This is a genomic window from Desulfitobacterium dehalogenans ATCC 51507 (genome assembly GCF_000243155.2).
In the GTDB taxonomy this organism is placed as follows: Bacteria; Bacillota; Desulfitobacteriia; order Desulfitobacteriales; family Desulfitobacteriaceae; genus Desulfitobacterium; species Desulfitobacterium dehalogenans.
Genome location: NC_018017.1, coordinates 1,726,932 through 1,784,602, shown reverse-complemented (window position 1 = coordinate 1,784,602; position 57,671 = coordinate 1,726,932). Strand labels below are relative to the sequence as shown.

Here is a 57,671-nt window from a genome sequence, read left to right as displayed (position 1 = left end):
TCTCCAGCTGCACTTCTCCCATAATCTGTACCTGTATTTCACTGAGCTGCTCGTCCCAGACCATATGCAGGCCCGGATCTTCTTCCTCCAGCTGGCGCAGCTTGGGAAGCATCACTCTGGGATCACAGCCTTCCGGAAGGAGAATTTGATAGGCCAATACCGGTTCCAACAGGGGGGCATGAGAAGCTGCCTCTATCCCTAACCCTTCTCCCGGCTTGGTCTGAGTGAGTCCTGTTACTGCACAGACTGAGCCTGCTTCCACCTCATTCACTGCTTCGAATTTTTTCCCGGAATAGATGCGAATCTGATTGACCTTCTCTTCCCATACTCCATTGCTTAAACTATCCCTTACCTTCAGCCTTCCTCCCGTAATCTTCATATAGGTAAGGCGGTTGCCCTGTTCGTCTCTGCCTATTTTAAACAGTTTAGCCCCAAAGGCTTCCGGATAGGAAGGTATGTGAGCATAGTTCACCATCCCCTGCATCAATCCCTCTACGCCCTCTAGTTTTAAAGCGGAGCCGAAAAAGCAGGGATATACTTTACGCTTCCTAACCGCTTCTATAATCTGTGGAATCTCTATCTGTCCCCGATCCACATAAGACTCCAGCAAAATTTCATCACTCATGGCCAATTGGTCATAAAAATCATCGGCCTCAGTCTGTCCAAATTCAATACATCCATCGCTGAACTGTTGTTTTAATTCATTCATTATTTTTTCTTTATCCGTACCCACCTGGTCCATTTTATTAATAAATAAAAAAACTGGTATCTGATAGATGGCCAGCAACCGCCATAAGGTTTTGGTATGTCCCTGTATCCCATCCGCTCCGTTGATCACTAAAATGGCATAATCCAGCACCTGGAGGGTTCTTTCCATTTCCAAGGAAAAATCCACATGGCCCGGGGTATCCACTAAGGTAATTTGTACATCGCCCACTTCCAGCATGGCCTGTTTGGAAAAAATAGTGATCCCTCTGGCCCGTTCCAGCTCAAAGTTATCCAGATGAGCGTCCTTATTGTCCACCCTGCCCATTTTGCGAATAGCACCGCTCAAATAAAGCAAACTTTCTGATAAGGTTGTCTTGCCCGCATCCACATGGGCACATATGCCGATGACCAATTTCTTCATAATCTGTTTTAATCCTTCGCTGTCCATAGTGATATATATATAATACCAGCAAGTGGGGATTTAATAAATTGTCTATTAAACGCTAATATTTAGGAGCTATTCCCTATTCAGCTTTATGCACCTTTAGCAATACCCTGTAAAGTAATCATCAATTACTCTACAGGGTATTGCTGTTCAATGTATTCCCCATGTGCGGGAGTTGCCTGTCGCTTGATCCCTTTCCCTTACTCCACATTCCAATAAACTAGATCAAACCCTTCTTGCCCTTTGTAGCGGTCGAGAAGGTAGTGGCGGAAACGCACGTATTCTGCGTACTCACACTCCACTCCTTCTTTGGCCAATTCCTCGGTGAACTTCTTCATGTCCGGCGGGCATCCCCAGAGCTTAATTGCTTTTTTGATATTCGGATGATCCTTGTTATTATGGCAGGCACATTTCCCGAAGAGCACCGTCAGATCGAAATCTGCCCCAGCCAACTGCTGCTTGCCGGTGAGCACTTCTACATTGGGAAATGGCTGGCCTTTAAAGGCTGAGCTGAGAAGGATTAACATAGGATTGTATTGGACTGAGCAACCGGTGCAGAGGCTGCTGTCGTATTTGCGGACTGCCAGCCCGCTGATCCCCCGCTTCTTAAATCCGGCCGGTCCGGTATCATCATCAGTCCATTCCCAGTCGTAATCGATGAATTCCCGGTGGTCGGAGATTTTTTCCCCTTTGATTTCATAATCATCCAGGTCGAGGCTGCGGCCGTGCCGCTGGGCATAGTTGACCAGATGGGCAACATCCCGGGCATCATAGCCGAGAATTGCAGCCCCAGCCAAGTCACAGGCAAGGGGATCCCGGGAAGCGATCAACAGATCCTTACGGAAAGCTTTGCCGGTAGGAGCTGGACCTTTTTCCAGAGTAAAGAGCCCGTCTAAAATCGTTAAAGCCACAGGCAGTTTCTCAATGATCCGGGGAAAGGTTGCGCTAAGCTCCAGATCTCCCAAGCCATGACAGTATTGTTTGGACGCTCTGTTTAAGCATCCTTTCAGATTTTTGATGCCCAGGGATACTTTGGCCTGATTATGGGTCTTGAGAACCGGGACATTGATCATCTTATCCATCTCCAGAACCTGCTGGGCAATGTTTAAAACCATGCCATCGCCATAATCGACAGGGAGAAATTTTCCGGCGTTAAAATCAGCCAGTTTGACACCGTAGCGCTCCTGGAGATTTTTATAGCCCAAGGCAGTGAACACAGCATCCCCTTCCGGTTTGGCATTCATTATTCCACCTTCCCCGATCGTCAGATCCCGGAAGCCGTGCTCGGCCAGGATATGCACCAAGGCAGCGATCACAGTACTGGTGGTCACCACTCCAAACGGGGCAAAGGGCAGGTCAAAATCCCAACTGACGATATTCGGTTTGATCATGATCTTGTCCCCGGTATTTAAGCCGGCCAATCCGTCACTGAGTCTGAGCGCCTGGCGCAAGGACTCCTGCACATCCTGGGCGGCTTTGACGATGGCAACAGTGGATTTCATACTCTCTCCTCTTTCTGTTTAGTATTATCGCTACTAACCCATGAATTGCGGTTGATCTTGCTCTGGAGGCATCAGGCGTCTCCCCGTCGAAGGTCAGTTTCTGATGATCTCCCCATTAACCGTTACTGCCTGCGGCCTTGATCTTTGCCAATTCTTCGGCCACCAATTGTCGGCGCAGGACTTTGCCGACGATGGTCCGCGGCAAGGCTTCCCGGAATTCAATCTGGCGCGGGACTTTGTATGCTGCCAGTTTGGTGCGGCAGTATTCGATAAATTCCTCGGCCGTCCCTTCCGTATCCGGGTTTAAGACAATATAGGCCTTGACCGTTTCTCCCCTGTAGGAATCGGGAATTCCGGCCGCCACCACTTCCTTGATTTTAGGATGCTCATAGAGCACTTCCTCAATATCGCGGGGATAAATATTATAGCCGCCGGCAATGATCATGTCCTTCTTGCGGTCAATAATATAGAAATAACCGTCTTTATCCATCTTGGAGATATCTCCGGTATGCAGCCAACCGTCGCGCAAGGTTTTTTCCGTCTCTTCCGGCTTTTCCCAGTACCCTTTCATGACCTGAGGACCGCGGATACAGAGTTCCCCGACCTCGCCGATGGGCAATGTATTGTTTCCAGTCTCCAAATCGACGATTTTGCTGTCCGTATCAGGAAGGGGCAAACCGATCGAACCTGCCCGGGAGGGACGATCCAAAGGATTGCTGTGGGTAACCGGAGAAGCCTCGGACAGGCCGTATCCTTCCTGTAAATTCCCTGCTCCACCAGTGATTTCGGCGAACTTATGGGCTACTTCCAGAGGAAGGGGAGCGGAACCGCTGTTGCAGACCTTGATAGCCGCCAGGACCTCTTTATACTCGGCGGCCCGGGGATGGTTGTTGATGGCCAGGAACATCGTCGGCGCCCCGGGGAAAAGGGTAGGACGGTATTTTCGGATCGTTTCCAGGAGCATATCCACATCAAAGCGTGGAAGGATAATCTGCGTCGCAGCTATGGCGATAGAATAATTGACACAATTGGTCATCCCATAGACATGGAAGACCGGCAATAAAGTAATAATCCGTTCATCGCCATAATTCATATCCACCGCCCATTCAATCACTTGCAGGGTGTTGCAGATCAGATTACGGTGGGTGAGCATGACCCCTTTGGATACCCCGGTTGTTCCTCCGGTATACTGGAGGACGGCGATATCTTCGGCCGAATCAATGGATACGGCCGGCGGAGTCGGTTCAGATCCGGCGATCAACTCATCGAGGGAGTAGAAATCCTCCCCGGCCTTGACCGGGGTAAAGTTAAACACGATCACCTTACTGAGGGAGGTTTGATCAAGGACGTTTTTCACCCGAGGGTAAAGGGGCTCAAAGACGACGATCCCTGAAGCTCCCGAGTCCTTCATCTGGTGAATGATTTCCCGTTCCACGTACATGGGGTTGGTTTGCACCACGATGACGCCCAGCTTGAGCAGGGCAAAGTAAGCAATTATCCACTGGGGACAATTGGGGCCCATCAATCCGATCCGATCCCCTTTGCCGATTCCCAGTCCGGCGATGGCCGTGGCCAAGCGGTTTACTCTATCCCCAAACTGACTGTAAGTAATTTCCCGGTCAGCAAAAATCATGGCAATAGTATCCGGCATGTTGGCCACGGTTTCATCGAATACCTGGCCCAGGGATTTGTCCGGATAATCGAGGTGGTGCCGGACTCTGGCTGGATAGTGATTAATCCACGGTTTACCTCTTGTCGACATCTTGTCATACCTCCTCAGGTTTGCAGATTAGATCTCTCATTCCTTTCCCACACTTATTCGTATGAATAGAACCCTTTTTTCGTTTTACGGCCCCACTCTCTTTTAGCGTATTTTTCCACCACCAGGGGCGAGGGCTTATCCTTGGGATCCCGTGTTTCTTTGTAGAGCTCCATTCCGATGTAATAGGAGAGGTCAATCCCGGTCATATCCATTAGCCGGAACGGTCCCATGGGATGCCCGAGAGCATTGGTAACGGCGGTGTCAATTTCTTCCGGACTGGCAATCCCGATATCTGCCAGGAAGAGGGCCTCATGATTGATAGCGGCCAGAATCCGGTTGACCAGGAAACCATAGATTTCTTTCTTCAACCATACTCCGGTTTTCCCCATCTTCTCGCACAGATCCATGGTGATTTGCGCCGTCTCCGGGGAGGTATGGTTACCCTGAACCACTTCGACCAGTTTCATCACCAAGGGCGGGTTAAAAAAATGCATATTGCAGACTTTATCCGGGCGCCGGGTCGCATCGGCCACTTTAGAACTGACGATAAAGGAACTGTTGGTAGCCAATATGGCATGGGAAGGAGCGATCCGATCCAAATCGGCAAACAGTTGGCGTTTGACATCGATTTTCTCTACGGCAGCTTCGATTATAAAATCCGCGTCCTGAGCCGCTTCCTCCAGACTGGTGGTGAAGCTCAGATTAGCCAGCCCCAGTTCCGCCTGTTCCTGGGTCATCTTCCCCTTGGCTACCCGCTCCGGCAAATAGGTGCGTGCGAATTGGCCCGCTTTATCCAGCATTTCCTGGCTGATATCGGTGCATTTCACTTTATACCCGCTCAATGCGGCGCAGAGGGAGATTTGGTGGCCCATGGTGCCGGCCCCGATCACACAAATAGTCTTAATGTCGTCAATCGTCATTAAAGACACCTCCATTAATTAATTTGATTTAGAATGCCTCTTCAGGAATTTCCAGGGCGGATGTGTCCCCGTCGTCAATCACCTTGACCGCAGTGATCACATCAGGAACACTATTATGGATATAGAAGCGGGAACCGGCTACCTTTCCGGCATAGTAGGGATCAGCATTCCCTTCGTCCAGTTTGGCCTGAGCGATCAGGGCTTGCTGCATCAGGAGACATCCGGCATATAATTCTGCGGTAAGGCGCAGGATGCGGGTGGAAAAAAGAGCTATCTTGCGGATGTCCTGGGTAAAATAGGCCATGACTGTGCCCAAAAGCCCCTGATAAGCATGGAGGGCTTTGCCCAGGATCGCAAATTCAGACGCAAAGTGTTGATTCTCCCGGTTTTTCTGAATGAAGGTTCCCAACTCGGTCAGCCAGTCCCGGAAGACCTTGCCATTGTCCAAGCGCCATTTGCGGCCGACTAAATCCAGGGACTGGATGAAGTTGGTTCCCTCCCAAATGGAATAGATCTTGCTGTCCCGGGCTTGACGGGCCACCGGGTATTCCTCGGTATAACCGTACCCGCCGTAAACCTGGATCGCTTCGGTAATCATCAGCCAGGCCTGGTCAGAGCAGTAAGCCTTGATCAGGGGGGTGATTACCTCCAGTTTTCCCTTGGCATCATTCACCTCAGCCGAATCCTCTCCAAAGGCAATCATGTCAAAATAATAATAGGCTTTAAAAATCATGGCCCGCATTCCCTCCAGGGTTGACTTCTGGGTAAGGAGCATGCGGCGCACATCTTCATGCTGAATGATCGGTTTCCGACCGGCCTTGGGGTCAGCGATGGGGCGGCCTTGAATCCGTTCTTTGGCATATTGCACTGAATTGTTATAGGCGACAGTGGCCACGGCCAAAGCACTGTGCCCCGTGTCCACCCGCGCCCCGTTGATCATCTTAAACATCTGAGCCATTCCCTGGCCGACTCCTCTTTCATCCGGCGGGCTGCCCAGCAAAACGCCCCGGCATTGCTCCTCCTCCCCGAAACCGAGTACGGCCGTGGAAGAGCCTTTGAGGCCCATCTTGTGTTCGATGCTGACGGTAGAGACGTCATTGCGCTCCCCGAGGGAACCGTCCGGGTTGACCCAGTACTTGGGCACGATGAAAAGAGATAAACCTCTGGTGCCGGGGGCTGCGCCGTCCACCCTGGCCAGAACCAAGTGGATGATATTCTCCGTTAGGTCATGATCCCCTCCGGTGATAAAGCATTTTGTGCCTTTGACTTTATAGATCAGGGGATCGTCGGTGGGGTAAGCCTTGGAGAGCATGTCACCGACATCGGATCCACCGCCCGGTTCCGTCAGGCACATAGTACCTCCCCACTCCCCGGCAAACATTTTTGGGGTATATAACTTAATCTGTTCCGGGGAACCAAAGGCTTTGATCACGGAGGCGATCCCGCCGGCCAGACCGACGTAGGGGGTAAAGGCCGGATTAGCTCCAATCATAAACTCATGGACCGCGCCGTAGAGCATGGATGGCAGAGTGCCCTCAGCATCCACGTCTTTATTGCTGGAGCCCCAGCCGTTTTCCTCGACATAGCGGAAGGCCTTATGAAATGAAGGGGGTACACTCACCTGGCCGTCACGGAGTACGGCACCCATCTGATCCCCGTCATCATTGGTGGGAGCCACCACCTCCCGGCATACTTTGAGAGATTGATCAAGGATGCCGTCCACATCATCCAGGCTGAATGCATCACGGAAACGCTTCAGTCCCAGGATCTTTTCCCCATCCAGCCACTCTTTGATAATGAACTTGTGATCCCGGTTGTCATAGATGTATTTGCTGCCCAGAACAACTCCTCCTTAAGCCTGATTTTCCAGTATTCGTTTAATTTTATTTTGAAGACCGGGGCGCCATTCCGGCAATCGCCCTGACAATATCCTTTTTCCCTTCGATATCGTACTGGGACGTGATGGCAATCTGCTCCATAATTGGTGAGCCGCCGCCATGGTAGGCTCCATAGTTGGTGGAAGCTGCCAATCCGGAGAGGGTAAAATCGGCGAAGGTGAGCCAAAACTTAATTTGCTCCTCCACCGGGATTTTCGGATTCCGGCTGAGGTACTTCTCCAGGAGCGCTCTCGTCTCTGGATTGACCAGATCCTTTTCATAGGGGAAGGTTGCCGGCATGCCGCCGGCGATATTGCACAGAATCTCCTGCTCGTGAAAAACCGCCTCACCGGTCAGACAGCGGCCGACATTGCAATAGATGGAATTAGGGATGCACCCCCCCGGCCCGTAAGGAACCAACCCCTTGCCAGGAAAATAAATCTCCGGTTTGCCCATGTCCGAGGCGGTATAGCCGGCGGAATATCCCAGTTCTCCGGTCATGATCAGCTCGGAGAGCATCTCCCGCACATGGGAAGTCTTCTCGATTCCATTGATCTCTGCCGCCAACCCGGCCAGACCAATCACATAATCAAGCATGGCCGGCTTGCACCCTGAGTAGGAATGGCGGTGGAACAGAGCAAAGAGCAGAGCGGCGATCCCCCCGTGTTCGACCTCTCCACACAGGAAAACCCGCTCCCAGGGAATGAAACAATCGTCAAAGATCACGTAGGAATCGGAGTATCCGGTGTCGATCCCCCGCTGGTAATGCTCCCGTTTGCGATTATTATGGAAATGAACCACTTGCTTGATCCCTTCATAATCCGAAGGAACAGCAAAGACCACGGCGTATTCTTCTTCTCCTTTTAGCAAGGCCCGATTCGGCACCACAAGAATTTCATCGGAAATTGAGGCTTCGGAAATGTGCACTTTGGAACCGCGGACCACGATCCCGTCACTGCGCTCTTCCACCACATGTACATAAACATCGGGGTCAGTCTGTTCTGCCGGCCGCTTCAAGCGCTCCCCTTTAACATCGGTCTGGGCGCAGCTGACCACCAGATCTTCTCTCTGAAAACGCTCCAGCCATTTAAGCCAGTTGTCATAGTACCTGGTCTTGGCCCGCGGAGATTTTTGGGCTTCAAATGCTACGGCGTTGATCGCATTAGCGGCATCAATCCCCATGCAGCGTTGGATGCAGGAACCTACCTTGTTGCAGAGGTAGCGGGTCATGTCCTGCTTCTTATGCAGATCCAGCGGGTTTTGATGAATATGGTTGAAGCGGTTGATGGTTTCGCCGGTCAGGTGGGAGACCGCCGTGCATAGTTCCCGGCTGGCCGGATCCCAGACTGCATCAAAGGTCAACCCCATGACATTGATGACACTCTCCTGCCGTTCATCCAAGCGATCAATTTTTTCTCCATTACAATAAAGATTGCGGTTCATTTTCCCTAACTTTTCACTATACTGAGCCCGAGTTCTCATAGTCATCCTCCTTTAAGTTTTGTCTACTGCCCTTTGAAGTCAGGCGGGCGTTTCTCGATAAAAGCGCGCATTCCTTCCTTTTGATCCACGGTGGCAAACAACAGGGAAAAGCATTTATGCTCGTACTGTATCCCGGCTTCCAGATCCATTCGCAGTCCTTCGTCAATCGCGGATTTAGCCAGGCGCAAGGCTACGGCTCCCCGGGCGGCAAAGCGTTTGGCCATTTTCAATGTTTCTTCGCGCAGTTGGTCGGCAGGAACCACTTTGTTGACCAGGCCCACCCGCAAAGCCTCATCGGCATTAATAAAATCGCCGCTGAAAATCAGCTCTTTCGCCTTGCCGGCTCCAATCAGACGAGGCAGCCGTTGGGTGCCGCCGGCCCCGGGCAGGATACCCAGTTTGATCTCGGGCAGACCGAATTGGGCGCTGTCTGCAGCAATCCGCACATCGCAGACCAGGGTCAGTTCACAGCCGCCTCCCAAGGCAAAACCGGCAATAGAAGCAATCACTGGTTTAGGTATAGTTTCAATCAGGCTAAATGCCCGGTGGGACGGCCTTCCGCCAATAGCTGCATCCACAGCCGAAAGGTTGGCCATCTGTTTGATATCCGCCCCAGCCGCAAACACCTTATCCCCTCCGGTAATGATCACGGCCTGTACAGAAGGGTCAGCTCCCAATTCCAGAGCCACATCCCCCAGTTCGTTAAAGACCTGGCCGTTCAAAGCATTCAGTACTTCAGGCCGGTTCAACGTGACGGTGGCAATACCGTCGGCAATATCCACCAAAATTGTTTCGTAGGCCATTTCTGATTCTTCCTCCTCTTGTATCCAATTAACTGAATTATCCGAATATTAGTTTGCTGAGCACTCCCTTCCCTGTCATTTCATTTGACTAAACTCTCTATATACAAGAATCATGCCAACTTCCCAACAAAAGAGAAAAAGCCTTCATACAGGGGATTACCTGCCGAAGGCTGATCACTAGGTGTATAGTTAGGATACAACTCCATACTTCTTGCTTGTCATTAAGTATACATTGGAAACACTTTTACTTCTCAATACCGTAACGGCGCAACTTGTCATAGAAGGCCCGCCGGGAAATACCCAGAGCTTTCATGGCTTGGGAACGATTGTTGTTATAAGTGGCCAAAGCGGTCAGGATCATCTCTTTCTCCACTCGGGCTACTGTTTCTTTCACATCATAAGGGCGATCATGGTGGTGCCTGATATCGTTTTGGGAGATCAGGTACCCGGGCAGATGCTGCAGCTCGATGACCGAACCGCTGCAGACAATACAGGCATGTTCCAGGACATTCTGCAGTTCGCGGATATTTCCCGGCCAATCATGGGCCTGAAAAACGCGAATGACATGGGGGGATAAGCTCATCTCCCGGCCAAATTCGGCGGAAAACTGCCCCAGGAATGTAGTGGCCAACACCATCAGATCATCCTTGCGCTCCCGCAAAGGAGGAAGGAATAAAGGTACGATATTCAGACGGTAGAAAAGGTCGCTGCGGAAGGTTCCTTTCTCCACCATGGTCTCCAGGTCGCAATTGGTGGCAGCAATCACCCGGATATCCACGCCGATGGTCTTGGTGCCGCCGATCCGCTCCAATTCCCGCTCCTGCAGAACCCGCAGCAATTTGGCCTGCATCGCGATGGACATATCTCCGATTTCATCAAGAAAGATCGTGCCGCTATGGGCTAACTCAAATTTTCCCAGTTTGCCGCCTTTTTTGGCACCGGTAAAGGCTCCTTCTTCATAGCCGAACAACTCGCTCTCCAGCAGAGCCTCCGGAATGGCCGCACAGTTGACCTTAATCAACGGTTTATCCTTGCGCCGGCTGCAGTTGTGGATCGCCCGGGCCAGCACTTCTTTCCCCACGCCGCTTTCCCCGCGGATCAAAACCGTACTGTCGGTCTTGGCCACTTTGGCTGCCAGAACCAGGGTCTCTTTTAAGCGGGGATTCTGGCCCACGTATTCTTTGAACGATAAAGGAAGTTGCTCCCATTGTTCCAGTTGCTCTTTCAGGTAATCGGCTACCCCCTGAGTGCGTTTCAATTCCTGATTCAGGTGCACGACTTCTGTAATGTTTTTGAAAATGGATACTGAACCGAACACTTTATTATTTTTGATCAGGGGAAAGGTACTGCCAATCACGTGGATACCCAACGAATGGAGATAGCTTTGACCATAGCGAACCCTGCCCTTACGCAAGACATCGATGGCTGCAGCTTCCGGTTCGATCTTGGACAGTTTGCGCCCCAGCACCTTGCTGACCGGAACGCCCAAAATTTGGGCATAGGCCTCATTGGCAAAGACGATAGTGGTATCCGCATCCAAGACCAGAACGACATCACTGATCTTGTTCAGAATGTCAAAGAGCAGTTCCTGATCCCATTGGGGGATCACTTCGGTAGTCACCGCATGTGCTCTCACGGCCGTTCTTTCCTTTCCTTCTGTGCGTTATGTAAACATTATAGCAGAAGAAGAACGCACCATCCTATTTTTGGTCTGAATGGTTGTTTTTCCTATTCCAATGGCAACCGTTACTAAGGGATTACTCCCGGTTCCGTTTGGGTATACGTCCCTTTATTGGCAGCCCAATGCTCAGGCAGCCTGGATCAAGTTGGGTCAAATAAGCCTTTCCTTCATCGGTACCATTAATTATTTAACAAACACTGTTGAATATGATGTAACAGATGTAGTACTAGGGGCATCTGATCCCTGGGGAATAATCACTAATCTCAAACTTAATCACCAAACATATCCTAATCAACATACTCTACTCATTCGGTCCATAAAGCTTATATGAAAAATAATAGGAGAGATTTAAAGGCAGCGTCCACCATAACCCTGCCGTTGATTTGCTTAATCTTTTCCCAATGCTTTTTAGAGAATAGAACTGACTGTTTACCCAGTTAAAACCTTCCAGCAGTTCCTCACAAGTCATATTTTTAGGTTTAAAGACGACATCTCTTCTCCCATTGTATTTACTCCAATCATAGGTCAATATTCTGCCTTCATCTTCAAGGCGCTTGAACAGAGGAGTACCCGGATAGGGAGTAAGCATATTGAAGGTAGCATTTTGAACTCCGGCAGCTTCAAGGAAAGAAATCGTTTTTCCGAAAATACTTTTGTCATCTTCATCAAAACCGAAAATAATCCCTACCTGTACAGATATTCCATAGGAGTGGATCTTTTTAATGATTTTATAGTAATCTTTAACTTTATTGAAGGATTTATTGGCGTTATCCAAGCTGATTTGAGATACCGACTCTAGTCCCAGGAACAGCTGCTTGCAGCCGCTTTTGGCCGCCAATTCCAATAGATCATCATTCCATCCGGCGTGAATACTGGTCTGACTGCTCCACCATTTTCGATAAGGAACGAGCGCCCGGAAAAGTTCCTTGGCGTACTGTAGATCTGCTGCAAGATTGTCATCCCAGAAGATAATAACTTTCCCGTTGAAAGAGCCGTATTCCCTGGCAACTTCTTCAACGGGCCTTTTTCTGAATTTGCAATGATACATTACTGCTAAAGCACAGAACTCGCATTGATTAGGGCAGCCACGGGTTGCAAACATAATTCCCCCGGAATGATCCCTTCTGTGAAATAAATCTTTGCGTGCCATAGGGAGGTTAGTCAGGGAAGAGGGATGCTTTTGTTCATATCTTTTTTTAAACCGTTTATTCTCAAAATCAGTCAGAAATTCTATCCATGTATCTTCCGCTTCCCCTATAAATATAGCATCGGCATGCTTTTCGGCTTCATCCGGCAGCAGTGACACATGGGGTCCGCCCATGACCACGGGTATACCTCTTTTCCTGAATTCTGCAGCTATTTCATACACATAGTTGGCACTGGGGGTATGAAACGTTATGCCGACTAAATCTGCTTCCTGATTAAAATCGATCTCTTCCTGACCTTCATCGATATGCTTTATTTCCCAATGCGATGGGGGCTTAAGAAAATAATTTAGGCAAGGCAAAGTTTAATGATTTGCTGGAAACACTAAAAAAATTACAAGAATCCGCCGAATTATGAAATTAAGCAAGGGCCTCAAAAATTGAGGCCCTTATCAGCGCATCCGCACAGAGTCCTTTGCCAGGGCTTGGGCACCATAAACGAGAAAGGACTTTTCCCAGCTGTCCACATAAGACCCAGTACCCCACTCCGCCATGATTACAGTAGCTCCTTCCGGCAGATCAAGCTCCGCCAAAGGGGTTTCCCCTAATTGCTCCGTGCCGATGGGATAAATCGTTAATTTGTTTTTGGTTTTGACCAGGGCGATATCCTTATTGGGCGAAGTAAAAGCGTCTAAGGCATCGGGAACCCGGTCTTTAATTTTGTACCAGCTTAAAACCAAGGTATCGTAGAAGATCAAATTAGCCGGAGGAATGAGCTTAAGTTCAAAATCTGTTTCCTCAAAAACCCCTCCATTTTGATAATTGATTCTCCCCACCAGGGACCAATGGCCGTTTTTCCGTATCAGGCCAAAATTTTCCCCGGGCTCATCCTGGTTAATCGAAGTCATTCCTTTCTCCCTTAAGGCTGCGACAGCCTGTTCCCTGGCGCTTAAATAGGCGTTAAATCCCTTGTCCCCCAACAAATCGGACACTTTAATCTCGGTAGAGGATGAGAGTTTGTCCACGGGTAGCATCTGCAATTGATTGACACCGGAAGTTCTCTTTTCGATGGCAACAAAGTCATTACCGATATAATGGATGACTCTTTCCGCCGGATCGGTAGTGCCTTGATCCTCCGTTTCCGCTCCGGCTTCTGTTTCTGTTTCCCCTGTCTTCAGCTCGGGTACCTTGACCGTTACATTGCGGGCAGTAAGCAGATTGCCTGTCTTGCCGGCGGAGGAGAGGTCCTGGACACTAAGTTCCCAAAAACCGCTGGTCCGCGGGAAAAAAAGCTGGTCAGAGGCCAGGACCGGGTGGAGTTGATGGTGATCGGCGGCAATCCATAGTGTCTGATAGGTATAGCCTGTGTCTGAGGGGATCCTCAGTCCCAGCAAGACGCCGGATATCCCTTCCCTGCTATCCTGGTTCAGATCCTGGGCATTGGTATTCGCCGCTCCCAGGGTACTGTCGGCCTCATCAGCAACCTTCTTCAATAAAAGAACCTTATTTTGCACAAAGAAAATCATCCCGGTATCATCCAGCTTCATAAATTCTCCCAGATAATTGGTAGCGGCATAAACCGTAATCACATCAACCTTCTCGGTTTTCGGGCCGAAAATACCGGCCGGGGGGATATATTTTGTCTGCAAATAATCCTCGGCCTTCACTCTTTTGATTTTATAGGAAGGATTATCCCAGACATGGCCGCCGAAAGAGATGGCGCCTGGAGCAAATTGAACATCACTCCCTAACCATTGCTGGGTTCCTCCTTCGCTGCCGTTGGCATCCAACTCCTGAAGCACCTTCCATTTCCCTCCCAAGGAACTGACCGGGCTGGAGGGCGGGATAATCTTACCTGCCGATGCGCCCGAAAATTCGGCGCAGCCGCTAAGGATGAGCAGCAAAAAAGAAAGGAGAAGAAGGAGGGATTTTTTAACCATTGGCACACACCTCTCGAGGCAAAGTAATGACCACAGTCGTTCCCACATTGACTTCACTGCGGATTTCCAGCCGGCCTTGCATCAGGGTAACGATCTCTTCACAGATGGATAAACCAATCCCGTTTCGGGAGCGTGAGGTCTTGCCCTTGTAAAACTTTTCCTTCACCATGGGCAGCTCCTCGCCGGCAATGCCGCACCCGTTGTCGGAGATCGTAAAGGTATAGTCTTTCTCCCCTACCTCGGCCTCAAAGCGGACGTACCCCTCGGCAGGCGTAAAATTCAAGGCATTATCCAAAATATTGATCAGCACTTGTTTTAAACGGTTAGGATCGGTCAGCAAGTCGGGAAGGTTCTCCGGGTAAACCACCGTAAACTGGATATTTTCCCGTGTCGCCCGGGGGGTCAGCTGTTTGCGGATATGCTCCATCAACTCGGCCAAATTGACATTGACATATTTAAGCTTGATCCTGCCGGAAACAAATTTGGAAAAGTCCAGGAGTTCTTCGACCATCTGGGTGAGCCGTTCGGCCTCTTTGGCAATGATGCCGAGACCGTCGTTCAACGTTTCTTTCTGCTGGAATTTTTCACTTTGCAGGGTAATGGCCCAGCCCATAATCGAGGTTAAGGGAGTGCGCAATTCGTGGGAAACCGAAGATATGAAATCATTTTTCAGCTTTTCTTTTTTGGTTATTTCTTCTGCCATATAGTTTAATGTGTCGGCGAGCTTGCCGATCTCGTCATTCCGCTTTTTCCTGCTCTTGATCTGAAAATTGCCTGCCGCCATGCTTTCTGCAACGGCTGTCACTTCCTTCAAGGGGATAAGAATGGTATTGGCTAAGAAAATACTGAGCAAACCGACCACCAGTGCCACAAAGAGACCGATAGCGATAAAAATTTTAGCCGTGTCCTGAATATCCTGATCAATTTCGCTGGTAGAACCAATAAAACGCAGGGCCCCCACAATTTGTCCCTCCGATTTTAAAGGATAGGCTACGGCCATAACTTTCTGACCGTTTAATTTTCCCACCCATTCCCCCATCTTATCATTGAGGGCATCCTGAATATCCTCCATGGGTTCTCCTTGTTCCGGGATCGTCCCCAGAGAGTCCATGACAATCGTCCCGTCTTTATCGACAATTTCCACTTGGGCATTGCTTTGATTCCAAAAGGCATCCACATTATACAGGATGTTATCTTCCAGGGAGGTATCGGAATAGTATTTGGAGTACATGTCCGCGCTGATTTTCACCTGGTTGGTCAGGTTGCCCCTCAGGCTGCCGTAATAATTCTGCTGGACGGTATAGATAAGCAGCACTTCCAGGATGGCCACCGAAACCAAAATCACGATCATGAAATTCGCTGTCAGTCTCCCTCTAATCCCTTTCATGGCAACCTCCCAGTTGTCTCCTTCTGCCACCGGTAACCGGAACCCCAAATGGTTTTAATATGCCGGGGCTCAGAGGGGTTGTCCTCGATTTTTTCCCGGAGCCGTCGGATATGCACATCCAGAGTTTTCGTATCCCCAAAATAATCTTCTCCCCAGATGGCATTCAGCATCTCCTCCCTGCGCAAGGCTTTCCCTGGATTTTCCATAAACATTTTTAACAAGGAGTATTCCGTGGGGGTGAGCTCCACTTCCTGATTGTTTTTGAGGAGTTTATTGGCAACAGTATCCAGATGCAGACTGCCGTAAGTATAGGCTCTTCTGCCGGGTTCATAGCGATCCCGGCGTCTTAACAGTGCTTTGATCCTGGCAATTAATTCGAAAGGATTAAAGGGCTTGACCATATAATCATCCGCTCCCAGTTCAAGCCCCATAATTTTATCCGTATCCTGCCCCTTGGCCGTGAGCATGATAATCAGCGGGTCCGGCATGGTTCCGCGAATGTGCTGACAGACTTCCAGTCCGTCCATCCCCGGCAGCATCAGATCCAGGACCACTAAATCAGGGAGAAATGTGGTAAGCAGAGCCAGGGCATCCTCCCCGCTCTCCGCTTCTCCCACTTCATATCCGGCCGTCTCCAGATTAAGGGTGATAAAACGCCGGATCGATGCTTCATCTTCAACAACCAGTACTTTTACCTTATTCTCGTGCATAGTCTCATCCCTCAGTTTTCGCTTTAGGTTTTTTCTAATTATAACACGATTTTTGTTTTATCACTTTTATTTGGGAGATAAGGCGTTGATGAGCATCTCTCCGTAGGCTTCCACCCCAGCCTGGGTCAGATGAACTCCGTCGGAGTAGAAGTAATCGTTATGGCCCTTGCTTGTTGAATACCAATCGATCAGTTTGGTCTTGGGGTAAGTCTGGGCTACTCTTTTGAGAGTCTCATTTACCTCTCCTTCCCAAGGCTTGGGGACCCGGGAATTGATCAGCAGGATCTCGGGACTTCCTTGCAGGGAGTCGAGAGTTTGCTTGAGTTGTTTTTCGCTGAAGGAACCGTTCGTTCCCAATTGAATAATCACGGTTTTCCCCAGCTTGCCCTCTTTCTGAAGCCCGGCAATAATCTCCGGGGCCTGATACATCTGTCTTCCTAGTTGGGCATCGACGACAACCCCCTTAAGCCGTTCCTGTAAAACAGGTGCTACATTAATCATGACGGAATCGCCGATGACTGTAATATCATTCCCGGCAGTGTCCCCCTTGACGGCATTGTCTTTCTGCTCCGTCTCTTGGGTTTCATCTTCTTGTTTATTCACATTTTCATTTGCATTTTCATTTTCATTTGCATTTTCATTCTGAGTCTGTGTTTGTTCTGTTGCCTCATGGTTCTCCGTTATAGCTTTTGCTGAAATTCCCGCACCCTCATTGCCGGAGTTATCAGCAACACAAGCGGGAGTTATAAACAACAGCACAGCCATCAGCATTATACTGAGAGAAATTTTGGCGCCGACACCCAATGGTCTTTGCCACCACTGAAGAACCGGTGTCCGCCTCCGCCCCCGTCTCCGCCTTCCGTACCGGATGGGGTCCTCAATGAAGTAGCGGGACAGGGCGGCCAGAATAATGCTTAACCCGATTTGCCAGAGGGTACGGGAAAGATCCAAGCCTCCCGTATTCACAACGGGATTGGTCAGGATGATGACGGGATAATGCCACAGATAAATTCCGTAGGAACACTCTCCCAGCCAGCGCAAGGGTCCCCAGCTGAAGAACCGGCCCAGAAAACTGGACGGGTGGGCCAGAACGGCCACCAAAACAGCCGCGGCAACAGAGAAGAGCAAGAGTCCGCCCTGATAGAGGAAGGCCTGGTATTGGTTGGTTTTCCCAATCATCAACAGCACCACCAATAGCCCCAGAATGCCTGCCCCATCAAGAACCCATCTTTTTGAGCCGGAGAGTTCCCCGGCCATCTTCCCGCTGGGCCAAGCCATAGCTAGAACTGCTCCCACCAGCAAAGAGAACGCCCGAGTGTCCGTTCCATAATAGATCCGGCTGGGATCCTGACCCGGTATATAGATCAAGGCCATGGCCGCAGCCGATGCCAATGTAACAGCAATTGTTCCCACGGTCAGCCATTTGCGTTGCCGGATCCGGCTCAGTCCCAGTCCCAAAAGGAGGGGCCAGATAACATAGAACTGTTCTTCTACCGCCAAAGACCAGAGATGCCCCAAGGGAGACGGAGGGCCGAAGCTTTCAAAGTAGGAGACCTGATGAAAGATCAGATACCAGTTACTGATATAGAATACCGCGGCCAGGGCTTCTCCCTTCAAGGCTGCCAGTCGTTCCGGAGCCCAAAGCATCATCCAGAGCATTACCCCCGCCAGCATTACAAAAACAGCGGGCAGTAGCCGTCGGGCCCGGCGCAGCCAAAAATCTTTCAAGTCAATCCTTCCGGTGCCATCCCATTGTTTCAGGAGAATATTGGTGATTAAATACCCGGACAGCACAAAGAACAAAGTTACCCCTAAAAGTCCTCCCGGCGCCCAGGATACATTGAGATGGTAGGCAATCACGGCAAACACCGCCAAAGCCCTCAGGCCGTCCAAGCCCGGCATATAGCCGCTGGAATGCGCCCGTACTCTCCTCCCCCTTTGCGGTCGGTTCGGCTGTTCATACAATTGATTCGTTTTTGTGCTGCAATTCATTTCATCTTCACTCTCCACTTGTGCCAGGCTCCGGATCTTGCCGTCATAGCTATTTCTTCCTCTTCACCTTACCAAGTTTTGAGTTGTAGTGCTTTACAAAAACCTTAAAAATTCTTACGGAAAAGTTAAAAATTCACGAATGGTGACACATCGTGAGAAATAAAGAAAAAAGAGCGTTTAAACGCTCTTTTAAACCCTCCATCTTTACCATAATATCCCATAAAAATATTTTTTGCATATGATGATATATAAACTAAAGGGGGTTGAATTTATGTTTTTATGCGGAGCTGGTATAGCGATAATTGCCATTTCCATCCTCATTTTAATTGCTTTAGGCCTTGTATTCTGATCTGAGATTCGCTTTTAGCAGCTTTGATCCCAGTTAGCCGCGTTCCCACCAGGGAGAGATAGCAAAATCTTCAACGTTGAAGATTTTGCTATCTCTCCCTGGTGGCTCTCCCATTTCCTTCTCTATTTCAATCCACGCTCCCATACAGGGAGCGACAACAAAAAGTAAACAAAAATCATCCGATAGACGCATTTTTGTTTACTTTTTCAAACTATTCTACCCAATGACCGAATCTTAACCCACTATATCTTCTGCATTTCAACAATTTTCTTCTCATTTCGCGGGCGAATCCCCCGGCATTTTCATGTTCACTACAGGTTCGCACCAGATGAGAGAGACGAATGCTATCTCAGCTCGCCTTGCTGGTTCTCAAGATCTCCACCCCTTGAGCGCTGCTGTCTTCTATGACATGGCTGACTTCATCCAATCTGGCGAAAATATCCTGAGATAGCTCTTTCGTATGTAAAAACAGTTCCCTGGCCAATTCCGGTTTATTTTTATTGACGGCCTCGATGACCTTGCTGCCGTTGGAGTGCAGTTCGTCATGAACATGATCGATGGCTTGCCAGGTTTCTTCCAAAACGGTTCCGGCAACATCCATGGAATGATAAAAATGACCGAAGGCGCATTTCTTGGAGTTGGTTTGCAAAGGATAGGTTGTCATTTCCTCTACGATTCTGTTCAGATTTTTAATCCAGTTGGAATGAGCCGCCTTAGCCTTGGTGATATTCTCCAGCAGTTCCTGATTGGATATAGCATTCTTGCCCCCGTTCAGGGCAGTGATCATTTCTCTTACAAGCTCACTGAGTTCATCATCAATCCGTGCTATCTCTTTGGCGTTGTCGGCGCTTTGAGTCGCATCATCCTGAATCCTCTGAGTCATAATCGTGAGCTTTTCAGCATCCTGAGCCGATGCCTCCATGGCCTGATTAATCTGGTATGCAGATTCTTTGATATTTCCCAGTGATTCTGTGATCAGGTCAACATCATTGATAGTGTTCTTTAACATGGACACATTTTCGATGATGGTCTTGGATATCATATCCAATTCGGAATGCATCTTGCCGGTGGAGCTCATGGTGTTTTCCATGCTCGCCTGCCCGCTTACCGCTGCCTGTTGAATGTTATTCACAAAGGAACGCATATCCCCCAGGCTGGTTTTGGTGCTATCCGCCAGCTTTCTGACTTCTTCCGCTACGACAGCAAAGCCTCTTCCCGCTTCCCCGGCCCGAGCTGCCTCGATGGCGGCATTTAAGGCCAGCAGGTTGGTCTGATTAGCGATATTCTCCACACCGTCCACAATCTCATTGACTTTTGCCGCCATCTCCACCAGGACCCTGATTTGTTCGCTCATTAACGCGGCATCCTTGGAGACCTCGTTTTTCAGCACATCGATTTCCTTAATCCGGGTAATTCCTTCGTCATTTTTCAGGACAAGTTCCTTGGAGGATTCCTGAAGATTGTTCATTACATCAGAAGTGTAGCTGATGGAGTTGTTCACTTCACTCATGCTGGCGCTGATCTCTTCGACGATTGCCAGATTGGATTCACTGATAGTTGACATCTCTCTGGCGAATTCCACCAGTTTGTTGGAAGAGTGAGTCATCTCCACATCAAAATTGCTTAAAGCTGAAGTCAGCCCAATCATTTTTTTCGAGCTTCTGGACATCTGCTCTTCACTGGATAGAAGTTTTTCAAAGATTGTCACAAGGTTTTGGTGAATGGGGTACTCCACATTCGGAAGATCAACCTTTATCCCTTTCATCCTGTCTTCTACGCTCTTAATAACACATATGGCTTCTTCACAGGGGGCTTTTTTGAAAAAATTCACTATTGAACTCTCCCTCCTTTAAAAATCTTTTAATTTCTGACTACAAATATGTGAATTTCTTTTCTTACTTAACCACACAGTGGTATCTATTGCTATTATGTACTGACAGCAGAATAATTTCAAATGATATCAAAATAAAGAGTGAAATTTTACATAAGTATAACGTCCAACCTTCAAACTATCAAGATAAAAATGATTATAAACCCCTCTAAAACAAGGTTAACTGCGAATCCTTCCGGGAGCACATTTTCCGCTCCGTTATTATAGCGTTATTGGTAAGACCGCCAATCAAAACCGGTGACTTCGGATCATGGTCGGCCCTATTGTTCCGTACAGTTTGCGGGGAGGAAGTCCCATAACAGTAAATGCATCCGTGGGGACAGCTGTCATAAGTGCCGATCTCCACACTTTCGATACATCCGCAGGAGGGCCGCTGGTTGGGGTCTTTTTTGGTAAGGATTCTACACTGAAGAATCTCTTCAATCATACCTTGATCAATGCATGAAGCAGGTCGGATCCCATATGGGCTCAAATCCACAGATTCACAGCAGGTAAAGAGACCCAGGCGATGCCTCCGGGCAATCGCGGAAAAGCCTTGGGCTATTCGCTCCATGGCAGTTTCATCCGCTTCCTTTCCCTCCTGGGCTAAAGCAAGACTCATGGCTTGGCGCACTTTGGGATACAAGTCCAAAAAGCTTAAAATACAACGGTGGGTGTAGCCTTCTAAGGCCGCCGCCATTCGTTCAAATTGCTCCAGGTGATACTCAAGATCCAGATCGGCGTTCAGAATTACAGGATCATACCGCCATACCACACGTTCCGGCCCCAGCATCGTGCTCAGCTTCTGAAAGGTCTTGAGCAAAATTTCCTTGGGCGGTAGATTCTGCTCCATGTCCCGCTCATAGGGGGTCAGGGTAAACTGAAAATAAAAGGGGTATCCCAGGGCGGTGATCTCTGCCAACCGTGGGAGCATGGGAGATGGATTCTTTGTCCAAAAAACGAGGCAGTCCACAACTTGGGGGCTTAATTCCACACGGCTGTAACGGGATAGACATCTGGGATTGGGCACCTGAACATACCCTTCCCGGAGGCGGTTGAGCAGCCATTCAGAATAGAAGGCAGGAATGTCCGTACGGCGGCTGGCACTGACGATCACCGGCTTTCCTCCTTCCGTTTTATTTGCGCTTCATAAGGCGAATCTGCTTTTTTGTTTCCTGATCCACTCGATAGGATTCCGTGATTTTTTGCAGGGATTTGTTATAAGTAAAATCATCTAGATGATTGTTCTGCAAGTAAGGCATAGTCTGCTCCGGCAGCTTGATATAGCAGATGGAAACTGCCCAGGCCACCGCCATTTTCACATAATATCCTTCATGCCGGATACCGTCCAGTATTTCCAGTACGGCTTCGATATGTTCCTTATCGCTATAATAAAAGAGCAGCATGACCACCGCAAACCGGATTTCAAATTCTTCTTCCGACCGGGCATAGGGCTGAAGAAACTCCCAAACCAACTCCATGTTTTCCTTCGTAAAATTCAGTCCGCTGCAAAAGCTGTCACACACGGACCAATTATTTATTTTCGGCACAAATTCCCGGATAGTGGAAAGCCTTTCTTCCGGTGAGCACTTGGCACAACCAATGACCATGCCCTGGAGCATGATTTCCTCAAAGAAATCCTCCCGGGCAGTCTTTAAGTATTCCCGCCAGTCCGCCTTTGTGATCTCCTTTGCCATTTTGCGCAAGAGGGGGAGGCGGACTCCCAGGATATTGCTGATATTCGGGAGCAGACCGGAAGCAAATACCCGGTATTCTTCTTCCGCCAGTTCCCTCAATTGACCCTTGATTTCTGCCTGCATCCGACCACTCCTTTTTGCTTCCATTATGCCACACTTCCCATCTCATAGCATCTTCAACGGAACGATTATTCCACCTCTAATATAATCCTTCTTTTGGGGGGCCTGTCTTCCCATATTGCATCATTCAATTTTACATGGAGTCAGATATAAGCAATGCTCAAACCGCATATCCGAGAAGTGCCACATTCTATTCCTTTTCCAACCTGTTGTACACTGTCAAGGCATCGGTAATATTGTATTGCTCGGAATTGTGATTCCCTTTGGCCCCGGCTGTGATCAGAATATAGTGTTCCTTATCCACTTGAGCGAAGCTGGCGAGACACAGGCCCGCCTCATCGGTATATCCGGTTTTTCCTCCTAAAATTTCCCCTCCCCTGATTCTTGAGTTGCCCAGTGCCGTAAACATGGTACTGTAAAAAGTTATTCCGCCAGGATGCTTATTGGTAGATTGAGTAGAATGACGGGATGAGGTGAAAATTTCCCGGAAAGTATCATTCTGCAGAGCATAATTGAGAAGAACCGCCAGATCCTTGACGGTTGTGTAGTGGTTTTTCGCGTGAAGTCCGGTGGTATTTTCAAAATTGGTATGGTTCATGCCCAGCTCTGCCGCCTTTTGATTCATCATGAGAGCGAATTTCCTCTCTGATCCGGCAATTCTCTCCGCAAGCCCGATACAGCTTTCCGCACCGCTTGGCAGCATGACACCGTATAACAGATCCATGGCTCTGACCTGCTCATCCGGCTGGAAGCCTGCCATGGTGGCATTGGCTTGGTACAATTCCTGAAACATCGATTGGGGAAGTTTAATTTGCTCCTGCAGATCGGGCAGATTTTCTATAGCCACAATAGCTGTCATTATTTTTGTCAAAGAAGCCGGATAGATTTTTTCTTCACTGTTCTTCTCCATTAAAATTCTCTGATCCTTTAAACGGACTAGAATTGCCTGAGAACTGTTCAACCTCCCGGCGGATACCGGGACAGCGGATTGAGTCTCAGGCTTTAGCGGGGAAACCGCTGCTGTTCTATCTTCAGAGATTTTCTCCCATAAGTGCTGAGGTTCAGGGATGTACCTATACCCTAAGACAGCTAGTACAACCAGGAGCAGAGGTAACAACAGTACTGGTTTTCTTGATTTTCGCTTTTTTATCCTTATTCTTTGCGCCATAAAAACAACTCCTTATTTTGTGCTGATATTATTCAAGCACAAAACAAGGAGCCATATAGGAATTCCAGCTTATGAACTTCTTAAGATTTCCTTATGACGGAAGTTTTACGGTAAATACGGTATATTCCGGCTTGCTTTCCACGACGATTATTCCATTATGAACCGCAATAATCTCCTGGGCAATGGCCAGGCCCAGCCCGGCTCCCCCCGTGTCTGTGGAACGAGCGGAATCAAGCCGATAAAACTTTTCAAAAATCGTATCCAGTTTTTGTGGGGGGATGGGATCCCCCCGATTGGTGAACGTGATGATCACATTTTCTGCTTGTTGGACTGCAGTAATGTCAATAACGCTGTTTTCATAGCTATAGGCAATAGCATTTTTCAGGATATTATTGAAGACACGGGCCAGCTTATCGGCATCCCCAACCAGGATCAGTTCATCGGGGGCATGAATAAGGACCTTTTTTCCCTGTGGGGTCAGCATGGGGTAAAACTCGTCGGCAAGCTGTTGCAGCATAAAGGCCAGTTTTATTTTGCCTTTGTTTAAAACAATGGACTGGAGGTTAAAACGGGTTATTTCAAAAAACTCATGGATCAATTCTTCCAAGCGATAGGCTTTATCCAAGGCGATCCCGGTGTATTTGGCTTTTTGCTCCGCCGGCATATCCGGCGCATCATTTAAAAGGCTTAAGTATCCGATCACCGAAGCAAGGGGTGTTTTCAGGTCATGGGCCAGATAAGTGATTAAATCGTTCTTCCGTTGCATTTCCATTTGCATAAGCTGCTGATGCTTTTGAGACATTGATTTTATCTTGATAAGCTGTGCTCCAATCTCAAAATACCTTTTGGGCAATACTAAGTCATCCGTGTTGGAGTCCATGTAAGATTTCAAGACGTTCGTAATAAAGGCGATGTCCTTTTTACTGCTATAACGTGCATAAAGATAGGTCGAAACGCTCATGCACAGGGCCAAAATCAGAATAAAAGCGATAAAACCGTAAATAAAAAATCCTTTAATTTCCGGCCAGCTTCTGAAGAGCACGCCGATTTTTTGATCATATGGCAAGGCGGAGTCGGCATATCGGGGATCGATATAAAAAAGATTATAGATCCATTCTTTGATGACTCCGTTAAACCCTTGGTCTACCAGCCATAGCATCCCTAAACAAAACAGGCTGGTTGCTATCAAGATCATGGGAAGGTTCACAAGGCCTTTTTCATTATTTTTCAATTTTATAGCCTACCCCCCATACGGTTTTGATGTATTTAGGATGCTCGGCGCTGTCCTGCATCTTTTCCCTTAAATGCCGGATATGAACCATCACCGTATTATTGCTGTTGCTGAAATACTTATCTCCCCATACCTCCTGGAATAATCTTTCCGAACTGACGACCCGTCCGCGATTGGAGCAAAGAACCCAAAGAATTGAAAACTCTGTCGGTGTAAGGGAAAGCTTCTTCTCATTCAGAGTACATTCATGGGTATCCAAGTCCAAGACCAGGCCGGAAAAAGCAATCAACCGCTCATCCTGCCCTGTTTCTCCAATATTGTACTTGGTAAACCGCCGCAGTTGGGCTTTGACCCGGGCAATCAGCTCCAATGGCCGGAAGGGCTTTGTAATATAGTCGTCCGCACCTAAAGTAAGCCCAGTAATTTTGTCAATTTCCTCCTCTTTGGCTGTCAGCATGATAACAGGAAAAGTATAGTTCTCCCGGATTTGCTGACAGATCGAAAACCCATCCACATCAGGAAGCATCACATCCAAAATGGCCAGGTCCAGTTTTTCTTTTTCAATACAATCCAAGGCGCCCTTACCGTTATAAAATTTGAAAACCTTATAGTTTTCATTAGTCAGATAAACTTCTACCAAATCAGCAATCGCCTGTTCATCATCCACCAGCAAGATATTAGCTGCCAACAGCATCAACTTCTTTCTTTCAAGCCTATGTGCCCATTATTATTGTACTTCGAAGTAAAAAATAATCCGCAGCTTTTCTCTTAATAAAACCTTAAGATTTTATTAATACAGGATGTTTCTCTAATTCTTAAAAGCGTCCTCCCTTCACTATCATAGTGGAGTGAGGACGCTTGCGGACGGTTTACGCAACAGCTTTTCGATAAACATGTGTCGCATCAATCGGATAAGGCCATATAACCACCCCTTTTTAGTGTCTTTTCTTTAAAGAGATGATGGCATTGCTGATCAGACCCAGGGCGATTCCGACGGTTATCCCCACAGCAGTCCCAATCAGGGTATCGATCCAGCCGCCGGCCAGGAACATTGCCCGTCCCCCGCTGCCGAGAAACCCGGTCAGGGTGCCGATGGCGATCCCAAAGAAGAGAAATCCCGCATAGAACAAACCGACGGCTTCATAATCAGCAGGATTTAAGTTTAAATAATACTCGGTGAACCGTTCCTGCAAATCGGCTGACTTAGCCGTTTCACTGCGGAACCTGAGCTCCTCCTTGGCCCGTTTAAACGCTTCCTGCTCGGAATACCCCTCGGCGATCAAATCATTCATGTAATCACTCATATAGAGAATCATATCGTTTTGCGCTTCCAATGCTCTCTCCGAGCGGTTCTTCAGCTTGGCCAGCTTCGCTGTGACTTTGCTTTTGGTCTCACCGGTTTTACGGCGCAGTTTTTCCAGATAAGTCATTTCTGCTTCTTCCAAGTAGTGCTGGGACTGCTCCTTGGCAAACTGGTAGATTTTTTCTCTGATCTCTTTACTGAAGCTCATCATTCTTACCCCCATTATTTCTTAAATTTTGAATCCGCTCACTTAAGAAATCCCATCTCGCCCAAAAGGCCGCCAGTTCCTCAACCCCCCGCTCGTTGAGCGTATAGAACTTCCTGGGGGGGCCAATTTCCGAGGGTTTCCTGGTGATGTGAACCAGCTTGTTCTTTTCCAGCCGCAAGAGCAAGGCATACACGGTTGCTTCCGCAAGGTCTTTAAAACCCATAGCATGCAGTTTTTTGGCAATCTCATATCCGTATATTTCACCCCGGCTGATGATCTCCAGCACGATCCCGTCCAAAACGCCTTTGAGCATTTCGCTTAGGTTATCCAGAATACTACCTCCTTGGTATTCAACAACGTTGGTAATCTATATTATTGAGTACCGCTACATAATAACATAGAGTAGTCAGTTGTTCAAGAGCTGGAGGCCGATAACTAAGCGACAAATTATTTCCTTTTTAAGCTTAAATAAATAATGGCACCGGAACGTTCATCCCGATACCATAGAAGAATACACTTTGTTCTATCCAGAAGAAGGAGCTTAGATGCAGAGATACTGGTTGTTGGCCAAGCGGCGATCAATGGGCACAGCGCTGCAATCCCTACTGTCCTCTTCTAAAGGACATTCTCGGGGCATTTTGAACACGATTAAATAAATCATTGGGAGAATTAATACCCTTCTTAGCCAAGAACCGCTGTAAGCCGTTAGGCATCGGGGGGTTACCCTGATTAAGGAACCCTGGATCTTGACTGACAAACCCTTCTCCCTCTCCACTGAAAGAGCCTGCTGTAAATCGATTTCTGCCTAAAAACATAGTTCTTTTCCTCCTTTAAGCGTCGGTTAGAACACCGACTGAATGAACCATCACTAACTCAATGCGGATAACATAGTTTATTCCATATAATGGTATATAGTTACCATGATCGTCCCTATTCCTACTTCGAAATAAGAAAAACTAAAACTCTTTAGCCGAAGAACGCATACCTTATATGGAATAAAAAGGATTTTTTATAAAGGTGGGAGGGCTTTGCTTGAAGTCAGTGAACTCACGAAATCCTATCATAAGGTAAGAGGGGTAAAAGACCTTTCCTTTCAGGTTGAATCAGGGACGGCTTTCGGATTTTTAGGACCGAATGGAGCCGGCAAAACCACCACAATTCGCCTGCTTATGGGTTTTATGAAACCCGACCTGGGCAGCGCAAGAATTTGGGGGCTGGATTGCTGGCAGGATCGGGCAGAGCTAAAGCGGATTATCAGTTATCTTCCCGGTGAACTGCACTTTATGGAACAGTTCACAGGCCAGGAGTTCCTGGATCTTATCGAAGGTATGCATGGAGCGCACGAGACTATCAGAAAAAATCAAATAGACCTTCTTCGCATTCTTGAACTCGATCCGAGTCAGGGAATTCGGAAAATGTCCAAAGGCATGAAGCAGAAATTGGGCATCATTGCTGCATTAATGCTGGACTCTCCCGTTCTTATTCTAGACGAACCCACATCAGGCCTTGATCCCCTCATGCGGAAAACCTTTATCGAGCTGATTCTTGAAGAGAAAAAAAGAGGAAAAACCATTTTCATGTCTTCCCACCATTTCTCAGAGATCGAAAGAACCTGTGAACGTGTGGGAATTATTCGGGATGGTGAGCTTCTCGCCATTCAGGATATAGCCCTGCTCAAACAGAAGGAGCGTCAAACTTTCGACATTGAGGTTGGAGGAGAAGAGGATGCAGAATTTCTCCGGCAAAGCGGCCTCACTCTTTACCCCTTAGATCATCATAAGTTTACTATCCAAGTTGAGGGTGAACAGGAATTATTATGGAAGACCCTGGCGCAAATTCAGGTTAAGCGCTTTCAACAAGGCTCTCTTGAGCTGGAGGAAGCATTTATGCACTATTACCACTCAAGTTTAAGGGGGGATGGCACTTGAATCGGGCATTATTTCGAGCCATGATGAAGCACAATCGCAAAAAGATAGGGAAACTTGCTGCGGGGATCATCCTCTATGAAACCCTCTTAACCTGGGTCTATCCTCTGGTCTCCGAGAATTCGGCTGTAGCTCAGATCACTGAATCCATACCCTCAGCTGTAAAAACCGTATTCGGAGTCGCCGAAGAGGCACGGGCGGATACCTTTGAAGCCTTTATCTCCGCCCAATTTTTAGCACGGATTTGGGCGATGCTTATGGCTTTATATAATGTGGAGACAGCGAATGATCTACTGGCAAAATTGGCCGATGACGGCTCCCTTGCCTTGCTCCTCTCCACCCCGGTTCCACGGGGCGAATATCTGTCCACGCAAGCCCTGGTTCTTTTCAGCGGGAATGCTCTGTTAGTTCTCGGCACCATTCTCGGGCTGTACTGCGGGGCCCGCTGGTTTGGAATTACTATTAATAGCTGGAGCTATTTTCGTTTTGGGATTCTCGGACTCGTCTTTTATTCATTTATCGGTGCCTATAGCCTATTTTTCTCCGCGTTGACTGCCCATGAGGATAGTGCCTTCACTCTGGCAGCAGGAGTGACTTTAGCCTTCTACGCCTTAGATGTGGCCGGGGGACTCAGTGATAAACTTTCTTGGATTCGTAAACTCTCTCTCTTTCAGTGTTATCAGCCCCAAGAAGTACTCGAAGGGGCTTCTGGCCCGGCAAAGAAGACCTTCGGGCTGATTGCCGGCTCATTTATTCTTCTCTGGTTAGGGATTTATGCTTTTAATAAAAAAGATTTAGCCATTTGATAGGCCATAACTGTACCGGACCAAAAAACTTAAGCCTAAAACCCTCAACATATTGAGGATTTTAGGCTTAATAATTAGTTCAACAACCTTATTATCGATTATCCATTTTCTCTTCCGAGAGTCGCACCCGTTCTTCGAAGCTCACTACTTTGTGCATTTGATGCAGCATCCATAAGTAACCGAAGGGATCTGCAAATATAGCGTTGGATACACCGTAATCAGCCAATTCCGTCACCGGCTGCACCTCTGTACAACCCGTCCCGATGGCCTTGGCATAGGTCTCCTTGATGTCGGGAACGAGGATATTGAACCAGATTGTTTTAGGTTGATCCGGCTTCGGCGCATTGAGCCCAAACTGAGGATTTTCATCCAACATATGAAAACGCACTCCGTACAGAGTAAAAACGACTTCATTTTTCCCTTGAGGAAAATCCGTTACCTCAACCCGTTCGATCTCAAATATCTTTTCGTATAATGCCAGGGCTTTCAAGCTATCTTCCAGAACCATATCAATTTCCACTCCGACCATTTTCCGGCACACTCCTTTTCATGCTTGACAAAATAGTTGACTTCATTCATTTCCACTATTTTATTATGTACAGGTATAGCCAAACTATCATCAGGCTTTAGCTCCCTTTCAAAATGCCTGCCTGGTCATTGACCAGCCAGCCCCTTATAAAAATACCTCAGCCAACTCGACCTTTTGTTTTACTTCTTGCACCCATAAAATTTGTCCCTACAACGCCGGTGATAATCATAATTCCGCCAATGACATGATAGAAATGAAAGGCTTCTTGTAAAAATAAGACACCAGCGAGGATAGTAATGAGTGTGGCAACATTACTGAATACACTCATTTTAGCAGCTTCTATCTTGGATAAAACAAAGTTGGCAAGGAAGGAGGTTACAAGGGACGATAATATTCCTAAATACAAAATAGCCAATACAAATTGCCAGTGTAGAAAGGGTTGAAAAAACTCACCTACTGTTCCTTCGATCACACGACTTCCAATTGCCAAACTATTAAAGGCAACAAAACCAAATAATGTCATGATATAAGTCAAGGTCAATAAAGAATAGCGTTGGGTAAGCTTGCGTGCCAAAACATTATACAAAGCATTAGTAAAAGCAGAAATGATAATAAGTACACTTCCTATTATATTTGCTGTTTCAGATTCTACACCACTCATGGTAAGTAAAAAAATCACACCAGACACTGATAAAAATACAGAAATAAGTTGTCCCCGGCCGGCCTTTTCTTTCAAAATGGAGACAGCTAACAGCAAAGTAAAAATAGGAACGGTGGATTGGATGATTCCAGCTTCTGAAGAGGTGGTTCGAGCCAAACCAAAGATTTGGAAACCAAAAAACAAAATAGGATACAATGTTGCCAGAGGTGCAATTTGTGTAACATCATGCCAACCTATTTTCACCTTTTTTTTAGAAAAGATGATAAAAAGTGTTGCTACAAAAAAGGCAACGGTAAAGCGATGTGCTAAAGTATCTAAGGGTGTCGCTACTGCCAAAGTCAATTTAACAAACATAAAGGATAGTCCAATAATGAATGCATAGACTATCGCCGCCAGATAAGCCATTCTTTTTTCAGCCATAGTGATGACCATTCCTTTCCGTTGCGCACTCTTACCCATTAAGTTTCTTTAACCATGGACGTAATTCCTCCATGTCTGCATAAAAAACAATCCTCTTGAAATGGATCTGCCTGCTCCGGCAAAGGCAGGGCCTTAATCACCAATCCGTCCTTGGTTTCTCTCACTTCGATTTTAGCACCGGGCAAAAAGCCCAGCTCCTGCAGCCATTTGCCCCGCAAGCGGATGAAGGGGCGCTCCACCCCGTTCTGATGGGTATAAGCAACGGTGAGGATACGGGTACCCGTTCCTGTAATACGATCCATATAACTTTCCCCCTGTGCCGGCCAGCACCGGACCAGGCCCGTGGTCACCAAGGGGCCCAGTTACCGGCAGCATGGCGGTGATCAGGGGAAATTAAAAAGCGCATGCAAGGTTTTTATCCCTACACATGCGCTTGGTTTCATCGTGTCTCAATCTTCTGCTCCATCAAGTCGCACACAACCAGCAGGCGCCTGGACCGCAGTTCGATTATACGCCCCTCGCTTGTACTCAGGCGGAGGGCATTGTATAATTGATCTGTCGCCGTGGACAGCTTGCTGTTACGTGTAGGTGCCTTGTACACCTTGCGCGTGCCTGAAAGTGTTCCCGCACTTTCGGGCCGCGGCGGCTTTTTAATTTCCACCTATAACCATTATAGCGTATCTGCACGGAAATACAAGCAAACTGCATCACATAAAGAACGGGGTATGATGACCATTAAATTGGCTAGCGTATTCCCGTTCTTTTTACATTTTTCTGTTTGCTGCTTACGCAACACTACTGTAAAAAAACGCACTTTACTTTGTCTCACTTACAATAGTTGTACATATAATGGTAAAAAGAGGGAAAGGGGGTGCTAATTGATGGATAATAAACCTAAAAGTAAAAAAAAGAAAAAAACTTTAGTAGAAAAAAATGAACACCACCAACATGATCATTGTCCAACCACTATTCATGAGACTGTTTGTGTTAAAGCAAAGGTTACAATTACTCCAGATGTAAAAGTCCATGATATAAAATATTATTGTGACGAGGGACCAATTAACTGGGATTGCGAAAAAACGAAGAATTGCGCTAATTCTTGTACCTTTGAGGTAGGCCAAAAGATATGCGTTGAAATTCCGTTAATTTTTTCTGCTGACGCCAAAGTAGATCCTCTTGGGATAGTTTGCGAAACACCTCTAAGTGAAAATTGTCATGATAAACCTCCTTGTAAGCCAAAAGACCCTGTATTGGACCCTCTATTAGAAAATGATCTTATTCTAAATCTTATAAGAAGATATTCCCCAATGCTTAAAAATCTACTAAAAGGATTGGGGTATCTTAAATAAATCAAAGAAAGGAAGAAATATATGAAAGAACCATGTGGTTGTGAAGAATCTAATGTAACTGTCCAACAAGAGCAACAACAAGAAGAATGCTCAAGAACTTTTCATGAGGAGGTCTGTGTCCAAGCTAATGTCGTCATTTCTCCCGTAGTAGTGCCCGGTACAACAAAAACATTTTGCTTAGGTGATCCACGAATTGGCCCTTGCGAAGGTACAGTTCAGCCCAATTGTACTTTCTCCGTTAATCAAAGAATTTGTGTCCAAGTTCCAATTACTTTTAGCGCTACTGCTGTTGCAACTCCGGGTGGAATTGTTTGCGGTACACCGCTAGTAGGGCCATGTAGCCCCACAACTTTCACGTGTTGCGAATTTATCATGGCAACACAAGGAAGAACAGCAGATGGAGTCCGACTACCAAGTTTATCTATTCAACTCTGTGGTCCTGCAAATCAATGTTCACCACAAGGCAACCACATCAATGTTGAGTTCCCAGCCAGTGGTCCTAATTTTGAAATTAACCTCACAGAAATGCAGACTATGCAATGCAACAGCCCACAACCTGGTTTGATAACTGTTACTGCACAAGCAAACTTCAATAATGGATCAGGTAACACCGAACTTGCAAACTTCACATTTATTTTTAACTCAACAAACAATACAGTCCACATCACCGCTACTAGTGTCGCTAATGGTACTACGCTTCTCAATACAACGATTACTCTTACTGGTAACGTTCGATTTGTACCTTGTACTCCTACTGTAGGTTGATTCAGAATGCTGCTCCTGAGAGTTAAACTCAGGAGCAGCATTCTATTGGCTCCTGCCTGCCCGAGGCACTGTCCGAAATGACATAGCCGTTTCTAATAGTTTTTATTTTGTGCTATATTGGCTCATGCGGACACTCTAAATGACGGATCGGAATGTGTAGAAGGCTCCTGGGTCAGTCTGGTCCACGGAGGTAACGTGATAGCTGTATAAAGAAAAGGAGAATCCCAAATCGTATTGGTTCTGGTTAATCTAATATTAAACCGCCCGCCTTCATAAATATGTATATGAAACGCAGGCGGTTCTTTCTGTTATCAGGACATGATACCAGCCTTTCCCCTAGGGATCACTTAAATTTCAGTTGTAAAATATAATACATGATACTAATTTTTTAAAAACGATCGTCAGATATTGCATAATTATTAGTTTTAAAATAATAAGAAACACTAAATTCCAATCCTAATAATTAAAAATTCTTTATTTATCCTTGAAATTTTCACAAATGGTATTATAATTTTATTGCTTGGTGAAAAGTAGCAATTTTAGCAATACTCCTGCTTTAAAGTCATAAAAAGGTTATAAAAAAATCATAGAAGTAATTATTATTGACTAAGTAAGGAGGGGAAAATTCATTATAAGGAGGAGTATTTGACACCAATGCAAAAAAAATAGTGGAGGTTAGTATTTTGAAGATTACTAAAACAATTTCTTTAACTTTGTTAGTCGTCTTTTTTATCTTCACAACCATCCCCTCAGCGGTTTTTGGGGTTCCTGCCGACAAGTATTCGTATTCGCTGACCGGTAAAATTGGCACCGAAACCGCAACCCTTCAGTTCGAACCCAGCCCAGCCGAGGAATTCGAAGTTGTTCTTGTGGAAGCGAACGCTGTAGTAAAGTTCACACCCAAAGAAACAATGTCAGCCAGTATTAGAGCCTATGATCCTGAAGGCTTCTATGCAGGCAATCTCATGTGGACGATAGACGGCCAGGAAGAAGCCGTGACTGAAATTAAAGCCAATAAAACAGCAACAGCGATCCTGGCTGAGAATTTTTGGGGTATGGAGCCTTATTACGTACTTAGTTTTGGTAATGCTGGTGATACTACCAAGATCGTTTATAAGATTTCCGATGGCACAGCAGTTCCGGCTCCAGAACCTACTCCTGTTCAAACTCCGGAGCCTGCTCCTGCTCCAACTCCAGAGCCCGCTCCTGCTCCAACTCCAGAGCCCGCTCCTGCTCCAACTCCGAAACCTGCTCCTGTTCCAACTCCGGCACCTGCAGCAGACTCTCAAGGAAATGTTACATATACAGTACAAGCGGGAGATACTTTGGGAACTATTGCTTTGAACCATTATGGAAGCTACGAGTATCATACAAAAATATATAATGCCAATAAGGAACTTCTTAAGAAAAACAACAATAACCTAACTATCGGCATGAGCCTCGTTTTACCTGGTGATGGAATGTTGCCCGCTCTTAAGAGCGAAAGTGGAACAATTTACACTGTCCAAGCTGGGGATACACTTGGCAAGATTGCAGCGAAGTATTATGGAGATTCAAGCAAATATATGAATATATATGAAGCTAATAAGGATAGAATCAAAAATCCGAACCTGATCTTCGAAGGACAAAAAATTGTTATAACAAAATAGGCCGATCTGACACCTAAAAGCGTCTATTATATTCTATAAATTAAAATAGTAGTAAAGTTAAAGCAGGTCGGCAGTGAAAATGCCGGCCTGCTTTAACTTTACTACTCCTAAATTTTGGTCTATGTTATAAAAAATATAAGCTATAAATATAAATATAAGCTATAAATATTAAGAAGCGATCTCTACGTTGGACAAGTACTCTATCCGTTGTGAAAATACAAGCACAAATACTGTTGAAGTGGATAAGAAAATGAGTTTTATTCGCGGAGGAAACGGCGAAAACGTAACTTTTTCCGCCAAGCCAGTTGGGGGTGGTTGCGACATTCTTATAACTGTGTCACCAAAAGGCCTGCCCTATTTACTCTGGCAAACGAATTGTGAAAAGGTTGCACAAGTCACTTTGTCGGCACTTCTCGGAAAAAATTCAGAGCTATTTGACAAACGAACAAGACGAGAAAAATACTTCGTTAAGTGCAGCTGACGAAATTAAAAAATATAAGGAGCTTTTAGACATAGGTGCAATTTCCCAAGATGAATATGAAGCTAAAAAGAAACAACTGCTCGGATTGTAATAGTATCATTTCCCTTTTGATTGGGTAAGAAAGACCGCCGACAAAAATCGACGGCCTTTTCCTTACCTAGCTTTTTGCGGGTGATAAAAGCCTGTAAAACCAGTACGATTAGTTTTCATCTTTAAATATTTTCGAGGTCCGCTCTCTTCCCTTGATACAGAAAATCCCTACTTCCGCTGAAACAAATCTTCTGTCTTCAGCCCATTAGCCTTAACCATCTTCCGCCAGCCCGCTTCCGCCGCGAATTTATAGGCAAACCTGGGAAAGTTGGCCGTAATAAAAAGATGATCCCCACCGGTACGGCGGGCAATATTGGCGGCCAGGGTTTCCAGTGCCTTGCCAAGATTCTTCTTAGGCCCGCTCCCTACCGGGACATTCTTTACCGCCGGAAGCATTCCCCCCGCTCCGATTCCCAGGCCCTGCCCCCATTGCCAGCCTGATTTTGCGCACCAGTTTTCCACCATTTCCAGAGCCAGCCCGCACTGCTCTCCCTCATAAAAACCGCAGTTTACCAGACAATAAACCGTGACCTTTGGCGTAGGCTTGGCTTTAAAGTGATTCTCCAGCTGAGCTAAACAGCTCAATACATGGGAGGGAATTCCGTCCACATATAAAGGAAAGGCTAAAATCCAAACGTCCTGCTCTCCCAGCTGCTCCATGTGTTCAATGCTCAGCTGTGGCTTGCGGAAATCATATTCTGTAATCTCACTGTCGTTCACAAAGGTCCGCAGTGCCTGCAACACAGCTTTCGAAGCACTGTTTTTGGCCTTGGGACTCCCGTTGATTAACGCTATTTTCTGCATAACTGTCCCTCCAGCTCTGCCGGTTCCCGAACAAAAGAAACCTTGACCCTTTGACAGTTCAGATTGATTGCATTGGCCCGGACTAATTTTTCCGCAGTCCGTTGTTCTTTTTCACTGATCTCTCCATAAAACCAAACACTCAAATCCAGGGGCAGATCATAGCGAGGCCTGTGGTGCATCTCCCCGTTTCTAATCACAAAATAGGGATGAATATAGGAGATGCTCCGATCCAGCACATTTTTGACAAAAGGGCTGTATCCGCCGTAGAAGCATTGGCTGACAATCATGAGTTCACTGCTGTGCCCTAAATTCGCTCCCATGTCACCATACTCATCCCGGATTACGCAAGCCCCAGGTGTCTTGACCCAGCAGCCAAAGCATCCGATACAGTGCTGAATTTTCCCGTTATTGGTGATGATTTTGGTATCTCCGCCCAGCCCGGGCTTGATTTTACCCAGCTCTTCCTGATCAAGATCATGAATCAACAGCCTCATAGAGTACCCCCTTTAAAAGAGCCCTTTCCACATTAATTATAACATATAAAAAATTGTAAATGCAGACTATTTGTTCCTTTTCCCCACTGCTATAATGCAATAGCACGGGAGAAGGAATTGTCAAGGAGGTAAACGTATGAATCCCTTTGTACTTGGCTTTCAGGATATTGACAAAACAAAACTCATGGATGTGGGGGGTAAAGGCGCGAACCTGGGGGAGCTTTGCAAAATTGAAGGACTACGCGTACCGGATGGCTTTTGTATTTCTACTGAGACCTTTAGAAGAATCATGGAGGAAACGCCGGCACTTGACCCATTACTTGATCAGCTCTCTCTTCTCAAAGTGGAAGACCGGGATAAAATCAGCGAGCTTAGCGGTGAGATCCGCAGGATCATCGAAGGGATAGCCATCCCTGAAGAGATTTGTGAAGAGGTCACCTGCCTCCTCTCCAGGCTTGGTGAAAAAGATGCTTATGCAGTACGATCCAGCGCAACGGCCGAGGATCTACCGACTGCCTCCTTTGCCGGCCAGCAGGACACGTATTTAAACATTATCGGCAAGGAGGCAGTCCTCAAGCATATCAGCAAGTGCTGGGCCTCGCTGTTTACCGAGCGGGCTGTAACCTACCGCCTGCAAAACGGCTTCGGCCATCGCAAAGTCTACTTGTCTGTGGTTATTCAGAAGATGATCTTCCCACAGGCGGCAGGAATTTTGTTTACTGCCGATCCCATTACATCCAATCGGAAAGTGCTGTCCATTGATGCCGGCTTTGGACTTGGTGAAGCCTTGGTCTCCGGCCTGGTGAATGCTGATATCTATAAAGTGCGTAACGGTCAGGTTGTCGATAAGAAGATCGCCACCAAGAAGCTGGCTATTTATGCCTTAAAAGACGGTGGTACGCAAGCACGGAAAATCGAACCAGAGCAGCAGAATAGGCAAGTGCTGACGGATGAGCAGATTTTAAGCCTCACGGGCCTGGGCCGAAAGATCGAAGCACATTTCGGCTGCCCCCAGGACATCGAATGGTGTTTGGTTGATCATACCTTTTATATTGTCCAGAGCCGGCCAATCACTACTTTATACCCCATCCCTGAAGCAGATGATCAGGAAAATCACGTCTATGTATCTGTCGGTCATCAACAAATGATGACCGACCCCATGAAACCACTGGGAGTGTCCATATTTCAGTTAACATCTTTGGGACCCAGGTTTAAAGCCGGGGGAAGGTTATTTGTTGATGTTACACAGATGGTGGCTTCACCTGACAGCAGAAAAACTCTATTGGATACCATGGGGCAGCACGATCCGCTCATAAAAGACGCACTCATGACCATAATAGAGCGAGGAGATTTTATAAAATCATTGCCCAATGATGAAAAAGGAGTTCCTGATAAAATCAATAAAGATATGTCGTCTGCGGGTTTTCAGACACAAATCGAAAACGATCCGACAATCGTTACTGATTTGATTAAGCGTAGTCAAACATCGATAGCAGAATTAAAACACAACATCCAAAGGTCATCAGGCTCAGATTTAATTGATTTTATCCTGGAAGATATCCAGGAGTTAAAAAAGATTTTATTTGACCCACAAAGTTCGGCAGTGTTTATGACTGCTATCGATGCCTCAGCATGGATCAATAAAAACATGGACCAGTGGTTAGGTGAAAAAAACGCAGCTGATACGCTTTCTCAATCCGTACCCCATAATATTACTTCGGAAATGGGTCTGGCGCTATTGGATGTGGCAGATATGATTCGTCCTTATCCGGAAGTCATTGCTTATTTACACCATGCAAAAGGCAACTTTTTGGCGGAACTGGTTAAGTTTGAGGGTGGGCAAGTTGCCCAAACCGCGATCTCTGCTTATCTCGAAAAATACGGAATGCGCTGTGTCGGAGAAATCGATATTACGAAACCTCGTTGGAGCGAAAAACCAACTACCCTTGTCCCCATGATTCTCAGCAACATCAAAAACTTTAAGCCTAATGCCAGCCAGCGGAAATTTGAGAAAGGGCGGCGTGTTGCTTGGCAAAAAGAACAAGAGTTATTAGATCGCTTGCAGCAATTACCGGATGGTGAACAAAAAGTCAAAGAAACCAAACGAATGATCGACCTCATCCGGAATTTCATCGGTTATCGTGAATATCCCAAATACGGCATGGTTAACCGCTACTTCGTTTATAAGCAGGCTTTGCTGAAAGAAGCCGAACAGCTCGTACAAGCGGGCGTTATTCAGGAAAAAGAAGATATATACTATCTCACGTTAGCAGAACTTCGCGAAGCCATACGCACCAATAAACTGGATTATCTGATCATCAGCCAACGAAAAGACGAGTACAAACTATATGAAACATTAACTCCCCCACGTGTTATCACGTCTGATGGGGAAATCATTGCCGGGGAGTACAAACGAGAAAGTATCCCAGCGGTCGCGATTGCAGGTCTGCCTGTTTCTTCCGGAGTTATCGAGGGACGAGCACGAATTATCTTAAACATGGAAGATGCCGATCTGGGAGATGGAGATATATTGGTCACCACCTTTACCGACCCTAGCTGGACGCCCTTGTTTGTATCCATAAAAGGTCTGGTTACGGAAGTGGGCGGACTGATGACCCATGGAGCAGTTATCGCCCGTGAATATGGCTTACCGGCAGTTATCGGAGTAGAAAATGCCACCAAGCTGATTAAAGATGGGCAACGAATCCGGGTCAATGGAACGAAAGGCTATGTGGAAATCCTATGATGGGGAAGCGATTGTCTTCCTCCTGGGGAATCAAATAAAAGATGTGACATAAGGAAGGCGGCCCAATCAGGGCCGCTTTCTTAGATCATATTCTATTTTTATAAAGTGTATCTAAATACTGAGCAAACTCCGGACCAATCTCCGGACATTCAAGGGCATATTCTACAGTCGCCATTAAAAAGCCAAGCTTATCACCGGCATCGTAGCGAATGCCATTTAATTTGCAAGCATAAATTGATTCAGTCTTACTCTGCATCTTTAGAGCATCAGTAAGTTGGAATTCCCCGCCCGCTCCTTTGGGAATGCTTTCAAGAAAGGAAAATATCGAAGGATTTAAGATATATCTACCCATGATCGCAAGTCTGGAAGGGGCATCTTTGAGTAAAGGCTTCTCAACCAGATCTTTAATGCGGTAGATATCACAGTCATTATTAAGAGGATCGATGATTCCATATTTACTGACATCTCTTTCGGGAACTTCCTGAATTCCTATTACACTGGAACGGGTCTCTTCTGCAACCTTCATAAGCTGTTTTATAGCAGGAATGTCGGATTTGATAATATCATCTCCCAAAAGTACAGCGAATGGATCCTTTCCTACAAATGACTTTGCACAACAAAGAGCGTGCCCTAGACCGAGAGGTTCACGTTGCCTTACATAATAAATATTGGCCATTCTTGAAATCCGTATCAGTTGTTCTAATTGTTGATAATCTCCTTTCTTAGTCAAATAAGCTTCAAGTTCAGGGGAGCAATCATAATAATCAACAATGGACCATTTACCCCTGCCCGTAACAATGATAATGTCTTCAATACCTGAATTGACTGCTTCTTCGACAATATATTGAATTACTGGTTTATTGCAGACAGGAAACATTTCTTTCGGCAAAGCTTTGGTTGCAGGTAAAAATCTTGTTCCTAATCCTGCAGCGGGTATAACGGCTTTTGTAACCCTCACTTTAGACCCTCCCCATAGTTTTGTTCGCAATATACTTTCTCTTTATAGCCCCAAATCCTAGGCCGACATAATCACCTTTTGGGAAATTTGTTACCCGACAGCTCTTTTAGGCATTTCTCAATAAATAGGGCAACAGAGGTGCTGCATTTTTCTTTTCGTAAACAATCAATTCAATTATTTTTAGATACCAAATGATTCTCCATAAGTGTGAATTTGTGGAGTTAATCCCATCGTCTTTTACCCTTTTAGGATAAATCATGATACGAGGGATATTTGAGATTAATAAACAGGCTTCTATAGTTTGATTAAAAAAATTTTCCGATTCGTTATCACTGATAGTGATCTCTTCATCGTTGACCTTAGCCAGGTTCACAAAAGCAAACTTACTCTCTGTCTCCCGTTCGTTATCACCGACAGTTACTTCTTCATCGTTGACCTTAGCCAAGTCCACAATAGCAAACTTACTCTCTGTTTCCAGTTCGTTATCACCGACAGTTACTTCTTTATCGTTGACTTTAGCCAAGTCTACAATAGCAAACTTACTCTCTGTTTCCAGTTCGTTATCACCGACAGTTACTTCTTCATCGTTGACCTTAGCCAAGTCTACAAAAACAGACATATTCTCTGTATCCGGTTCATTATTCACCCTTTGTTTCCATGATTCTAAAACTTCGTTAGCCACACGTTCCCAGCTGAAACGTTCCTCAGCCAACAACCTGCCTGTTCGCCCCATTTTCCGTCGAAGTTTAGGATCAGCAATTAGAATGTCAAGTTTTTCCGCAAACTCAAGGGGATCCTCTGGTCGATCGACAAGTAAACCATTTTGATCAATCACAACTTCAGGATTACCGCCTCGTGCAGTCGTTAGAAATGGTAAGCCGGCAGCCATTGCTTCGTAATGAACACGGGCAAGAGGTTCTTGCCATTGAGATGGGCACACAAATAAATCACCAGCCCAAAACCACTCGTGAATAACATCAGAAGATACATACCCTGTCGTTATCACAGGAAACTTAGCTTTCTCCGCTAACGCTCGAACATAGGCCACATAATCGGTAACAGTGTCGACACTGTACCACGTTCCGCCTACAATTACCAAGGCGATATTGGGATTCTTTATTGAAAGCTCATTGATTGCTTGAAGTAATAAGTCCGTACCCTTTTTGGGGGTCAAACGCCCAACAAACAATATGACAGTTTTATCTTCAAGATTATAGCTGCTGCGTAGTTCATGGCGAACCTGAGCAGCCCGGTCTGATTTTTTCCAAGGAATAAATCTTTTCAGGTCAACTCCCGAATAAATCGTGTGAACCTTGGAAGCAGCTTGCGGATAGAGATTAGAGATAGTCTTTCCGACATAATCGCTCACCGTGATAATCTGTTCTACTTCTCTGATTGCAGTCAGCGCATCCTGTGGGTCAATTTTATCACTATTAAACATATCATTATGCATGCTTAAAATGATTCGCGAGTAAGGTGCCACTTCACGTATTAAGGGAATAAGCCGGGGGCGATTAAAAACATGGATCAGATCAAAGGATTCATCTCGAAGAAAATCGATCACCCTGGCGGCGTAGATTTCGAAGAACTGTTCACTTTCAATCCTTACATACCGAATATCATTCTTACATTCCTCATTTGGCAAGGAAGGGTCTGTCGTTCCTAAGATGGTTAAAGTATGCTCTTGACTCAACAGCCCCGAGACACCATCAATATAGGTTTGAATAGCACCACCACGCACAGCCGGGACGGGCAATTTCTCCGTACAGATCATCAAAACTTTTAATTGATCTTTGTTCATAAGAGATACTTTTTTTACATCCTTTTGTCGCTGAATCTCAGCCTCTGTCCTTGTTTTTAAATATTCCTCGTGTTTTCTATCCGGGTAAAAGAGAGACTCATCTTTGATAATCAACTTTGGGGGTGCATCTGTTTCATAGTTTCCCTTTGGAAATTTCTCCTTGTCTAATGCCAATTCAGCCAGGGCTATCCCCTTTGTCTGTTCTAATAAATTAAGGCGTGTTATAATCCCATCTAAATTATTCGATAGAAAATCTCTTGGGTCGAACAACATCTCATTTAAGTGTTTATAAAACTCATTGGGAAATGCCAAATCATTTAAGAATATCTCATAAGTTTCCCTATCGATCGGATTGGCATCATGGTAGGCACTGATCATCCCCCTAATCCAAGGAATGTCCCACCTTCCTAAATCATCCATAGTACCTGATATAAGCTTCCGAAGATCTCGAATAGGGAGATCATAGGCGACCCCATCCAAATCGATCACCCAAAGGCCGCCAGTACCAAGTTGTCCGTTAGACCATCCATAGTCCTGGTGCACAAGTCCCCAGTGCTCTTCACCCATCGAGAGCATTTGGGTATAAAATGGTTGCTCTAGTAGGGACAAGGCATCCTGGGCCTGACGCTGGAATACATCAATGACCGCAAGTAGTGCTTGACTACTCGGAATATCACTATAGGCCTTGGCTATATTGCGAAACCAGTCTATTTTTGCAATTATTTTTTTATAATAAGCGGGCCATCGATATAATCTTGAGGCTTTTTGAGAACCAGCAGGCGGAGTATACCCACGTGTATGCCTATGAAACTCTCCAAGACCATAACATAGGGCCTGGGCGCCGGAAAGATCCTTACTCGCCGGAGTAAGGGATTCAATCCAATCAGTAACAATCCATAACTTACCGCCCTTTTCAACGTAGAGCGCGCCTTCTTTGGTCTCTATTATTTTGGGAACCCTTCCACCATTTTTTACAATATATTCTTGAGCTCCTATGCTAAAATGGCTTCTTCTTGGTTTACGATGCAACAACTTCAAACTGCGAGGTCCTTTGTTGGTTTCTATTTTCCAGATAGCCCCGCCTTTATCCGGTTTAGACGTAATTAACGTTTTAGTGTGAGGTTCCATGTCATAATATGCCATGACCTGCTGTGCTAATTCATCTATATATGGAGGAACCCACATATCAAGGTCTACCCCGGTACCTTCTTCTAAATCCCACGGTTGGACCAGATAATCATTCATAAATCTTCTCCACCTTTAAATTATTTAATGCATTATATTCCCATATATAAGCAAACGGACCAAGCATATTGCCTTTTGCTAAAATATGGAACTCTCTATTTCTCATATGAATACGATGTATAAATTGATATTATATGAGATTGGATTGAAATTTATGAGAATTTGCGTTGTAGGTGCAGGTTATGTAGGACTCACAACAGCAGCCGCTTTAGCGGTTTTTGGCCACGAAGTTCAATGTGTAGATATCAATCAAGCAAAAATTGACGATCTCAACCAAGGTAAGATGCCAATATACGAGCCAGGCTTAGATGACCTCATTACAGAATATAGTCAAAAAAGCAAACTTCATTTTTCGAACAATGTCGTAGAGAGTATTCGAGACTATCCTATTATTTTAATTGCCGTCGGTACTCCTTCCCAAAGTGACGGAAGCTGCAATTTAAGTTATATTAAACAAATTGTGGAAATAATTGCTTCCACAATCAATAGTTACAAAATTATCATTACCAAAAGTACGGTTCCACCTGGAACCAATGAATGGATTCAGCAAACATTCATGGAGATGGGCATCAAGGACGATTTATTTGATATTGTCTCTAACCCGGAATTCTTACGCGAAGGAAGAGCATTATGGGATATATTTCATCCCAATAAACTCGTCTTTGGAACAAAAACAGATAGGCCGTTGGAAGTTCTCAAACAGCTCTATCTCAATGAAGACACACCCTTTATTTTTACAAGTTTAACTGGTGCGGAACTAATCAAGTATGCAAGCAATGCCTTTCTCGCCACAAAAATTTCTTTTGCCAATGAAATGGCCCGGATCTGTGATGCTTTTGAGGTAGATTATGCTGATATCAATAAGGCCTTGGGGATGGATCCTCGGATTGGACCGGATTTCTTAAACGCCGGTCTAGGGTTTGGCGGTTCCTGTCTCCCGAAGGACCTTAGTTCTCTTAAACATTCAGCCTTAACTCATAAGATAGAAACTAAGCTGCTGGATGCTGTGATAGAGATCAATCATAAACAAATTGAGCTCTACGTGCAGAAGCTTAGTGATGTACTTTCACCTTTAGCAGGTAGACAGATTACAGTTTGGGGAGTAACCTTTAAACCTGGCACAGATGATCTTCGTTTCTCGCCATCTATTGCTCTCATTCAGCAATTAATCCAAAGGGGTTGTATCGTTCATACGTTTGATCCTATGGTAAAGCTTGAAGCCAGCGATGTTATTCCCTATATGGATCAATATGAATCGGTAGACAATTCAGATGCTCTAATTATCGCCACAGAATGGGACCACTTTATCAACTGCGATTGGCCAGAAGTTCAAGGGAGAATGAAGGGATCTATCGTTCTTGATGCAAGAAACTGTCTCGATGGAGAACTGATCCGAAATCAAGGGCTACTATACTTGGGGGTTGGGATAGGATGAAAATACTCGTGACGGGAGCCGCCGGTTTTATTGGCTCACACCTTTGTGAACGCCTGCTTGAAATAAACGATGTTGAAGTTATTGGAATTGATGGCTTTATTATCCCTTCTCTTAACCAGACCAAACTGAGAAATCTCAGGTTTTTGCTTACCAATCCACGCTTTGCGTTTCATCAAGTTGACCTCCGCCAAACGGACCTAAAGCAACTTTTAGAAGGTGTTGACGTTATCTATCATTTAGCTGCTATCCCCGGTGTCCGTACAAGTTGGGGGTCTGATTTTCAACTCTATGTTGACCATAATATTGTTGCTACGCAACTCTTACTCGAAGTAGTCCGTGAATGCCCAGTTAGCAAGTTCATTTATATTTCAACTTCATCTGTTTACGGTGAAAAAGCGGGGAAAGTTGCTGAAACTTCTATACCCACCCCCCTTTCCCCTTACGGGGTGAGTAAGTTAACTGGTGAATACTTGTGTAAGGTATATCAAGAAAGTTACGGGATTCCAATCGTTATTCTAAGATATTTCACGGTATTTGGTCCAAGACAAAGATCTGATATGGCCTTTCACCGATTCATCAAGGGAATTATTAAGGGCGAACCGATCCAAATCTATGGTAATGGATTACAAACACGAGATTTCACCTATGTCAAAGATTGTGTAGAGGCAACTGTTTCGGCCCTTGATGCAAAAGACGTTATCGGAGAAGTAATCAATATTGGGGGATTCGAAAGAGCTTCTATCCTGGAAGTTATCTCGATGCTTGAAAATCTACTCAAACAAAAGGCAACTCTGGAATTTATGGACCGACAGAATGGAGATCCATTGAATACTTGGGCGGACATCTCCAAAGCACAAAGACTATTAAACTATACTCCGGAATGCTCATTGCAAGAAGGCTTAAAGCAACAAACCATAGATATATGCAAAAATTATCTGTAATGAGTGTAAATCTTGTACCAATTACTGATAACCACCATATATTATATAAAAGCTATCATCTTCACTGAGCAAAGTTCTTCTGAGGAGATGAAGTTTATAAAAAAGAAAGGAGCTAGATCATGCACAAAGTTGAATTATTACAACAGGTTATGAATGCCTTAAGCAACAATTTAGACGTCGCAAAAGTAAAAATAACGTATACCAACGGTGAACAGCTGAAAATCGCTTTCGACGAGGCTAAAGATGATGATGATGACGATGACGACGATGACGACGATGACGACGATGATGATGTAGAGTAAACCAAATAAGCAGATAAACCAAGAAAACCTATAGTTCTGATCAATACCCCAGTAGATTGGGCTCTTATATAAACCTCCATACTGATGTAAGATAGAGCATCATATGGAGGTTTTTTTATGCAAAAAATTCTTCACAATATAAAATCGCCTTGTGCTCACTGCACGAGGCGATTTTTCATAGCCATTTCAGGGCTAAAAACCAGCTGTTACCATTGCCTTCCTGGATCATTTGCCATGGAGTTGACGGTTCCTTGAGGATAGAGTACAGAATAATGATCTAAAGTTGGGTCTGAATTCGTACCGGTTACCTTTGGGAAAACAAGTAAGATCTTAAACTCTTGCCCTGCAGTATAGCCGATTATGTCCTCTCCTCCTACCGTAGCTGTGTAGGCAGGTGTTCCAAAAATATCCTTAACTTTGGAAAGAGTGATTTTTTGTAATTGTTTATCAAAAGACCGAACCTCGAAAATCTGGGACCCTTTGTTAAAGCCGAATACCATGGCATGGCTAGAATAGGTAGCATAGTTTCCTTTGGCTTCGGGAACCCAATCGGTGCTATCAGGCTTACCCCATTTTTTCTCTACATCTTCAATAACAGTTGTTTTCGCCGCAAAATCACTATTAATAACTTTTCCCTTTTCAGCTAGCTGCCTTATATTCAATAATAAAGCTTGACTGGAATCTGTTTGATCCGATGAAGATGGCGGGTTTGTTATCTGAGAACCTGGTGCTGTTTGCTCAGGCTTATTCTGTGACTGCAGCTCAGATGAAGGTGTATGTTCTTGTAACCCGCTATTCGGCTGCGGAGGGTTGCTCTGAGCAGAACACCCGACAATAGAGATTAAGGCGAGTGCTATTACGGTAAATACAGACAACACCTTTTTCGTTAATTTAAACATAAAAGATTCTCCTTTTATTAGATTTCGGAGCCTAAAGTTAACTCTGACTTAGATATTTAGACGGAATTACAGGCACTTTTCTAACGGAATTTTATCACATTTATTATTAATCTGATTAATTATTGCCTTTATACGAAATGAAAAGGTTGTATTTTGATTTGGAGCACTGCTAGCTGTAAGCTCCGCACCAAGGTTCTCCGATATACTTTTGGCTATTGCTAATCCTAAGCCATAGCTGCCATTTCATTTTCTCTTGCTTTGTCAGCTCTGTAGAAACAATCAATAAATCTTTCAGAAGTTCTTGTGATGACGTGACATCCATAAAGAAAATATTATATTCCCCATTAGTTATTGTTGAAGGTACTACAATAGCTTGACATTTTGTTTTCCCAAATGATATGACCTTATGAATATTTCGATGTTTCCATGCGGTTTGAACTACTTTTTTATATGCTTCTTCCATGCGCCAATAATTAGGGTTGCTTTTACTGATTTCACCGTCCGAAGTTACTATGATTTTAAAAAAAGTCGAACTGCCCAGATGTTCGCCGCTGACTACAATGTCAGTAATATAGTAGACGACACTTCCGGCTGCTGGAATAGGTGTAACATCGTTATTTTCAACACTGGATGGGTAATTATTGTAAAAATAAAAAGAAAGAAATTGTAATAGTGCTTGTTTCCGATTGCACGGTCGAGATTTTTGTTCGACATCAAATGGTTACATGGCTTAACCCTTAAATAACCGCTGCGCCAGCATGTCCCAATCCTCCATAAACTGACGTGTCAGATTTGGCCGTCTCCTTACAGCCAGCGGATGATAGGAGACAATGCAGGAATATCCCAGTACAACATGCCATAACCCTCTCAGATTCTTTACATGGGCCTCCTTATCATCAAACATCGCCTGGACCACGGTATCTCCCAGACAAACAATGAATTTCGGCTGTATCGTTTTTATTTGTTGAATAAGAAATGGTTTACTGAAAGCTCTGACTTCTTCTTTGTTATATCGGCGAAGGGGCCTGCATTTTAAAAGATAAGTTAAATAGATATCACCTGGCGCCAAATTGACTTGATGCAAAGCTGTCTGCAGGGTTTGCCTCGTTCCGCAGACATATTCATTGCCATCTTTGTCTTCGCGGGCGCCTGGATTATCTAAGATTATAACAACAGGCGCGTTGGGATTCCCTTCCCCCCAAATGATGCGCGATTTTTCCGTGCATATTTCACATTCTTTATAACCGGCGCCTTCTTTTGGCAATTTGTCTTCCGGCCAAATCGCCGGTTCAAAGCATGAATCCATATTAACTCTCCTAAGCTTACTGGGATTGTTGAAACCATTCATAGCTTAAACATAAATAACTTTCTTATACCGGTGCTAACATCGATCAAATGCGGATATCGATATTCTCTTTCCAGTTCAAGGATAGAACAAAAAAATAAGACACTCTGCAAAATTTGAGCAAGAGTGTCTTGGATTGATAATTTTCTTTTCCACCAGGAGCCAAAAAGAAGATCAAACAGCGGAAAGTTATCATATCATAGTATTAACAGTGTGCAGGGAAAACGATGAGACCGGGGCCAGGCTGCCGGCAAATCCTGCTTTCTTACGGCCTGCCTCCTCTCTTCATCATTTAAACTGGCACTGCCCGTTTACACTTGCGGGGGATCATAAGGTCATTGGCCGTTGTGTCAATGACCTTATATCCTTTACACCTGTAAGGGTGCCGTGCGCCGTGATGAAGAAGAAGGAGACACTCGTCATTACTTACCACCTGAAATGACATTTATATATTCATCAACAGTTAACAATTCTGAATTGAGTCCAGATACTACTTCATCTGATAATTTAACTTTTGAGGCAACTTGAAATCCGGCTTGCTTTACAAACGAAAGATATTCTTGTACTTTTTCTTGTATATCTGCTCTATTCATCCGAAGTAGCATGCCGTTATTTCTGTATATTTCCAGTATGGGATTTGAGGATTTCATGACTTCATGCATAGTGTGAAAATTGTTTTCTCCCGGAAAACCGGAGTTTGATATCACTACAATATCGGGCAATGCTAAACTATTCTTCATATCAAAATTACCGTCACTTTCCACTACAGTGGGATTTTTTAGCGGGATTAATCTATCTGCAAAGTTTTTAAGGCATGCTGTCATATTCCAAAGGTAAACGGGAGTAGCAAAACATACACTATCTGAACTTTTATATAGCTCAAGCAATTCATTCATATCATCTTGATGAATACATTTTCCTGGAGTCTTAAACCAACAAGAAAAACACCCTGTACAGTGCTTAATATTTTTATCAATCAAAAAAATATTTTCAGTTTCCGCACCAGCTTTCCGTGCACCAACCAAAAAGGCTTCCACTATCACATTTGTATTACTATTAATACCTCTAGGACTTCCGTTAAAAGCAGTAATCTTCATAGTACCATCTCCTTTATTATTTTTAGCTGCTGATCAACCATTTCTTCGGTGACTGTAAGAACAGATGAAGAGGTCTTCAATCCATCAAAAAAATAGATGATATGTGTTGCTACAGCAGAAATATCAAAATCTTTGAATTCTCCAGTTTCTTGACCATATCTGAATAGATCGCCAAGTAAATCAACTGACAACTCTATCCTTTTATCAAAATAGGCACGCTGTTCAGGTTCGGCGAAAGCAAATTCATGAGTAGCAAAAAACAACCCTCTATTGTCACTAAATATTGCATTTTTCTCATGATCTAAATAATTATCAAATATTACTTTTGCGGGTACTTTTTTCTCTATTGCTTGTTTCACGGCCTTTATATCATCGTCTATATCTCTGTCAAGCATAGCTATAAATATCTCTTTCGTGGAAGAAAAATAGCGATACACTCCCCCTCTGCTCATACCACAGGAATCACAAATATCTTTCATAGTAATAACTTGATAACCTTTATCAGCAAACAATTGCACGGATGAATCTATAATCTTTTTTTTAGTAGTATTGCTTTTATTTGACATTATAAAGTCTCCTTTCCATAGAACGCGACACGCGTGTCGTTTCTGATCTTACGACACGCTTGTCGCTTTGTCAAGTCACGCAAACTTTTTTACACCATAACGGACTTTCACCGCCTCGTTAATCGCCATGGGTGCGCAACAATATAAATCGCCTCATGCTCACTGCATGAGGCGATTTATTATAGCTATTTCAGGGATCTTGAGGTAAATCCTTATTTTTTTATTACGGGAAGCCATACTTCACATTTGTAATCATCCGAAGATTGATCTCCCTCAAAATAAACCTCAATGTCCGGCGCGTTCGCATATTCATAGCCGGATGTCGGCAGCCATTCGGTCACAATCCGCTTTTGCAGGCTTTGAATCGCATGTGGCATTGGGCCTACACACTCAAATATTGCCCAAGTACACTCCGGTACGGTATATTCACTCATTCCCTCCGGTACAGTTCGATCTGAAGAAACAGCAATATAATAGTCAAAGCTATTACCGTCCATACATGTAGAAATGCCGAGCAATCCGACAGGTTGTTGATCCATAAGCGCAAGTATTCTCGGTATTGCTCCCTCCATAGTTGTTTTCTGCCAAAACTGAGGTACTTTCTCAAAGCTTTCTTCGAGGTTCATCGGGTAATGTTCTTTTACGCCAACGATGCGAAACGCTTCCTTTTTTTCTATTTTGTAATTCATTTCAGCCTCTCCTTTAATCGTTATTTTGAAGCTGATGGGAGGAAAGGCTTTCAGAGTAACTCCTACGGATTTTGCATTTGACGGAGGAAAGCCATGTACGCTTTGGAACGCGCGGTTAAAAGCGGTCGGGGAATCATACCCGTATTTTAATGCTACATCCAAAACCTTTTCGCCATTTTGCAATGCTACCGCCGCTAAAGACATTTTTCTTCTGCGGATATACTCAGAAAGCGGGGTTTCAGCCATATACGAGAACATTCGTTGAAAATGAAAACCTGAACAACCTGCGACTTTGCCCAATTCATGTAGGTCTATCTCATCTGTCAAATGTTCTTCGATGTAGTTTATCGCCTTATTGAGGTTTTCAAGCCATTCCATGTCATCACCTTCCTAATTAACTATAAGTCATCCCCTGCCTAATTACCTCTTAATACTGGATCTGTAAAAGAGAGGACCCTTTTGCTAATTTCATCTTCTATTAATGTTTTTGATATATTCATAGCTTGTATCATATCCCTGAGGCGGGCGTGCTGAGCAGTACCCTCTGCCAATTTTAGCTGGGCTTTTTCACATTTGCTGATAATTGAGGATACGGGCGGTAGCGCTGCTATCAATTCTTCTTTTGTATATTTCTCCGTAATATTTTCATCTTTTAGCAATGACGATGAAATATACATTGCCCTTATTCTGTTCTTAAGGAGTGTGTGCTGAGAGGTACCCTCCACAAATTTTGGCTGTGCTTTTTCACATCTACTGATAACTGATAAAACGACTTTTAGAGCCCTTTCTGATTCTTCACTTGTATATCTGTCCATGGTTTTTTACCTGCTTTCGTATCTTGAATTAGGGAATCTGTTTCGCTGATCCTCTATTGACTTCTCTATCATGGAATAAATCTCCTTTCCATAGATAAAAATACCCCGGAACCCTCCTTGCCAGGGATTCCGGAGTATTAGCTATGCCCACTGCATTTTGTTCTCTGCCATTCCTTGATCAGCCGGATTAGAACATTTCTCGGCTCATTCTGTCAATTTCTTGATTGACCTGGGCATATACACCGGGATAAATACTATCCGGCCCGCCCATGGTCAGACAGGGAATAAAATATTTCTTGCCGCATCTCCGACAAGCTCTCTCAACTGCCTCTGCGCATCGTTCAGGCTTCCAGTCTGGAAGATCAAGATACCCGCTGTCTATATCTCCCATGAAAGTAATTTTTCCACCATATTTCTCGATTAATTCAGGTGCGTTGTTGGTGGTCATGACACCTTGCCAGATATCAACTCCCATTTCGATCATAAAGGGAACCAGATTAGCAGCATAGGAATCACTGTGATGGACAATCACTTCCACACCATTCGCTTTATAGTAGCCATAGATTTTTTTATAGGCGGGGAGGAAAAACTTTTTAAACATTTCCGGAGAAATGAAAGAGTTGATCTGGCTGCCCCAATCGTCATGATGGAAAAGAGCGTCCGGATGGATTTTTTCAATGACGATTTTTGCATAAGCTAATTCGAATTCGGTAATGTAGTCGATCAGTTCGTGCATGGCTTCCGGTTCTTCATATAAGGCCATTAACGCGTCTTCCATACTCATCAGGTGATGAGTCATTTCAAATACTCCCGGTGCAGCCATCGCCGTCACAAATTCCTCATTCCGGTCGACAGCCTGGGCATGAGCGATAGCCGGGGCCCAGGTTTCATCATCTATGGGAATCTCAGGTGCTTTGACGTATTTTCTCCACTCCGTGATATCTTTTAAAACCTTATGTTCTTCATCATGTACAGGAAACGGCCCTATCTGCCCCTCCGGCCACATCCAGGTTATTCCCCAGGCTCCTTTGGAGGTCTGCCCCGGGGCAGGAAAACCAGCCATAGTTACGCTGGCCTCCATGATGAGATTCATAAACTCATACTGCTTTACATACCGGTCCGGATTTCCGCCCTTTATGGTTTCCAATAAATTTTGACGCTTTGTTAGCATATACATCTTACCCTCCTTGTCGTTAGGGATTTTCATTACTATAGCTATTAAACAAGCAGGTTGATAATTCCTTTTTCAATTCTTAACCTTTTTTAATAATTCTGGCATCTCAACATGTTTCTTCTTTTCTTTTTGAACAAAGCTCCTGACTGTAGATTCTCCGCTTTAAATTAATCCTAGAAATAATAAAACCGTGACAAGTCGCCACGGTTTTATTTCTGTGAAGCACCTACTACCTCAAAAAACGCCAGCACAAACTGTAAGCCGTTATCCAAGTACCTTCGTATTTTTCATTCCACTCTTCAATCCTATCGTCACAAAAGAATATGGATGCCGATCTGTAAGCATAATCGCTTTATTTGCTTCCCATTTTATAATGTTTAGTCAGACAATAATGTGATAATTGTTTCTTCTACTTGTTGTTTAAAACTATCAAAATCTAAAAAGATGTTATTTTTAACAAGATATCTCAATATATCTTCGGGAAAAGTCCCACACTTCATATCATCACTATCATATCCTTTTTCCTCTGGTAAAACATTAAAAGATAGTTAAGTTAACCTAAGTATGAAGGCATCTAACGCTTTGGTCAAGCATTTTTTGGAGTCGGGTAAACTCAGCAGGAGGATGAACAGAGCAGTTCGACAGGAATAGCTCACCGACTCTTCCTGCCACTTACCCCATTCCTCGTGCTTGACCAAGCCTTCCGCTTCATCATCTGCAAAATTCGACAGTTTAACAAGTACTATCCTTTATATCTTCATATTCTATTGCAAACAACATTTCATCACTTAAATCTTCAATTTGGGCTAATCTATTGGCCTGGTTAACAAGAGCTTTTTCAAAAAAGTTTCTTACATCTCTTGCGTTGGCAAATGTATCCGAATCGCATTGTTTTTGGAAGAATGAATAGGCGGAGTCTTCTGCTTGACTTGCCAGTCTGAGATTCGCCTTTTTACACATGGATTGTAAAATTAATATCAATTCCTCCGCGCTGTAGTCATCAAAGACAATAAATTTATTAAACCGTGACCGCAGACCCGGATTGGAATCCAAAAAACGCTCCATTGGTTCAGGATATCCAGCTACTATTACGACTAAATCTGCCCGGTGATCTTCCATGGCTTTGACAAGGGTATCGATGGCTTCAGTGCCAAAATCCGATTCTCCCCGGTTTTCTGTAAGAGAATAGGCTTCATCAATAAATAAGATACCGCCCTTCGCTTTGCTGATCACTTCCTGGGTTTTTAGAGCGGTTTGTCCCACATACCCGGCAACAAGTCCTGAGCGGTCAGTTTCAAAGAGCTGGCCCTTGGAAACCAATCCCAATGCTTTATATATTTCAGCCAGCAATCTGGCCACCGTTGTTTTTCCTGTTCCGGGGTTCCCCGAAAACACCAAATGCAAGGACATGGCCGGCTGACTAAAGCCCCGTTCCTCACGTATCTTTTGCACTTTAATCAGATTGACCAGACTATTCAGATCCTTTTTAACCCGAGCTAATCCGATCAGTTCATTCAATTCCTGAAGCAATTGCTCCAGATTTTTATCAGCACCTGTGCCATCAGAGCTGCCGGCTCTATCCACGTCCTCCGGATCTATCTCTTGGAATTCGTGCAGGTCTGTTGTTTCATATCCGTTATCTTCCAAGTACTCATTGAGATGCAATAAATACTCGTATAACGCCGTCGATTTGTTAATATCAATGTCATTGCAGCTTTCATACAAGAAATACTTACCCAGATATCCAAAAAACATGACAATCCCGGTCATTGTCTCCACGGCTTTCTTTGAGCGTGTACCTGTTTCACTAAGATGTTGATCAAGCTCTCTAATGATATCCAGAAAAGATGGGATCCCCTCTGCAAACTGGGGATTCTCTAGTATATATTTTTTCGAGGCTTCCACATCTATGGCATAAGCTCCGCCTATATTTAGATAATCCTTGATGATTTGGCTTTCAATCTCAGTTAAGTCGCCATCCGCTAAGGCTATATAAGTCAAGAAGTGTACTGCGGTTTGGAATAATTCATTTGCCAGGGATCTGCCATCCTTTAGTCCATATCCCGCTCTATCTATAGTGTCGTATAAACTTAAATAATCTTTCAGAACTCTTTGCTGATCGGCACGAATACCATTCCACTGCTCTCTAGTCCAAAGTTCCATTGCGGATACATCCATTTTAACTCTGCGCCGTCTGCTTTCCCTGACTTCTTTGGCCGCTTCATCATGTACTTCCCGGACCTCTCCAATTAACTTATTGATATCCTCATTAATAATGTCGACACCCTTATCGTAATAGGATTCTTTGTATTCGGTTAGCCTATCCAAAATTTCCTTTAAATAGTGCATTTGCACATAAGAATTCCCCGCTTGTCCTGCGTTATTTGCTTTTTCTTTTAACACTCCGATATTTTCTATCAGTGATGCCACATGATCACTTGTTGCTTTAAAACATGCATAACAGAGTTGATACTCTTCAGAAGGTCTGGCATCGATATTGAATGTGGCCTGGCAAAGTCTGCACTCAAAAACAGCATCGTTTGGTGATGTTGATTTGTTATCCCCATATAATATCTTTTTAAGTGAACTCCACATCACAACAACCTCTTTTCTTTCCTTTTCTTCAACTGTTTTTCACATAAATAACGGGACTCGCTCTTTAGCAATCTGGAGGGCTTTTTACATTAGGGCTTGCTAGCGAACTCAGTTTTTAGCCAAACTTGATCATCTTCACAACTCATATCAAAACTTTATATAGAAACCACCATTTCCCTATCACTATTAAAGAGCATATTTCGCAATTCTTCTAATATTCCACATCTTTTCTTCATTCCCTCTCCAATTTCCATTCTTTCTAGTTTTACATGTCTTCTGACTCAATTAAAATAGTGGGCTTTTGAAGTATGGAAATCGGGGCCATTACTCTCGAAAAATACTAATGTCATGCGGCTTTACCGCATAGCATTTTTTTGACCCTAACGTACAAAGTTGCGGAACTTATATAACGAAAGCCCGTCCTAAAAAGACAGGCTTTGCAACATTTTAGCAACCAAGCTATCCTAGCGCTTTCTGAGCGCCTTAGACCCTGCGACTTTGCGCCACTGCCTTTAGACCAATTTTTCATAAGTTTCTTTTAGAAGTAAAGCATCTCTCTCTAAAAGAGGCCCTTCAGCTATGATACATCCTCGGACATCATAATCTTTTATAGCCCTTAGACATTCCTTATAATTAAAGTCGCTTTCCAGTAATGGAACATGACTTCTTTCGCCTTTCGCTGTGTACTTTATTCCCCCCATATGAATGTGTAAATCCTCCAGGGCAGTTCTGCCTAAATTATCAAGGACGTGCTTAAGAACACCAGCAAAATCGTCATAATTCTTAAGACCGCCGTTTGATCTCGCGTGAATATGAGAAAAATCAGCGCAGAGCTTACATGAGGGAACCTCTTGACAAAGGGAAACCAGCTCTTCCAGCGTTCCAAACTGAGACCCCTTTCCAGTTGTCTCAAGCCTGTAATCTACGCCATAACTCGAAAGCCTCATTAAATTACTTTTAATTGTAGCGTAAGCAACTTCCTTGGAGTCATTCATGTAGAATCCCGGATGAAGTACCAGACTCCTTCCTCCGACCTTAGCTAACCCTTTTGCAGCATCAATTATTCTTTTGATTGATTGAATTTGTATAGCAGCATCATCTGAATTCAGGTTGATATAATGAGATGCGTGGGCCGAAAGGTAAAAGTCTTCCTTTTGCTTTGCTTCCAGGATAGCGCCCTTGTTGTTATCCGTCACATTGACACTTCGAACAAACAGTAGTTCCATGGCATCCAGCCCAATAGACTTCAAATAGTGAATACCGGTTGCATAATTAAATCGTTTTATCCCATCGTATAGTGGCAAACCGGAAATGCCAAACAATAATTTTTCCACACTTATTCACAATAATCCGGGTTCTATTTATCCAATAAAACCCGGATTCCTTTCAAATAACCAAATATCCTATTTAGTACCTGGCGATCTTACCTGTTAATCGCTCGATCTCTATTTTGATAACCCATGTATACCGAATAGTCCTGTTTTCATAATTCTCCACTATTATTAGCGGCCGTCTTTTCTACGAGCTGTTATAGTTTCCCCGGCAATACCCCAATTATCAGTATTGACCTCATCGATCACCACGACCGTTGTATTGGGGTTTTTGCCCAACACATCCACAAGTAACTGAGTAGCTCCTTTGATAAGCAATGCTTTCTTTTCCGGAGTGACGTTTTCATTCGTGATTCTAATATTTACATATGGCATAATAATTACTCCTCTCCATTCCCTAACTACACAATACATCCGAACTGATCTTACTAGGGGCTTTTAGCGGTTGCTTGACATGGCTCTTTAATTTAATATTTTCTAATCATAAAATCACCACCGTCTCAGGATAATTTAAAATTCACTTTATTGATACATACTCATTGCCTTCCACATAGAATCTCCAGGGATAATCTTTTGCTTCTTCTGCGTAATCAATTCCCACGCGCTTCGTCGAAACGATACGGATGTCCTGTTCTGCGTCATCTTCAACATAGATTTCATCACCGCATAAATCCACTCCATTGGCAAGGCTGTCGATGCCTAAGGCTGCACATAGTTTTCCAGGCCCGTTAGTTAGACCCCTCTTCTGACTTTTAGTGAGTTGCTCATAGGGTTTCCCATATCTTTTTTGGGCCATCCACTCAATTCCTTCCACCGGCTCTGCCGCCCTGATTAAAACCGCTTGAGGATTTCCTTCCTCCCTGGTGACAGTATTAAAGCAACAGTGTATTCCATAAATCGTAAACACATAGGAATAACCGGGTCCACCATACATAACCTCAACCCTGGGCGTCCTTTTGCCACCGTAGGAGTGAGCTGCTTTGTCATTAACACCCATATAGGCCTCTGTCTCAACGATTCTTGCCGATATTTTCTGCCCATTTACTTTATGCACGAGCAGCTTTCCCAAGAGTTCTTTTGCTACAATCGTCGAATCCCTGTCATAAAATTCCCTTCCAAGCTTTTTCAACTTTTTCATTTCCCTCCCTTCTGCAACGGTATTCAAGATGATCTTACCTTTCCCTAAATAAAACGGGTCAAAAAGTTGATACAAATCAACAAAACAGTTAAACCTACGAGGAATAGAAATAGACTATCATGTTTATTTTCGCTGAAATTCATCGTCGCACCTCATTGATCCACCGAGTTTTGTGCGGGACACCCTTGGTTTAATTTTGCTCCAAATTTCCTTTTAAAATCAATCCAATGATGTCTTAATCTCAAAATAATTCTATTGAAAATCATTCCCGGACAAAAAAAGCGGCACCAGAATCTCCGAATAAATAATGCGGATAATAAG

55 protein-coding genes and 1 riboswitch (2 of these 56 cut by a window edge) are annotated in these 57,671 nt (G+C 44.9%); of the genes, 10 read left to right on the top strand and 45 right to left on the bottom strand.

Annotated features, from left to right (window positions below):
- From DESDE_RS08655 to DESDE_RS08550, 23 genes are all read right to left on the bottom strand, one after another.
- Nucleotides 1-1,129: the beginning of a translation factor GTPase family protein gene (locus DESDE_RS08655; protein ID WP_014793657.1), read on the bottom strand. Its footprint begins 1,520 nt before the window's first position; the window shows 1,129 of its 2,649 coding nt (coding positions 1-1,129); the start codon lies at nt 1,127-1,129; the stop codon falls past the left edge of the window.
- 224 nt (nt 1,130-1,353) lie between these two features.
- Entirely contained in the window at nt 1,354-2,655 is a 1,302-nt protein-coding gene (locus DESDE_RS08650) for a DUF362 domain-containing protein (protein WP_014793656.1), read from the bottom strand.
- 115 nt (nt 2,656-2,770) lie between these two features.
- Entirely contained in the window at nt 2,771-4,417 is a 1,647-nt protein-coding gene (locus DESDE_RS08645; protein WP_014793655.1) for a long-chain-fatty-acid--CoA ligase, read from the bottom strand.
- 53 nt (nt 4,418-4,470) lie between these two features.
- Nucleotides 4,471-5,337 (bottom strand): 3-hydroxyacyl-CoA dehydrogenase family protein, encoded by an 867-nt coding sequence (locus DESDE_RS08640; protein WP_014793654.1) that lies wholly within the window; start codon nt 5,335-5,337, stop codon nt 4,471-4,473.
- A 28-nt stretch (nt 5,338-5,365) separates the two neighbouring features.
- A complete protein-coding gene (locus tag DESDE_RS08635; RefSeq protein WP_014793653.1) occupies nt 5,366-7,177 on the bottom strand; it encodes an acyl-CoA dehydrogenase family protein in 1,812 nt (603 codons plus the stop codon).
- Between the two features lie 43 nt (nt 7,178-7,220).
- Nucleotides 7,221-8,696 (bottom strand): 4-hydroxyphenylacetate 3-hydroxylase family protein, encoded by a 1,476-nt coding sequence (locus tag DESDE_RS08630; protein WP_014793652.1) that lies wholly within the window; start codon nt 8,694-8,696, stop codon nt 7,221-7,223.
- A gap of 23 nt (nt 8,697-8,719) precedes the next feature.
- On the bottom strand, nt 8,720-9,499 hold the full coding sequence (locus DESDE_RS08625; RefSeq protein ID WP_014793651.1) for an enoyl-CoA hydratase/isomerase family protein: 780 nt from the start codon (nt 9,497-9,499) through the stop codon (nt 8,720-8,722).
- A 244-nt stretch (nt 9,500-9,743) separates the two neighbouring features.
- The gene (locus tag DESDE_RS08620; protein WP_014793650.1) at nt 9,744-11,135 is read right to left on the bottom strand and encodes a sigma-54 interaction domain-containing protein; all 1,392 of its coding nucleotides are present in this window, start codon (nt 11,133-11,135) and stop codon (nt 9,744-9,746) included.
- Nucleotides 11,136-11,481: 346 nt separating this feature from the next.
- Nucleotides 11,482-12,687, bottom strand: coding sequence for a B12-binding domain-containing radical SAM protein (locus DESDE_RS08615; RefSeq protein WP_014793649.1), 1,206 nt, complete (start codon nt 12,685-12,687; stop codon nt 11,482-11,484).
- 90 nt (nt 12,688-12,777) lie between these two features.
- Nucleotides 12,778-14,265, bottom strand: coding sequence for a hypothetical protein (locus DESDE_RS08610; RefSeq protein WP_014793648.1), 1,488 nt, complete (start codon nt 14,263-14,265; stop codon nt 12,778-12,780).
- Nucleotides 14,258-15,652 (bottom strand): sensor histidine kinase, encoded by a 1,395-nt coding sequence (locus DESDE_RS08605; RefSeq protein WP_014793647.1) that lies wholly within the window; start codon nt 15,650-15,652, stop codon nt 14,258-14,260. Before DESDE_RS08605 ends, DESDE_RS08610 begins: the two co-directional genes overlap by 8 nt.
- On the bottom strand, nt 15,649-16,362 hold the full coding sequence (locus DESDE_RS08600) for a response regulator transcription factor (RefSeq protein WP_014793646.1): 714 nt from the start codon (nt 16,360-16,362) through the stop codon (nt 15,649-15,651). The genes DESDE_RS08605 and DESDE_RS08600 overlap by 4 nt, the downstream gene beginning before the upstream one ends.
- Nucleotides 16,363-16,428: 66 nt before the next feature.
- Nucleotides 16,429-18,354 (bottom strand): acyltransferase family protein, encoded by a 1,926-nt coding sequence (locus tag DESDE_RS08595; RefSeq protein WP_041917245.1) that lies wholly within the window; start codon nt 18,352-18,354, stop codon nt 16,429-16,431.
- Nucleotides 18,355-18,736: 382 nt separating this feature from the next.
- The gene (locus tag DESDE_RS21840; protein ID WP_158309864.1) at nt 18,737-18,895 is read right to left on the bottom strand and encodes a hypothetical protein; all 159 of its coding nucleotides are present in this window, start codon (nt 18,893-18,895) and stop codon (nt 18,737-18,739) included.
- Nucleotides 18,896-19,052: 157 nt separating this feature from the next.
- Nucleotides 19,053-20,534 carry a methyl-accepting chemotaxis protein gene (locus DESDE_RS08590; protein WP_014793644.1) on the bottom strand — a complete coding sequence of 494 codons (1,482 nt, stop codon included), beginning with the start codon at nt 20,532-20,534 and terminating at the stop codon, nt 19,053-19,055.
- A 208-nt stretch (nt 20,535-20,742) separates the two neighbouring features.
- A complete protein-coding gene (locus DESDE_RS08585) occupies nt 20,743-21,690 on the bottom strand; it encodes a DUF1848 domain-containing protein (protein ID WP_014793643.1) in 948 nt (315 codons plus the stop codon).
- 19 nt (nt 21,691-21,709) lie between these two features.
- A complete protein-coding gene (locus tag DESDE_RS08580; protein ID WP_014793642.1) occupies nt 21,710-22,393 on the bottom strand; it encodes a DNA alkylation repair protein in 684 nt (227 codons plus the stop codon).
- A gap of 187 nt (nt 22,394-22,580) precedes the next feature.
- Nucleotides 22,581-23,558, bottom strand: coding sequence for a D-alanyl-D-alanine carboxypeptidase family protein (locus DESDE_RS08575; protein WP_014793641.1), 978 nt, complete (start codon nt 23,556-23,558; stop codon nt 22,581-22,583).
- Nucleotides 23,559-23,649: 91 nt separating this feature from the next.
- Nucleotides 23,650-24,789, bottom strand: coding sequence for a sensor histidine kinase (locus DESDE_RS08570; protein WP_014793640.1), 1,140 nt, complete (start codon nt 24,787-24,789; stop codon nt 23,650-23,652).
- Nucleotides 24,779-25,477, bottom strand: coding sequence for a VanR-ABDEGLN family response regulator transcription factor (vanR, locus tag DESDE_RS08565; RefSeq protein WP_014793639.1), 699 nt, complete (start codon nt 25,475-25,477; stop codon nt 24,779-24,781). Before vanR ends, DESDE_RS08570 begins: the two co-directional genes overlap by 11 nt.
- 247 nt (nt 25,478-25,724) lie before the next feature.
- Complete coding sequence (locus DESDE_RS08560; RefSeq protein WP_014793638.1) at nt 25,725-26,300, bottom strand: hypothetical protein; 576 nt, start codon at nt 26,298-26,300, stop codon at nt 25,725-25,727.
- Nucleotides 26,287-26,613 carry a PadR family transcriptional regulator gene (locus DESDE_RS08555; RefSeq protein WP_014793637.1) on the bottom strand — a complete coding sequence of 109 codons (327 nt, stop codon included), beginning with the start codon at nt 26,611-26,613 and terminating at the stop codon, nt 26,287-26,289. Before DESDE_RS08555 ends, DESDE_RS08560 begins: the two co-directional genes overlap by 14 nt.
- Nucleotides 26,614-26,902: 289 nt before the next feature.
- Entirely contained in the window at nt 26,903-27,115 is a 213-nt protein-coding gene (locus tag DESDE_RS08550) for a hypothetical protein (protein WP_014793636.1), read from the bottom strand.
- A gap of 213 nt (nt 27,116-27,328) precedes the next feature.
- Here DESDE_RS08550 and DESDE_RS08545 point away from each other — a divergent pair, with 213 nt between their 5' ends.
- Together DESDE_RS08545 and DESDE_RS08540 are read left to right on the top strand one after the other, a co-directional pair.
- On the top strand, nt 27,329-28,228 hold the full coding sequence (locus DESDE_RS08545; protein WP_014793635.1) for an ABC transporter ATP-binding protein: 900 nt from the start codon (nt 27,329-27,331) through the stop codon (nt 28,226-28,228).
- Complete coding sequence (locus DESDE_RS08540) at nt 28,225-29,031, top strand: ABC transporter permease subunit (protein WP_014793634.1); 807 nt, start codon at nt 28,225-28,227, stop codon at nt 29,029-29,031. The genes DESDE_RS08545 and DESDE_RS08540 overlap by 4 nt, the downstream gene beginning before the upstream one ends.
- A 91-nt stretch (nt 29,032-29,122) precedes the next feature.
- On the opposite strand, the gene DESDE_RS08535 is transcribed toward DESDE_RS08540, so the two are convergent.
- The 3 genes from DESDE_RS08535 to DESDE_RS08525 form a co-directional block, all read right to left on the bottom strand.
- Nucleotides 29,123-29,560: a VOC family protein gene (locus DESDE_RS08535; protein ID WP_014793633.1), complete on the bottom strand. Its 438-nt coding sequence runs from the start codon at nt 29,558-29,560 to the stop codon at nt 29,123-29,125.
- Between the two features lie 157 nt (nt 29,561-29,717).
- On the bottom strand, nt 29,718-30,680 hold the full coding sequence (locus DESDE_RS08530; RefSeq protein WP_014793632.1) for a DMT family transporter: 963 nt from the start codon (nt 30,678-30,680) through the stop codon (nt 29,718-29,720).
- A complete protein-coding gene (locus tag DESDE_RS08525) occupies nt 30,680-30,943 on the bottom strand; it encodes a SymE family type I addiction module toxin (RefSeq protein ID WP_014793631.1) in 264 nt (87 codons plus the stop codon). The genes DESDE_RS08530 and DESDE_RS08525 overlap by 1 nt, the downstream gene beginning before the upstream one ends.
- 579 nt (nt 30,944-31,522) lie before the next feature.
- Here DESDE_RS08525 and DESDE_RS08520 point away from each other — a divergent pair.
- The 4 genes from DESDE_RS08520 (at nt 31,523) to DESDE_RS22500 (ending at nt 34,976) form a co-directional block, all read left to right on the top strand.
- A complete protein-coding gene (locus DESDE_RS08520; RefSeq protein ID WP_014793630.1) occupies nt 31,523-31,990 on the top strand; it encodes a hypothetical protein in 468 nt (155 codons plus the stop codon).
- Nucleotides 31,991-32,011: 21 nt separating this feature from the next.
- Complete coding sequence (locus DESDE_RS08515; protein WP_014793629.1) at nt 32,012-32,755, top strand: hypothetical protein; 744 nt, start codon at nt 32,012-32,014, stop codon at nt 32,753-32,755.
- 683 nt (nt 32,756-33,438) lie between these two features.
- Nucleotides 33,439-34,404: a LysM peptidoglycan-binding domain-containing protein gene (locus DESDE_RS08510; protein WP_014793628.1), complete on the top strand. Its 966-nt coding sequence runs from the start codon at nt 33,439-33,441 to the stop codon at nt 34,402-34,404.
- Between the two features lie 434 nt (nt 34,405-34,838).
- Entirely contained in the window at nt 34,839-34,976 is a 138-nt protein-coding gene (locus DESDE_RS22500) for an SHOCT domain-containing protein (RefSeq protein WP_242831373.1), read from the top strand.
- A gap of 167 nt (nt 34,977-35,143) precedes the next feature.
- On the opposite strand, the gene DESDE_RS08505 is transcribed toward DESDE_RS22500, so the two are convergent.
- Together DESDE_RS08505 and DESDE_RS08500 are read right to left on the bottom strand one after the other, a co-directional pair.
- Complete coding sequence (locus DESDE_RS08505) at nt 35,144-35,779, bottom strand: hypothetical protein (RefSeq protein WP_014793627.1); 636 nt, start codon at nt 35,777-35,779, stop codon at nt 35,144-35,146.
- Nucleotides 35,767-36,273, bottom strand: coding sequence for a flavodoxin family protein (locus DESDE_RS08500; protein ID WP_014793626.1), 507 nt, complete (start codon nt 36,271-36,273; stop codon nt 35,767-35,769). Before DESDE_RS08500 ends, DESDE_RS08505 begins: the two co-directional genes overlap by 13 nt.
- A gap of 136 nt (nt 36,274-36,409) precedes the next feature.
- Here DESDE_RS08500 and ppsA point away from each other — a divergent pair, with 136 nt between their 5' ends.
- On the top strand, nt 36,410-39,019 hold the full coding sequence (gene ppsA, locus DESDE_RS08495) for a phosphoenolpyruvate synthase (protein ID WP_014793625.1): 2,610 nt from the start codon (nt 36,410-36,412) through the stop codon (nt 39,017-39,019).
- Nucleotides 39,020-39,104: 85 nt separating this feature from the next.
- Here ppsA and galU read toward each other — a convergent pair whose 3' ends face one another.
- On the bottom strand, nt 39,105-39,977 hold the full coding sequence (gene galU, locus DESDE_RS08490; protein WP_014793624.1) for a UTP--glucose-1-phosphate uridylyltransferase GalU: 873 nt from the start codon (nt 39,975-39,977) through the stop codon (nt 39,105-39,107).
- A 106-nt stretch (nt 39,978-40,083) separates the two neighbouring features.
- Nucleotides 40,084-43,023: a CotS family spore coat protein gene (locus DESDE_RS20790; protein WP_014793623.1), complete on the bottom strand. Its 2,940-nt coding sequence runs from the start codon at nt 43,021-43,023 to the stop codon at nt 40,084-40,086.
- Nucleotides 43,024-43,108: 85 nt separating this feature from the next.
- On the opposite strand from DESDE_RS20790, the gene DESDE_RS08475 reads away from it, so the two are divergent.
- The 3 genes from DESDE_RS08475 to DESDE_RS22205 all read left to right on the top strand — a co-directional run bounded on the left by DESDE_RS08475 (nt 43,109) and on the right by DESDE_RS22205 (nt 45,701).
- Nucleotides 43,109-44,458, top strand: coding sequence for a UDP-glucose dehydrogenase family protein (locus tag DESDE_RS08475; RefSeq protein WP_242831372.1), 1,350 nt, complete (start codon nt 43,109-43,111; stop codon nt 44,456-44,458).
- Nucleotides 44,455-45,399, top strand: a complete 945-nt coding sequence (locus DESDE_RS08470) for an NAD-dependent epimerase/dehydratase family protein (protein WP_014793621.1) — start codon at nt 44,455-44,457, stop codon at nt 45,397-45,399. The genes DESDE_RS08475 and DESDE_RS08470 overlap by 4 nt, the downstream gene beginning before the upstream one ends.
- A 119-nt stretch (nt 45,400-45,518) precedes the next feature.
- A complete protein-coding gene (locus DESDE_RS22205) occupies nt 45,519-45,701 on the top strand; it encodes a hypothetical protein (protein ID WP_014793620.1) in 183 nt (60 codons plus the stop codon).
- A gap of 206 nt (nt 45,702-45,907) precedes the next feature.
- Here DESDE_RS22205 and DESDE_RS08460 read toward each other — a convergent pair whose 3' ends face one another.
- The 15 genes from DESDE_RS08460 to DESDE_RS08395 form a co-directional block, all read right to left on the bottom strand.
- Nucleotides 45,908-46,600, bottom strand: coding sequence for a YjgB family protein (locus DESDE_RS08460; protein WP_014793619.1), 693 nt, complete (start codon nt 46,598-46,600; stop codon nt 45,908-45,910).
- A 66-nt stretch (nt 46,601-46,666) separates the two neighbouring features.
- Nucleotides 46,667-46,804, bottom strand: a complete 138-nt coding sequence (locus tag DESDE_RS22985; protein ID WP_427846210.1) for a hypothetical protein — start codon at nt 46,802-46,804, stop codon at nt 46,667-46,669.
- A complete protein-coding gene (locus tag DESDE_RS08455; protein ID WP_041917243.1) occupies nt 46,770-47,063 on the bottom strand; it encodes a hypothetical protein in 294 nt (97 codons plus the stop codon). The genes DESDE_RS22985 and DESDE_RS08455 overlap by 35 nt, the downstream gene beginning before the upstream one ends.
- A 267-nt stretch (nt 47,064-47,330) precedes the next feature.
- Entirely contained in the window at nt 47,331-47,906 is a 576-nt protein-coding gene (locus DESDE_RS08450) for a uracil-DNA glycosylase (RefSeq protein WP_014793618.1), read from the bottom strand.
- Nucleotides 47,907-48,367: 461 nt separating this feature from the next.
- A complete protein-coding gene (locus tag DESDE_RS08440; RefSeq protein ID WP_014793617.1) occupies nt 48,368-49,042 on the bottom strand; it encodes a flavodoxin family protein in 675 nt (224 codons plus the stop codon).
- Nucleotides 49,039-49,608: a TetR/AcrR family transcriptional regulator gene (locus DESDE_RS08435; protein WP_014793616.1), complete on the bottom strand. Its 570-nt coding sequence runs from the start codon at nt 49,606-49,608 to the stop codon at nt 49,039-49,041. Before DESDE_RS08435 ends, DESDE_RS08440 begins: the two co-directional genes overlap by 4 nt.
- Nucleotides 49,609-49,820: 212 nt before the next feature.
- Complete coding sequence (locus DESDE_RS08430; protein ID WP_014793615.1) at nt 49,821-50,675, bottom strand: AraC family transcriptional regulator; 855 nt, start codon at nt 50,673-50,675, stop codon at nt 49,821-49,823.
- Nucleotides 50,676-50,713: 38 nt separating this feature from the next.
- The gene (locus tag DESDE_RS08425; RefSeq protein WP_014793614.1) at nt 50,714-51,112 is read right to left on the bottom strand and encodes a hypothetical protein; all 399 of its coding nucleotides are present in this window, start codon (nt 51,110-51,112) and stop codon (nt 50,714-50,716) included.
- Between the two features lie 187 nt (nt 51,113-51,299).
- Nucleotides 51,300-52,283, bottom strand: a complete 984-nt coding sequence (locus DESDE_RS08420) for a uroporphyrinogen decarboxylase family protein (RefSeq protein WP_041917376.1) — start codon at nt 52,281-52,283, stop codon at nt 51,300-51,302.
- Between the two features lie 551 nt (nt 52,284-52,834).
- The gene (locus DESDE_RS21110; RefSeq protein WP_486599224.1) at nt 52,835-53,017 is read right to left on the bottom strand and encodes a DUF3102 domain-containing protein; all 183 of its coding nucleotides are present in this window, start codon (nt 53,015-53,017) and stop codon (nt 52,835-52,837) included.
- Nucleotide 53,018: 1 nt separating this feature from the next.
- Nucleotides 53,019-54,881 carry an AAA family ATPase gene (locus DESDE_RS08415; RefSeq protein WP_014793612.1) on the bottom strand — a complete coding sequence of 621 codons (1,863 nt, stop codon included), beginning with the start codon at nt 54,879-54,881 and terminating at the stop codon, nt 53,019-53,021.
- Nucleotides 54,882-55,327: 446 nt separating this feature from the next.
- Nucleotides 55,328-55,419, bottom strand: a riboswitch (cyclic di-GMP riboswitch).
- The gene (locus DESDE_RS08410; protein ID WP_014793611.1) at nt 55,394-56,215 is read right to left on the bottom strand and encodes a TIM barrel protein; all 822 of its coding nucleotides are present in this window, start codon (nt 56,213-56,215) and stop codon (nt 55,394-55,396) included. It overlaps the preceding riboswitch by 26 nt.
- Nucleotides 56,216-56,383: 168 nt before the next feature.
- Complete coding sequence (locus DESDE_RS08405) at nt 56,384-56,587, bottom strand: 2-hydroxymuconate tautomerase family protein (protein ID WP_014793610.1); 204 nt, start codon at nt 56,585-56,587, stop codon at nt 56,384-56,386.
- A 142-nt stretch (nt 56,588-56,729) separates the two neighbouring features.
- Nucleotides 56,730-57,350 (bottom strand): DNA-3-methyladenine glycosylase, encoded by a 621-nt coding sequence (locus DESDE_RS08400; protein WP_014793609.1) that lies wholly within the window; start codon nt 57,348-57,350, stop codon nt 56,730-56,732.
- A gap of 152 nt (nt 57,351-57,502) precedes the next feature.
- Nucleotides 57,503-57,671: the end of a 4Fe-4S binding protein gene (locus DESDE_RS08395; protein ID WP_014793608.1), read on the bottom strand. 1,046 nt of this gene lie beyond the right edge of the window; the window shows 169 of its 1,215 coding nt (coding positions 1,047-1,215); its start codon lies off the right edge, out of view; its stop codon occupies nt 57,503-57,505.

What these genes read in the sequence shown, in the direction of transcription:
- DESDE_RS08415 (WP_014793612.1), bottom strand. Translation starts at nt 54,881, where the DNA reads ATGTGGAGTTCACTTAAAAAGATATTATATGGGGATAACAAATCAACA.
- DESDE_RS08550 (WP_014793636.1), bottom strand. Translation starts at nt 27,115, where the DNA reads ATGTTTTTAGGCAGAAATCGATTTACAGCAGGCTCTTTCAGTGGAGAG.
- ppsA (WP_014793625.1), top strand. Translation starts at nt 36,410, where the DNA reads ATGAATCCCTTTGTACTTGGCTTTCAGGATATTGACAAAACAAAACTC.
- DESDE_RS08630 (WP_014793652.1), bottom strand. Translation starts at nt 8,696, where the DNA reads ATGAGAACTCGGGCTCAGTATAGTGAAAAGTTAGGGAAAATGAACCGC.
- DESDE_RS08460 (WP_014793619.1), bottom strand. Translation starts at nt 46,600, where the DNA reads ATGTTTAAATTAACGAAAAAGGTGTTGTCTGTATTTACCGTAATAGCA.
- DESDE_RS08455 (WP_041917243.1), bottom strand. Translation starts at nt 47,063, where the DNA reads ATGGAAGAAGCATATAAAAAAGTAGTTCAAACCGCATGGAAACATCGA.
- DESDE_RS08430 (WP_014793615.1), bottom strand. Translation starts at nt 50,675, where the DNA reads ATGGAATGGCTTGAAAACCTCAATAAGGCGATAAACTACATCGAAGAA.
- DESDE_RS08650 (WP_014793656.1), bottom strand. Translation starts at nt 2,655, where the DNA reads ATGAAATCCACTGTTGCCATCGTCAAAGCCGCCCAGGATGTGCAGGAG.
- DESDE_RS08450 (WP_014793618.1), bottom strand. Translation starts at nt 47,906, where the DNA reads ATGGATTCATGCTTTGAACCGGCGATTTGGCCGGAAGACAAATTGCCA.
- DESDE_RS08560 (WP_014793638.1), bottom strand. Translation starts at nt 26,300, where the DNA reads ATGAGCTTCAGTAAAGAGATCAGAGAAAAAATCTACCAGTTTGCCAAG.
- DESDE_RS08645 (WP_014793655.1), bottom strand. Translation starts at nt 4,417, where the DNA reads ATGTCGACAAGAGGTAAACCGTGGATTAATCACTATCCAGCCAGAGTC.
- DESDE_RS08525 (WP_014793631.1), bottom strand. Translation starts at nt 30,943, where the DNA reads ATGGATCGTATTACAGGAACGGGTACCCGTATCCTCACCGTTGCTTAT.
- DESDE_RS08400 (WP_014793609.1), bottom strand. Translation starts at nt 57,350, where the DNA reads ATGAAAAAGTTGAAAAAGCTTGGAAGGGAATTTTATGACAGGGATTCG.
- DESDE_RS08515 (WP_014793629.1), top strand. Translation starts at nt 32,012, where the DNA reads ATGAAAGAACCATGTGGTTGTGAAGAATCTAATGTAACTGTCCAACAA.
- DESDE_RS08505 (WP_014793627.1), bottom strand. Translation starts at nt 35,779, where the DNA reads ATGCAGAAAATAGCGTTAATCAACGGGAGTCCCAAGGCCAAAAACAGT.
- DESDE_RS21840 (WP_158309864.1), bottom strand. Translation starts at nt 18,895, where the DNA reads ATGCGTCTATCGGATGATTTTTGTTTACTTTTTGTTGTCGCTCCCTGT.
- DESDE_RS08420 (WP_041917376.1), bottom strand. Translation starts at nt 52,283, where the DNA reads ATGCTAACAAAGCGTCAAAATTTATTGGAAACCATAAAGGGCGGAAAT.
- DESDE_RS08500 (WP_014793626.1), bottom strand. Translation starts at nt 36,273, where the DNA reads ATGAGGCTGTTGATTCATGATCTTGATCAGGAAGAGCTGGGTAAAATC.
- DESDE_RS08470 (WP_014793621.1), top strand. Translation starts at nt 44,455, where the DNA reads ATGAAAATACTCGTGACGGGAGCCGCCGGTTTTATTGGCTCACACCTT.
- DESDE_RS08520 (WP_014793630.1), top strand. Translation starts at nt 31,523, where the DNA reads ATGGATAATAAACCTAAAAGTAAAAAAAAGAAAAAAACTTTAGTAGAA.
- DESDE_RS08435 (WP_014793616.1), bottom strand. Translation starts at nt 49,608, where the DNA reads ATGTCAAATAAAAGCAATACTACTAAAAAAAAGATTATAGATTCATCC.
- DESDE_RS08610 (WP_014793648.1), bottom strand. Translation starts at nt 14,265, where the DNA reads ATGGTTAAAAAATCCCTCCTTCTTCTCCTTTCTTTTTTGCTGCTCATC.
- DESDE_RS08640 (WP_014793654.1), bottom strand. Translation starts at nt 5,337, where the DNA reads ATGACGATTGACGACATTAAGACTATTTGTGTGATCGGGGCCGGCACC.
- DESDE_RS08405 (WP_014793610.1), bottom strand. Translation starts at nt 56,587, where the DNA reads ATGCCATATGTAAATATTAGAATCACGAATGAAAACGTCACTCCGGAA.
- DESDE_RS20790 (WP_014793623.1), bottom strand. Translation starts at nt 43,023, where the DNA reads ATGAATGATTATCTGGTCCAACCGTGGGATTTAGAAGAAGGTACCGGG.
- DESDE_RS08425 (WP_014793614.1), bottom strand. Translation starts at nt 51,112, where the DNA reads ATGGACAGATATACAAGTGAAGAATCAGAAAGGGCTCTAAAAGTCGTT.
- DESDE_RS08580 (WP_014793642.1), bottom strand. Translation starts at nt 22,393, where the DNA reads ATGCAGGCAGAAATCAAGGGTCAATTGAGGGAACTGGCGGAAGAAGAA.
- DESDE_RS08625 (WP_014793651.1), bottom strand. Translation starts at nt 9,499, where the DNA reads ATGGCCTACGAAACAATTTTGGTGGATATTGCCGACGGTATTGCCACC.
- DESDE_RS08555 (WP_014793637.1), bottom strand. Translation starts at nt 26,613, where the DNA reads ATGCTCAAAGGCGTTTTGGACGGGATCGTGCTGGAGATCATCAGCCGG.
- DESDE_RS08600 (WP_014793646.1), bottom strand. Translation starts at nt 16,362, where the DNA reads ATGCACGAGAATAAGGTAAAAGTACTGGTTGTTGAAGATGAAGCATCG.
- DESDE_RS22205 (WP_014793620.1), top strand. Translation starts at nt 45,519, where the DNA reads ATGCACAAAGTTGAATTATTACAACAGGTTATGAATGCCTTAAGCAAC.
- DESDE_RS08605 (WP_014793647.1), bottom strand. Translation starts at nt 15,652, where the DNA reads ATGAAAGGGATTAGAGGGAGACTGACAGCGAATTTCATGATCGTGATT.
- DESDE_RS08575 (WP_014793641.1), bottom strand. Translation starts at nt 23,558, where the DNA reads ATGGCGCAAAGAATAAGGATAAAAAAGCGAAAATCAAGAAAACCAGTA.
- DESDE_RS08535 (WP_014793633.1), bottom strand. Translation starts at nt 29,560, where the DNA reads ATGGTCGGAGTGGAAATTGATATGGTTCTGGAAGATAGCTTGAAAGCC.
- DESDE_RS08530 (WP_014793632.1), bottom strand. Translation starts at nt 30,680, where the DNA reads ATGGGTAAGAGTGCGCAACGGAAAGGAATGGTCATCACTATGGCTGAA.
- DESDE_RS08440 (WP_014793617.1), bottom strand. Translation starts at nt 49,042, where the DNA reads ATGAAGATTACTGCTTTTAACGGAAGTCCTAGAGGTATTAATAGTAAT.
- DESDE_RS08595 (WP_041917245.1), bottom strand. Translation starts at nt 18,354, where the DNA reads ATGAATTGCAGCACAAAAACGAATCAATTGTATGAACAGCCGAACCGA.
- DESDE_RS08475 (WP_242831372.1), top strand. Translation starts at nt 43,109, where the DNA reads ATGGAACTCTCTATTTCTCATATGAATACGATGTATAAATTGATATTA.